Annotated in this window: 52 protein-coding genes and 2 pseudogenes; 18 read left to right on the top strand and 36 right to left on the bottom strand. The window is 68.1% G+C overall.

The window, feature by feature from the left end; all coding sequences use genetic code 11:
• Nucleotides 1-29 precede the first annotated feature (29 nt).
• Nucleotides 30-455, top strand: coding sequence for a cupredoxin family copper-binding protein (locus ABZW96_RS19135; RefSeq protein ID WP_355076281.1), 426 nt, complete (start codon nt 30-32; stop codon nt 453-455).
• A gap of 171 nt (nt 456-626) precedes the next feature.
• Here ABZW96_RS19135 and ABZW96_RS19130 read toward each other — a convergent pair whose 3' ends face one another.
• Nucleotides 627-1,109, bottom strand: a complete 483-nt coding sequence (locus ABZW96_RS19130) for a MarR family transcriptional regulator (protein ID WP_355076279.1) — start codon at nt 1,107-1,109, stop codon at nt 627-629.
• Nucleotides 1,110-1,249: 140 nt separating this feature from the next.
• On the opposite strand from ABZW96_RS19130, the gene ABZW96_RS19125 reads away from it, so the two are divergent.
• The gene (locus ABZW96_RS19125; RefSeq protein WP_355076278.1) at nt 1,250-2,437 is read left to right on the top strand and encodes an MFS transporter; all 1,188 of its coding nucleotides are present in this window, start codon (nt 1,250-1,252) and stop codon (nt 2,435-2,437) included.
• A gap of 57 nt (nt 2,438-2,494) precedes the next feature.
• On the opposite strand, the gene glmS is transcribed toward ABZW96_RS19125, so the two are convergent.
• The gene (gene glmS / locus ABZW96_RS19120) at nt 2,495-4,378 is read right to left on the bottom strand and encodes a glutamine--fructose-6-phosphate transaminase (isomerizing) (RefSeq protein ID WP_355076276.1); all 1,884 of its coding nucleotides are present in this window, start codon (nt 4,376-4,378) and stop codon (nt 2,495-2,497) included.
• A 36-nt stretch (nt 4,379-4,414) separates the two neighbouring features.
• Between glmS and ABZW96_RS19115 the strand changes: the two genes are divergently transcribed.
• Nucleotides 4,415-5,272, top strand: a complete 858-nt coding sequence (locus ABZW96_RS19115) for a hypothetical protein (RefSeq protein ID WP_355076274.1) — start codon at nt 4,415-4,417, stop codon at nt 5,270-5,272.
• A gap of 27 nt (nt 5,273-5,299) precedes the next feature.
• On the opposite strand, the gene ABZW96_RS19110 is transcribed toward ABZW96_RS19115, so the two are convergent.
• The 5 genes from ABZW96_RS19110 to ABZW96_RS19090 form a co-directional block, all read right to left on the bottom strand.
• Nucleotides 5,300-5,650 (bottom strand): hypothetical protein, encoded by a 351-nt coding sequence (locus ABZW96_RS19110; RefSeq protein ID WP_355076272.1) that lies wholly within the window; start codon nt 5,648-5,650, stop codon nt 5,300-5,302.
• A gap of 47 nt (nt 5,651-5,697) precedes the next feature.
• The gene (locus tag ABZW96_RS19105) at nt 5,698-7,461 is read right to left on the bottom strand and encodes a hypothetical protein (protein ID WP_355076271.1); all 1,764 of its coding nucleotides are present in this window, start codon (nt 7,459-7,461) and stop codon (nt 5,698-5,700) included.
• A gap of 58 nt (nt 7,462-7,519) precedes the next feature.
• Nucleotides 7,520-7,831 (bottom strand): hypothetical protein, encoded by a 312-nt coding sequence (locus ABZW96_RS19100; protein ID WP_355076269.1) that lies wholly within the window; start codon nt 7,829-7,831, stop codon nt 7,520-7,522.
• Nucleotides 7,832-7,958: 127 nt separating this feature from the next.
• A complete protein-coding gene (locus tag ABZW96_RS19095) occupies nt 7,959-8,267 on the bottom strand; it encodes a DUF6802 family protein (protein WP_355076267.1) in 309 nt (102 codons plus the stop codon).
• Nucleotides 8,268-8,365: 98 nt separating this feature from the next.
• On the bottom strand, nt 8,366-8,557 hold the full coding sequence (locus ABZW96_RS19090; protein WP_355076265.1) for a PspC domain-containing protein: 192 nt from the start codon (nt 8,555-8,557) through the stop codon (nt 8,366-8,368).
• 147 nt (nt 8,558-8,704) lie between these two features.
• On the opposite strand from ABZW96_RS19090, the gene ABZW96_RS19085 reads away from it, so the two are divergent.
• On the top strand, nt 8,705-10,360 hold the full coding sequence (locus ABZW96_RS19085; protein ID WP_355076263.1) for an ABC-F family ATP-binding cassette domain-containing protein: 1,656 nt from the start codon (nt 8,705-8,707) through the stop codon (nt 10,358-10,360).
• 28 nt (nt 10,361-10,388) lie between these two features.
• Here ABZW96_RS19085 and glmM read toward each other — a convergent pair whose 3' ends face one another.
• From glmM to ABZW96_RS19060, 5 genes are all read right to left on the bottom strand, one after another.
• On the bottom strand, nt 10,389-11,765 hold the full coding sequence (gene glmM / locus ABZW96_RS19080) for a phosphoglucosamine mutase (protein WP_355076261.1): 1,377 nt from the start codon (nt 11,763-11,765) through the stop codon (nt 10,389-10,391).
• Nucleotides 11,766-11,981: 216 nt separating this feature from the next.
• Complete coding sequence (gene rpsI, locus ABZW96_RS19075) at nt 11,982-12,491, bottom strand: 30S ribosomal protein S9 (RefSeq protein WP_195080437.1); 510 nt, start codon at nt 12,489-12,491, stop codon at nt 11,982-11,984.
• Nucleotides 12,488-12,931, bottom strand: a complete 444-nt coding sequence (gene rplM, locus ABZW96_RS19070) for a 50S ribosomal protein L13 (protein WP_067803768.1) — start codon at nt 12,929-12,931, stop codon at nt 12,488-12,490. Before rplM ends, rpsI begins: the two co-directional genes overlap by 4 nt.
• Before the next feature lie 174 nt (nt 12,932-13,105).
• Nucleotides 13,106-14,737: a hypothetical protein gene (locus ABZW96_RS19065; RefSeq protein ID WP_355076259.1), complete on the bottom strand. Its 1,632-nt coding sequence runs from the start codon at nt 14,735-14,737 to the stop codon at nt 13,106-13,108.
• 100 nt (nt 14,738-14,837) lie between these two features.
• Nucleotides 14,838-17,330: an FHA domain-containing protein gene (locus ABZW96_RS19060; RefSeq protein WP_355076257.1), complete on the bottom strand. Its 2,493-nt coding sequence runs from the start codon at nt 17,328-17,330 to the stop codon at nt 14,838-14,840.
• A 107-nt stretch (nt 17,331-17,437) separates the two neighbouring features.
• Between ABZW96_RS19060 and ABZW96_RS19055 the strand changes: the two genes are divergently transcribed.
• Entirely contained in the window at nt 17,438-18,883 is a 1,446-nt protein-coding gene (locus ABZW96_RS19055) for a metallopeptidase (protein WP_355076255.1), read from the top strand.
• 7 nt (nt 18,884-18,890) lie between these two features.
• On the opposite strand, the gene ABZW96_RS19050 is transcribed toward ABZW96_RS19055, so the two are convergent.
• Nucleotides 18,891-20,210 carry an FHA domain-containing protein gene (locus tag ABZW96_RS19050; RefSeq protein WP_355076324.1) on the bottom strand — a complete coding sequence of 440 codons (1,320 nt, stop codon included), beginning with the start codon at nt 20,208-20,210 and terminating at the stop codon, nt 18,891-18,893.
• 145 nt (nt 20,211-20,355) lie between these two features.
• Here ABZW96_RS19050 and ABZW96_RS19045 point away from each other — a divergent pair, with 145 nt between their 5' ends.
• From ABZW96_RS19045 to ABZW96_RS19020, 6 genes are all read left to right on the top strand, one after another.
• Nucleotides 20,356-21,561, top strand: coding sequence for a hypothetical protein (locus ABZW96_RS19045; protein ID WP_355076253.1), 1,206 nt, complete (start codon nt 20,356-20,358; stop codon nt 21,559-21,561).
• Nucleotides 21,562-21,673: 112 nt separating this feature from the next.
• Nucleotides 21,674-22,873, top strand: coding sequence for a hypothetical protein (locus tag ABZW96_RS19040; protein ID WP_355076251.1), 1,200 nt, complete (start codon nt 21,674-21,676; stop codon nt 22,871-22,873).
• Nucleotides 22,870-24,099 carry a hypothetical protein gene (locus ABZW96_RS19035; protein ID WP_355076249.1) on the top strand — a complete coding sequence of 410 codons (1,230 nt, stop codon included), beginning with the start codon at nt 22,870-22,872 and terminating at the stop codon, nt 24,097-24,099. The genes ABZW96_RS19040 and ABZW96_RS19035 overlap by 4 nt, the downstream gene beginning before the upstream one ends.
• A gap of 82 nt (nt 24,100-24,181) precedes the next feature.
• A complete protein-coding gene (locus tag ABZW96_RS19030) occupies nt 24,182-25,714 on the top strand; it encodes a serine/threonine-protein kinase (RefSeq protein ID WP_355076247.1) in 1,533 nt (510 codons plus the stop codon).
• Between the two features lie 410 nt (nt 25,715-26,124).
• Nucleotides 26,125-26,442, top strand: a complete 318-nt coding sequence (locus ABZW96_RS19025) for a WXG100 family type VII secretion target (RefSeq protein WP_039795679.1) — start codon at nt 26,125-26,127, stop codon at nt 26,440-26,442.
• A 36-nt stretch (nt 26,443-26,478) separates the two neighbouring features.
• Nucleotides 26,479-26,781, top strand: a complete 303-nt coding sequence (locus tag ABZW96_RS19020; protein ID WP_355076245.1) for a WXG100 family type VII secretion target — start codon at nt 26,479-26,481, stop codon at nt 26,779-26,781.
• A gap of 101 nt (nt 26,782-26,882) precedes the next feature.
• On the opposite strand, the gene ABZW96_RS19015 is transcribed toward ABZW96_RS19020, so the two are convergent.
• Together ABZW96_RS19015 and eccCa are read right to left on the bottom strand one after the other, a co-directional pair.
• Entirely contained in the window at nt 26,883-28,310 is a 1,428-nt protein-coding gene (locus ABZW96_RS19015; RefSeq protein ID WP_355076243.1) for a type VII secretion-associated protein, read from the bottom strand.
• Nucleotides 28,310-32,341 carry a type VII secretion protein EccCa gene (eccCa, locus tag ABZW96_RS19010; RefSeq protein WP_355076241.1) on the bottom strand — a complete coding sequence of 1,344 codons (4,032 nt, stop codon included), beginning with the start codon at nt 32,339-32,341 and terminating at the stop codon, nt 28,310-28,312. Before eccCa ends, ABZW96_RS19015 begins: the two co-directional genes overlap by 1 nt.
• Before the next feature lie 170 nt (nt 32,342-32,511).
• On the opposite strand from eccCa, the gene eccD reads away from it, so the two are divergent.
• Nucleotides 32,512-33,978 carry a type VII secretion integral membrane protein EccD gene (gene eccD, locus ABZW96_RS19005; protein ID WP_355076239.1) on the top strand — a complete coding sequence of 489 codons (1,467 nt, stop codon included), beginning with the start codon at nt 32,512-32,514 and terminating at the stop codon, nt 33,976-33,978.
• A gap of 185 nt (nt 33,979-34,163) precedes the next feature.
• On the opposite strand, the gene ABZW96_RS19000 is transcribed toward eccD, so the two are convergent.
• Nucleotides 34,164-34,295: a hypothetical protein gene (locus ABZW96_RS19000; RefSeq protein WP_355076325.1), complete on the bottom strand. Its 132-nt coding sequence runs from the start codon at nt 34,293-34,295 to the stop codon at nt 34,164-34,166.
• Here ABZW96_RS19000 and mycP point away from each other — a divergent pair.
• The gene (gene mycP, locus ABZW96_RS18995) at nt 34,269-35,384 is read left to right on the top strand and encodes a type VII secretion-associated serine protease mycosin (RefSeq protein WP_355076322.1); all 1,116 of its coding nucleotides are present in this window, start codon (nt 34,269-34,271) and stop codon (nt 35,382-35,384) included. The genes ABZW96_RS19000 and mycP overlap by 27 nt on opposite strands.
• Nucleotides 35,385-35,537: 153 nt before the next feature.
• On the opposite strand, the gene ABZW96_RS18990 is transcribed toward mycP, so the two are convergent.
• From ABZW96_RS18990 to eccB, 4 genes are all read right to left on the bottom strand, one after another.
• Nucleotides 35,538-35,822: a hypothetical protein gene (locus tag ABZW96_RS18990; RefSeq protein WP_355076237.1), complete on the bottom strand. Its 285-nt coding sequence runs from the start codon at nt 35,820-35,822 to the stop codon at nt 35,538-35,540.
• 85 nt (nt 35,823-35,907) lie between these two features.
• Nucleotides 35,908-36,114, bottom strand: a complete 207-nt coding sequence (locus tag ABZW96_RS18985; RefSeq protein WP_355076235.1) for a hypothetical protein — start codon at nt 36,112-36,114, stop codon at nt 35,908-35,910.
• A 23-nt stretch (nt 36,115-36,137) separates the two neighbouring features.
• Nucleotides 36,138-36,341: a hypothetical protein gene (locus ABZW96_RS18980; protein WP_355076233.1), complete on the bottom strand. Its 204-nt coding sequence runs from the start codon at nt 36,339-36,341 to the stop codon at nt 36,138-36,140.
• A gap of 524 nt (nt 36,342-36,865) precedes the next feature.
• Nucleotides 36,866-38,350, bottom strand: coding sequence for a type VII secretion protein EccB (gene eccB, locus ABZW96_RS18975; protein WP_355076231.1), 1,485 nt, complete (start codon nt 38,348-38,350; stop codon nt 36,866-36,868).
• A gap of 112 nt (nt 38,351-38,462) precedes the next feature.
• Between eccB and eccE the strand changes: the two genes are divergently transcribed.
• Nucleotides 38,463-40,106 carry a type VII secretion protein EccE gene (eccE, locus tag ABZW96_RS18970; RefSeq protein ID WP_355076229.1) on the top strand — a complete coding sequence of 548 codons (1,644 nt, stop codon included), beginning with the start codon at nt 38,463-38,465 and terminating at the stop codon, nt 40,104-40,106.
• Nucleotides 40,107-40,121: 15 nt separating this feature from the next.
• Here the strand turns inward: eccE and ABZW96_RS18965 are convergent, their stop codons facing one another.
• Nucleotides 40,122-40,682 carry an NAD(P)H-dependent oxidoreductase gene (locus ABZW96_RS18965; protein ID WP_355076227.1) on the bottom strand — a complete coding sequence of 187 codons (561 nt, stop codon included), beginning with the start codon at nt 40,680-40,682 and terminating at the stop codon, nt 40,122-40,124.
• A 201-nt stretch (nt 40,683-40,883) separates the two neighbouring features.
• Here ABZW96_RS18965 and ABZW96_RS18960 point away from each other — a divergent pair, with 201 nt between their 5' ends.
• On the top strand, nt 40,884-41,069 hold the full coding sequence (locus ABZW96_RS18960; RefSeq protein ID WP_355076225.1) for a hypothetical protein: 186 nt from the start codon (nt 40,884-40,886) through the stop codon (nt 41,067-41,069).
• 1 nt (nt 41,070) lies between these two features.
• On the opposite strand, the gene ABZW96_RS18955 is transcribed toward ABZW96_RS18960, so the two are convergent.
• Nucleotides 41,071-42,060, bottom strand: a complete 990-nt coding sequence (locus tag ABZW96_RS18955) for an NAD-dependent epimerase/dehydratase family protein (protein WP_355076223.1) — start codon at nt 42,058-42,060, stop codon at nt 41,071-41,073.
• A 5-nt stretch (nt 42,061-42,065) separates the two neighbouring features.
• Nucleotides 42,066-42,875 carry an S-methyl-5'-thioadenosine phosphorylase gene (locus tag ABZW96_RS18950; protein ID WP_355076221.1) on the bottom strand — a complete coding sequence of 270 codons (810 nt, stop codon included), beginning with the start codon at nt 42,873-42,875 and terminating at the stop codon, nt 42,066-42,068.
• 196 nt (nt 42,876-43,071) lie between these two features.
• Here ABZW96_RS18950 and ABZW96_RS18945 point away from each other — a divergent pair, with 196 nt between their 5' ends.
• Nucleotides 43,072-43,395, top strand: coding sequence for a metal-sensitive transcriptional regulator (locus tag ABZW96_RS18945; protein WP_355076219.1), 324 nt, complete (start codon nt 43,072-43,074; stop codon nt 43,393-43,395).
• A 5-nt stretch (nt 43,396-43,400) separates the two neighbouring features.
• Here ABZW96_RS18945 and ABZW96_RS18940 read toward each other — a convergent pair whose 3' ends face one another.
• The 5 genes from ABZW96_RS18940 to ABZW96_RS18920 form a co-directional block, all read right to left on the bottom strand.
• Nucleotides 43,401-44,351: a TAXI family TRAP transporter solute-binding subunit gene (locus ABZW96_RS18940; RefSeq protein WP_355076217.1), complete on the bottom strand. Its 951-nt coding sequence runs from the start codon at nt 44,349-44,351 to the stop codon at nt 43,401-43,403.
• Nucleotides 44,348-45,769 (bottom strand): HAMP domain-containing sensor histidine kinase, encoded by a 1,422-nt coding sequence (locus ABZW96_RS18935; RefSeq protein ID WP_355076215.1) that lies wholly within the window; start codon nt 45,767-45,769, stop codon nt 44,348-44,350. The genes ABZW96_RS18940 and ABZW96_RS18935 overlap by 4 nt, the downstream gene beginning before the upstream one ends.
• Before the next feature lie 28 nt (nt 45,770-45,797).
• A complete protein-coding gene (locus ABZW96_RS18930; protein ID WP_355076213.1) occupies nt 45,798-46,457 on the bottom strand; it encodes a response regulator transcription factor in 660 nt (219 codons plus the stop codon).
• 46 nt (nt 46,458-46,503) lie between these two features.
• Nucleotides 46,504-47,907 (bottom strand): MFS transporter, encoded by a 1,404-nt coding sequence (locus ABZW96_RS18925; RefSeq protein ID WP_355076211.1) that lies wholly within the window; start codon nt 47,905-47,907, stop codon nt 46,504-46,506.
• 284 nt (nt 47,908-48,191) lie between these two features.
• Nucleotides 48,192-49,025 (bottom strand): LLM class F420-dependent oxidoreductase, encoded by an 834-nt coding sequence (locus ABZW96_RS18920; RefSeq protein ID WP_355076209.1) that lies wholly within the window; start codon nt 49,023-49,025, stop codon nt 48,192-48,194.
• A gap of 173 nt (nt 49,026-49,198) precedes the next feature.
• Between ABZW96_RS18920 and ABZW96_RS18915 the strand changes: the two are divergent.
• A pseudogene (locus ABZW96_RS18915) lies at nt 49,199-49,630 on the top strand (Hsp20/alpha crystallin family protein); the annotation flags it as partial.
• A gap of 148 nt (nt 49,631-49,778) precedes the next feature.
• Here ABZW96_RS18915 and truA read toward each other — a convergent pair.
• The 8 genes from truA to infA form a co-directional block, all read right to left on the bottom strand.
• Nucleotides 49,779-50,654 (bottom strand): tRNA pseudouridine(38-40) synthase TruA, encoded by an 876-nt coding sequence (gene truA, locus ABZW96_RS18910; RefSeq protein ID WP_355076320.1) that lies wholly within the window; start codon nt 50,652-50,654, stop codon nt 49,779-49,781.
• A gap of 106 nt (nt 50,655-50,760) precedes the next feature.
• Complete coding sequence (gene rplQ, locus ABZW96_RS18905; protein WP_355076207.1) at nt 50,761-51,282, bottom strand: 50S ribosomal protein L17; 522 nt, start codon at nt 51,280-51,282, stop codon at nt 50,761-50,763.
• A 50-nt stretch (nt 51,283-51,332) separates the two neighbouring features.
• The gene (locus ABZW96_RS18900) at nt 51,333-52,391 is read right to left on the bottom strand and encodes a DNA-directed RNA polymerase subunit alpha (protein WP_039796155.1); all 1,059 of its coding nucleotides are present in this window, start codon (nt 52,389-52,391) and stop codon (nt 51,333-51,335) included.
• A 108-nt stretch (nt 52,392-52,499) separates the two neighbouring features.
• Entirely contained in the window at nt 52,500-53,105 is a 606-nt protein-coding gene (gene rpsD / locus ABZW96_RS18895) for a 30S ribosomal protein S4 (protein ID WP_355076205.1), read from the bottom strand.
• Nucleotides 53,106-53,125: 20 nt separating this feature from the next.
• A complete protein-coding gene (gene rpsK / locus ABZW96_RS18890; RefSeq protein ID WP_039795647.1) occupies nt 53,126-53,539 on the bottom strand; it encodes a 30S ribosomal protein S11 in 414 nt (137 codons plus the stop codon).
• A gap of 9 nt (nt 53,540-53,548) precedes the next feature.
• Nucleotides 53,549-53,920, bottom strand: coding sequence for a 30S ribosomal protein S13 (gene rpsM / locus ABZW96_RS18885; protein WP_039795645.1), 372 nt, complete (start codon nt 53,918-53,920; stop codon nt 53,549-53,551).
• A 248-nt stretch (nt 53,921-54,168) separates the two neighbouring features.
• Nucleotides 54,169-54,282, bottom strand: a complete 114-nt coding sequence (rpmJ, locus tag ABZW96_RS18880) for a 50S ribosomal protein L36 (protein WP_011207363.1) — start codon at nt 54,280-54,282, stop codon at nt 54,169-54,171.
• A 150-nt stretch (nt 54,283-54,432) separates the two neighbouring features.
• Nucleotides 54,433-54,654: a translation initiation factor IF-1 gene (gene infA / locus ABZW96_RS18875; RefSeq protein WP_003418601.1), complete on the bottom strand. Its 222-nt coding sequence runs from the start codon at nt 54,652-54,654 to the stop codon at nt 54,433-54,435.
• Nucleotides 54,655-55,166: 512 nt separating this feature from the next.
• Here infA and ABZW96_RS18870 point away from each other — a divergent pair.
• Nucleotides 55,167-56,596 (top strand): annotated as a pseudogene (locus tag ABZW96_RS18870) (hypothetical protein); the annotation flags it as partial.

Here is a 56,596-nt window from a genome sequence, read left to right as displayed (position 1 = left end):
GTCGGTGTGGCCTACTACGCTTGGCCATCATGCCAAGCGTCCGCCGCATCGGGATCGTCCGCGTCGTCACGGGAGTCGCCTTGGCCTGCGCGCTCCTACTGTCCGGTTGCGGCGGCGACGAATCCGGTTCGGCCGCCACCACGACGAGGAAACCGGCTCGGCCGACCACCACCGCACAGCAGACCGGTGACCGCAAGCCCGCCGCAGCCACCGTCGTGGCGCATGACATGAAATTCTCCCCCGCCGAGGTCACCGTCGCGGTCGGCGACACGGTCACCTGGAAATTCGACGACAAGGTCCCGCACACCGTGCAGGGCATCGGCGACAAGGCCATGGGCATCAACAGCCCGATCTTCGACAAAGGCGAGTGGAGCTACACCTTCACCGCGCCGGGCACCTACCGCTATCTCTGCTCGCTGCACCCGGAGATGCGCGGCTCGGTCACCGTGCAGTAAACCGCAGGGTACGGACCCTTCGGGCTTACCGGGGGCATTCCACCGGCGAAGCGCTCCGGACGTGGCCTCGGCGAGGTCCAGCCGAGAAACCGCGAAAACCTCCGACGAAGCATCCCGGAGAAAAGCCCGGACCTCGACTCCGCACTCATTGATCGCCGAGCCGTCCCGTACTCACACCGGACGGTAGTCGCGGTGCCGTGCGCCGTGGGTGTTCAGTGCTTCGACCGCGGCCACGAGCGGAGCGAGTTCGGGATTGGCGGCCGCCTGCCCGAGTGCTCCGGCCAGGGCGGCGTCGTGCGTGGGCCGCGCCTGTTCCAGCAGGTCCAAGCCCGCCGGGGTGACATCGGTGTAGATGCCGCGACGGTCGTCGGGGCAGAGGTAACGCTGGAGCAGGCCGCGATCTTCCAGCCGGGAAACCAGTCGGGTGGTCGCGCTCTGGCTCAGCACCACGGCCTCGGCCACCTGGTTCATCCGCAGGTGCCCGCCCGGCCCGTCGTGCTGGCGGCTCAGCACGACCAGCAGGGAGTACTCGCGAACGCTCAGGTCGTGCCCGGATTGCAGGGCCCGCTCGATGTGCGCCTCGATCCGGTCGTGCAGTAGCGAGAGTGCGTACCAACCATCGGCGAGGCCGGTCAAGGCGGCATCCGCGGTCATCGGCGTTCCTTCGGCGTCGGGGTTCGTGTCTCCAGGATAGCCAGGGATCACAATAGCCCGCGCTTGCAATTAAAGAGCGTATGCAATTATTGTTTACGCCTGTAATAGTTTGAAGCAAACGTCACGTGGAGGCTTCGTTCATGCCCCTCGCACTCCTCGCCCTGACCCTCGGGGCATTCGGAATCGGGACGACGGAATTCGTCGTCGTCGGACTGCTACCAGACATCGCGAGCAGCTACTCGGTGTCCATCCCCACCGCGGGCCTGCTGGTCACCGGCTACGCGCTCGGCGTCGTGGCGGGTGCGCCGCTGATGACCGGGCTGGGTACCCGGCTGTCGCGCAAACGGATGCTGCTCGGCATGCTGACGCTGCTCGTCGTCGGCAACCTCCTGTCCGCCGCGGCGCCGACCTTCGCGCTGATGCTGACCGGACGGATCGTCGCGTCGCTGGCCCATGGCGCGTTCTTCGGGATCGGAGCGGTCGTCGCCGGAACCCTGGTCAGCGCCGATCGGCGCGCCGGTGCGATCGCGATCATGTTCACCGGGCTCACCGTCGCCACGGTGGTCGGCGTACCGCTGGGGACGCTGCTCGGCCAGCACTTCGGCTGGCGGCTGACCTTCGTGTTCGTCGCACTGGTCGGGTTGATCGGCCTGCTCGGCGTCGCGGCGCTGGTTCCGGAACAGCCCGCCGCGGCGAACGCCGCGCTGCGCACCGAACTGGCGGTGTTCCGCAATCCCCAGGTGCTGCTGGCGATGGCGATGACGGTGCTCGGCTTCGGCGGGGTCTTCGCCGCGATCACCTATCTCGCGCCGATGATGACCGAGGTCACCGGCTATGCGGAGAGTTCGGTCACCTGGCTGCTGGTCCTCTTCGGCCTCGGCTTCTTCGCGGGCAATCTGATCGGCGGCAAGTTCGCCGACCGCCATCTGATGCCGATGCTGTATCTCACACTCGGCGGGCTCGCGCTCGTTCTCGCGCTGTTCACCGTCACAGCGCACGACAAGATAGCCGCCGCCGTCACGGTGGTGTTGATCGGCGCTCTGGGCTTCGCAACCGTGCCGCCGTTGCAGAAGCGCGTCCTCGACCAGGCCGCGGGCGCACCGACCCTCGCGTCGGCGGTGAACATCGGCGCGTTCAACCTCGGCAACGCGGTGTCGGCCTGGCTCGGTGGCGTGGTGATCGCCGCAGGCTACGGCTACACCGCACCCAACTGGGTCGGCGTCGGTCTGGTGCTGGTGGCGCTACTGCTCGCGATCCTGTCCGGGCAGCTCGAGCGTCGCGGGACACCCACCGTCCCGGCGGAGCCCCTGGCTACCGTGCCGGCATAGCCGCCGGTCGTCCCGGCGGAACAGCGGCCGCGCACTGCGAAGTGCGCGGCCGCCGAACTATTCCACGGTGACGGATTTGGCCAGGTTGCGCGGCTTGTCGACGTCGTAGCCGCGCGCCTGCGCCACCTCGGCGGCGAAGATCTGCAACGGGACCGTCGACAACAGCGGCTGGAACAGCGTCGGTGCGCTCGGGATCTCGATGAGGTCGTCGGCGAACGGACGCACCGTGTCGTCGCCCTCCTCCGCGATCACGATGGTGCGCGCGCCGCGAGCCTGGATCTCCCGGATGTTGCTCAGCAGCTTCGAGTGCAACACCGCGCGCCCCTTCGGCGAGGGCATCACCACGATCACCGGCAGGCCGTCCTCGATCAGGGCGATCGGACCATGCTTGAGCTCACCTGCCGCGAACCCCTCGGCGTGCATGTAGGCCAGTTCCTTGAGCTTGAGCGCGCCCTCCAAGGCCACCGGGTAACCGACGTGCCTGCCCAGGAACAACACGGTCGGCACCTGCGCCAGCTCCCGCGCGATGGCCCGCACCTGCGGCGCGGTCTCGAGCACGCGCTCCACCAGCTTCGGCATCGCCTCGAGTTCGGTGAATTCGCGGGCCACCTCGTCCGGGTACTTGGTGCCGCGCGCCTGCGCCAAGGCGAGCCCGACCAGGTAATTCGCCGTCACCTGGGCCAGGAACGCCTTGGTGGAGGCGACGCCGATCTCCGGCCCGGCCCTGGTGTAGAGCACCGCGTCGGACTCGCGAGGGATCTGCGCGCCGTTGGTGTTGCAGATCGCGAGGACGCGCGCCTTCTGTTCCTTCGCGTGCCGCACCGCCTCCAGCGTGTCGGCGGTCTCGCCGGACTGGGAGATCGCCACCACCAGCGTGGAGCGGTCCAGCACCGGATCGCGGTAGCGGAACTCGCTGGCCAGCTCCACCTCGACGGGCAGCCGCGTCCAGTGCTCGATGGCGTACTTCGCCAGCAGGCCGGAGTGATAGGCGCTGCCGCACGCCACGACGAAAACCTTGTCGAAATCGCGCAGTTCCTGGTCGGCGAGGCGCTGCTCGTCCAGCACGATCCGGCCCGCGCCGTCGTGGTCGGTGCTGAAATGCCCCATCAAGGTGTCCGCGACCGCGGCGGGCTGTTCCTCGATCTCCTTGAGCATGAAGTAGTCGTGGCCGCCCTTCTCGGCGGCGGCCAGGTCCCAGTCGATCGTGAACGGGCGGGTGCGCGAGCTCGCGTCCTCGCCGGCGAAGTCGGTGACCCGGTAGCTGTCCAGGGTGATCACCACGGCTTGGTCCTGACCGAGCTCGACCGCCTCGCGGGTGTGCTCGATGAACGCCGTGACATCCGAGGCGATGAACATCTCGCCCTTGCCCACGCCCACCACCAGCGGGGTGGAGCGGCGCGCCGCCACGATCGTGTCCGGATGGTCGGCATGCGTGAAGACCAGCGTGAACGCGCCCTCCAGACGGCGCAGGACGGACAGCGCGCTGGCCGCGAAGTCGCCTGCGGTCGGGCCATGGGCGTACGCGCGGGCCACCAGGTGCACCGCGACCTCGGTGTCGGTGTCGCTGTTCAGCTCGACCCCGGCGTCCTCCAGTTCGCGACGCAGCGGGGCGAAGTTCTCGATGATGCCGTTGTGTACGACGGCGACCTTGCCGGTGTGGTCCCGATGCGGGTGTGCGTTGCGGTCGGTCGGCGCGCCGTGCGTGGCCCAGCGGGTGTGCCCGATGCCCGTGGTGCCCACGAAGCGATCGATCCCGGTTTCGGCGAGCTCGGCCTCCAGGTTGGCCAGGCGGCCCGCCTTGCGTTCCACCGCCAGCGTGCCCGCGCCATCCAGGATCGCCACACCCGCGGAGTCGTATCCGCGATATTCCATGCGGCGCAACGCGTCAACGACGACGCCGAGCGCGTCTCGGTACCCGACGTACCCCACGATTCCGCACATGGCTCACCACACTACTTATCGGATAACGTTCACGTCGTGTCGGCGTCTGTGAAATCGCTATTGAGCACCCTGACCAGCCGGGGACCACACCGCGTGTTGCGTGGCAATCTGGCCATCGCCGGCCAGCCGGGGGTGGTGTTCACGCCCGAGACCGGGCGGAACCTACCTGCCGTCGCCTTCGGACATGGCTGGTTGACCGGGGCGAACCACTACCGCACGCTGCTCGAACACCTCGCTTCCTGGGGAATAGTGGCCGCCGCGCCCGACACCGAGCGCGGACCGATTCCGTCACATCTGGGGTTGGCCGCCGATTTGCTCACCACGCTCGACATCTGCACCGGCGTGCGGCTCGGGGACGGCGAGATCAGCGTGCATCCGGAGCGCCTGGCTCTGGCCGGGCACGGCATGGGAGCGGGCGCCGCGGTCATCGCCGCAGGCCGCCGCGACGTCGCCACGGTCGCGGCGTTGTTCCCCGCGCCGACGGCGCCAGCCGCCGAAGCCGTCGCCCCGGAGCTGGACGTTCCGGCGTTGATCCTGGCCGGCGCGACCGACATCACCTCGGTCAGCTCGAACGCCATCCCACTGGCCACCGCCTGGGGCGGCCCGGCGACCTTGCGCGCCATCGACAAGGCCTCGCACAACGGCATCATCGAGGGGCGGCGCGTCCTCGCCGCCGTGGGTGCGGGCAAGCACGAATCGAAGACCTCCCGCACCACGCGCGCCCTGCTGGCCGGTTACCTGCTCGCCACGCTGGCGGGCGACAAGACCTATCGCGCCTTCACTGATCCCGACGAGGTCATCCCGCACACCACCGTCGTCGACCCCGCGGCGCCGCAGGAGAAGGAGCCGCCGAAGCTGAAGGTCGGCCAGCTCGCCGCGCTGCTGCGGCGGTAGCCGACCGACCGGCCCGCGGAGCGTCGGTCAGATCAGCCAGCTCTTGCGTTGGTAGAACTTGGCCTCCTCGTCCTCTTCATCGACCGGCGTCACCGTGTGATTGGCCCGGCGGGCGGCCATCGACCGTGCGATGGCCGCGCGCTGCTCTTGTGCTTCCTCTTGCAGTCGCTGCCGCTCCTCCGCCTCGGCGGCGGCCTTGTCCAGGTCGGCGGCGTGCGTCACCCAGAACTCGTCCATCTCGGCGGTCAGCCGGTCGGCGATTTCCCGGCCGGTCGCCGCGGTCTGCTCGTTGATCGCCTGGATCTCGTCGAGCAACAGCGACATGCGGCGCTGGTTCTCGGCGGCGAGTTGCCTCGCTTCCTCGGCGTAGTCGACCATGCTGCGCCTCCTCGCTCATGCGGTGTGCGACCTCGTCCCGGACGGGCTCACAGTGGACCCGCCTCGGCGAACCCCGCGTCCAGCGGCCCGGCTTCGGCGAGTTCCGCGCCACTGTCCACTGGAACGTCCGGTTCCCGCTCGCCCTGCTCCGGCATCGGCTTCGGGTAGTGCTCGCCATCCTCTTCGCGCCGGGTGCGCGGCAAGGTTCCGCTCGGCAGCCCTGGCCGATCGTCCTCGGTGTCCGGTTCCGAACCTGGAGCGGGCGTTTTCTCTTCTTCCTGAGGTTCCGGTGCCGGAGACTCCTCGTTCCGAGACTCCGGCGTAAGAGCCTCAGGCGCCGGGGGCTGCGCGTTGTCGGCGTCCGGCTCGATCGTCGAGATGACCGGTATGCCGTGCTCGTTCAGCTCGACGGTGAACTCCTGCTCCGCACCGGTGGTATCGGAGAGGACGAGTTTCAACCGGCCGTCCGGCCCCATCTCGAACTGCACATGCTTACCTCCGATATCGAATTCCGCCTCAGCGCGCGGCTTTCGGTCCCGACCTTCGTCGTCCCGGTCGTCGGCTTCGGCCTTCTGCGGATCGATGCTGTGCATGAGCTTTTCGATCGCGTCGTCGACTCCGCTTTTGATGATTCCGCTCAACGCGGACACGCCCTGCTCCACCGCTTGACCGAGGCCGGTTGCCAGCGGCGCGAATTCCCGCGCCACTTGGCTGAGCGCGGCAAGTCCGTCCAGTGCGGGCATCCTGGGCGCGGGGGCGGTCGGGATACTCGGTGTGGACGGGGTACTCGGCGTGGACGGGTTGTCCGGCGTGGTCGGTGTGGTCGACGCGGGGACTGTGCTCGGTGTCGTGCTCGCCGGGACCGTGGCGGCGGGCAGGCCTGGCGGGCCGGGAGCACTGGTCACCTCGGGGTTGTCCTGGTCGACCAGTGTCCCCGGTTGTGGTTCCGACGGACCTTCCGGGCGCGGGTAGCCATGCTCGGCCACCTGCGTCAGCGCATCGGCCAGGTTCTTGTACTGGTCTTTGAACAGTCGATCGACCTCGGTACAGACGTCGATATAGGACGACAGTTTGCGGTCGAAGTCCGGCTTGAACGTCTTGGTCAGCCACTCATCGGTGACGCTGCGCACTCGGTCGCCGTACGCGCCGGTGAGCATGTTCTCGCTGTCGGAGTTGATGAAGCCGAGCACGCTTGTGTTGATCTTGTCCTCCGGCACGGCGAGTGCGGGAAAGATGCGGCCCAGCTCGCGGACTTGGTCGGCGTCGATCCATTCCCGCGCGTTGTGCACGTCGACGATGACCTTCACCTCCGCCGGGGTCTTACCGTCGATCTCGACGACCTTCCTGCCGCCCACCGGTCCCGCGAGCAACTCTCGGGTGGCGAACGCCTTCGCGGCCACCGCCGACCGCAGCGAACCCGCCATATCGGCGATCACGGTGACGGCGGTCTTGACGTGCTGCCGGTCCTCGTCGGCCAGGACCGACTGTTTGCCGAGCATGTCGAGCGCGGCGGCGGCCGCCGTACCCTGCCACAGGCCGGGCAGCCGACGGGTGTAGCCCTGCTGCGCGTCCCATTGCCGATCCACTTCCGACAGTGCGGCTTTCAGCGCCTCGCCCGTCTGCTCCAGTCTGTCCAACCGGGTGCCGCGCTGCTCGTCGTACATCGCCAGCAGCTTGCCGACGCCGACGCGTCTCTCGTTGTCGCCGAACGCCGCCTCGTACAGCGGCGTGAACTCGATCCAGTACTGCAACCCCGCGCTGCCCTCGTCCAAGAGGGTGTCGATCGCCTTGCCCTGCCAGGAAACCGTCATGATTCCGACTCCTCGAATGTCTGGCGTCGCCGGTGCGAGCACGGGTCATTCGGCGGTCTCATGTCTTGTTCGTCTCGGAAGCGCGCTGCTGGTCGGTTTCGGCGTAGGCCACCACGGCGGCCCCGAGCGCGTCGGCGGTCGCGGTGGTGGCCTCACTCCAGTTCCGCAGCCACGCACCGACCCGTTCGAGGCCCTGATGCACCGCGATCCCCTGCGGCGCGTAATTCCGGCCCGCCTCGTCACCGCTGCCGAACAGGTGATCGGCGACTCCCTTCGCCTGGTCGCGGACGACGTCCGCCGATCTGCGATAGTCGCTGCCGAGCGCACCGAGCTCCCCCGTCCGCACACCGACCATTTCCGACCCGCCCACGACTCCCCTCCGTCCTCGTAGTGTCGTTGCGCCGACGCGAATCGCGTTCGCGCCGAATGCCGCCCTACTTCCTTCGACGCAACACGCCGACACTCGGTTCCTCGAATTTTCGCCCCCGCGGATTCGGTCAGCTTCCGATTCTGCCTCGGTCGGTGCGGACCCATTCGGAGGTGCCGTCGGGGTGGCGCTGGAATTCCCATGCGGCGTAGTCGCCGTCCTTCTCCACCACGGTGACGTGGTCGGCGAAGCCGTCGTGGTCGTAGTCGGTCCAGACCTGCATCGCGTCGTCACCCGTGGTAGTGACGGTGTCGAGCGAGCCGTCGCCGTCGATGCCCTGCGTCGGGTGGTGCAATTCGATCGCGCCCAGGCCGTCGAGCGACGAAGACGCGTCGATACCGGGTATATCCAGGCCTGGGAATTCGCTCGAGGTGATCATGACCCCTCCTCAGCAGGACTCGTACCGGTGGTGCGATGCCGCTCGAGCGGCATCGTTCCATCCTGTCACCCGCGCGGGCTCGACGCAGCCCCGCGAGTTCACTTCTTCGGCATCAACAGCCACAGCACCAAGTAGATGACGAACTGCGGGCCGGGCAGCAGGCACGACACCACGAACAGCAGACGGACGACGTTGGCGTTCCAGCCGAGATACTCGGCGATGCCACCGCAGACGCCTGCGATCCACTTGTCGTGGGTGGAGCGGGTGAAACGGCGGGTGGGGACGGTCATTGGTCTTCCCTCTCGTGCGGTGATCGCTACGTCCTCCACTGTGCCCGTCGTCGCGGGCCCCGCCATCGGCCCGGCGGCCGATACCGACCCTGATTTCTCCCGGGGTCGACCTCAGGGTCCGACCCCGAGCACGGCAGACTCGTGCTGGTGAGCACCACTCTGCATGCCCGCGGCCTGTCGGCCGGTCACGGCGAGCGCACGCTGTTCGCCGACTTGGATCTGACCCTCGCGCCGGGCGACGTGATCGGACTGGTCGGCGTGAACGGCGCGGGCAAGTCGACGCTGCTGCGCATGCTCGCCGACCGGCACGCACCGACGGGCAGCATCACGCTCAGTCCCCCGGACGCGACGGTCGGTTATCTGGCCCAGGAGGCACAACGGGTCGAAGGCGAGACCGTCTTCGAATTCCTCGGCCGCCGAACGGGAGTCACCGAGGCGCAGCGAGTGATGGACGCCGCGGCCGAGCGCCTCGCCGACGGCGGGCCGGACGAGTACTCCCCCGCGCTGGAACGCTGGCTCGCCCTCGGTGGGGCCGATCTGGACCAGCGCGCCCACGAGGTCGCCGCGGATCTCGGCCTCGCGGACAGTCTGCCCAGCGGCCTGGATACACCCATGACCGGTTTGTCCGGCGGTCAGGCCGCGCGGGCCGGGCTGGCCTCGGTCCTGCTGTCCCGCTTCGACATCCTGCTGCTGGACGAGCCGACCAACGACCTGGACCTGGACGGCCTGAGCCGGCTGGAACAGTTCGTCGCCGGTGTGCGGGTCCCATTGATGGTGATCAGCCACGACCGGGAGTTCCTGGCGCGCACGGTGAACCGCGTCGTCGAGCTGGATCTCGCGCAGCAACAGGTCGGGTCGTACGACGGCGGCTACGAGTCGTACCTGATGGAGCGCGAGATCGCCCGGCAGCACGCGCGCGAGGCGTACGAGGACTACGCCGACACCAAGGCGGGCTTGGAGGCCCGCGCGCAGATGCAGCGCAACTGGCTCGAACACGGTGTCCGCACCGCCCGCCGCAAGGCGCGTGATCCCAGGAAGGTGGACTCGGACAAGGCGGGCCGCAAGATGCGGGCCGAATCCACCGAGAAGCAGGCCGCCAAGGCCAGGCAGACCCAGCGCCGCATCGAACGGCTCGAGGTGGTGGAAGAACCCCGCAAAGAATGGGAACTGCGCATGAGCATCGCCGCGGCCCCGCGCAGCGGCTCGGTGGTGGCTACCCTGTCCCAGGCGGCCGTCACCCGTGGCGACTTCACGCTCGGCCCGATCACCACCCAGGTCGACTGGGCCGACCGCATCGTGCTGACCGGGGCGAACGGCTCCGGGAAGTCGACGCTGCTCGCCCTGTTGCTGGGACAGCTCCAGCCCGACACCGGGACGGCGAGCCTGGGCTCCGGCGTCGAGGTCGGCGAGGTCGACCAAGCGCGCGGGCTGTTCCGCGGGACCGCGGCCCTGGCCGCCACTTTCGGCGGCGAACTGCCGGACTGGCCGGAGGCCGAAGCGCGCACGCTACTGGCGAAATTCGGCCTGCGTGGCCCACACGTGCTGCGGCCGTGCGACACGCTGTCCCCCGGCGAACGCACCCGCGCCGCCCTCGCCCTGCTCCAAGCCCGGGGCGTGAACCTGCTCGTGCTCGACGAGCCGACCAATCACTTGGACCTCCCCGCCATCGAACAACTGGAGCAGGCCGTAGAGTCCTTCACCGGCACACTCCTGCTCGTCACTCACGACCGCCGCATGCTCGACACCGTCCGCGCGACCCGCCGCTGGCACATGAACGCGGGCGTACTCACCGAAACCCACTGACCCACGGCCGCGGCACGACCTCAACCCTCTATACCCCTGCGACCCGCTTCGCCAGATCGTCCGCCAGCTGACGCGCCTGCGCCGGGTCGGTGGCCTCCACCATCACCCGCACCAATTCCTCCGTGCCGCTGGGTCGAAGCAGCACGCGCCCGGAGTCGCCGAGTATCCGCTCCGCCTCCAGCACGGCTTCGCGGATCTCGGGTGCGCGCGCGACCACGGATTTGTCATTGACCGGCACGTTCACCAGAATCTGCGGCACGGTGCTCAGCACGCTCGCCAAGTCGGCCAGGCTGCGCCGGGACTGCGCCATCCGCGCCATCAAGCGCAGGCCGGTGAGAATGCCGTCGCCGGTGGTGCCGTGTCGCGGGAACACCACATGCCCCGACTGCTCGCCGCCCAGCGTGAAGCCGCCGCGCCGCAACTCCTCGAGCACATAACGGTCGCCGACGGCGGTGGTGCGCACGGTGATTCCGGCCGTCCGCATCGCGATGTGCAGGCCGAGGTTGCTCATCACGGTGGCGACCAAAGTGTCTTCGGCCAGCTCGCCCGCCTCGTGCATGGCGAGGGCCAGGATCGCGAGGATCGCGTCCCCGTCCACCACATTGCCGTAGGCGTCCACGGCCAGGCAGCGGTCGGCGTCGCCGTCGTGCGCGAGACCGAGATCGGCGCCGTGCTCCACCACCGCGGCCCGTACCTGCTCGAGATGGGTCGAGCCGCAGCCGTCGTTGATGTTCAGCCCGTCCGGCTCGGCGTTGATGGCGATCACCGTCGCACCGGCCTCACGGTAGGCGGCGGGTCCGACTTCCGCGGCGGCGCCGTGCGCGCAGTCGACCACGACGGACAGTCCGGATAGGTCCTGGCCCGTCGCCTCCACCAGATGTTCCACATAGCGTTCGTGGGTGCCCGCGAGGCTGTATTGATCCGGGACGGCCAGCCCGTGATCGCGCGCGCCCGCCGCGCTGCGGACCCGGCCGATGCCCGCGCCGGTCGGCCGGAACTGCGTCTCCGCGGCCATGAGCGCCTCGATCCGGTCCTCGATCGCGTCGTCGAGTTTGTGCCCGCCCGCGGCGAAGATCTTGATCCCGTTGTCGGGCATCGGGTTGTGCGAGGCGGAGATCATCACGCCCAGACAGGCGTCGTACAAACCGGTGAGGTAGGCCACGGCCGGTGTCGGCAGCACCCCCACCGACAGCACGTCCACTCCCGCCGCGGTCAGCCCCGCGGTCACCGCGGCCTCGAGCATCTCCCCGCTGGCCCGCGGGTCGCGCCCGACCACCGCGAGCGCGCGCTTCTTGCCCCGGCTCAGGATCTGCGCGGCCGCGCCGGAAACGCGCAACGCCAGCTCCGGACTCAGTGACTCGTTGGCAAGCCCGCGGACTCCGTCGGTGCCGAACAACCGTCCCATACCTCGCCCCTCATTGGTGATCTGTGGCGTGGGCGCGCCGGCCCGGGAGGCACCGGCCCGTGCACCACGAAGGCCCCGCTAACGCCGCATCTTCATACAGCGCGAGAGCAGGCGACCAGCTGTTCGCTGGAGCCTGCTCTCGTACAGCTGCCGCGTCGACCGTACCGCGTCCGGCACCGAGAGGGTGCCGGATGCGGTGGGCCGACGTTGCCGAAATCAGCGCTTCGAGTACTGCGGCGCCTTGCGCGCCTTCTTCAGACCGTACTTCTTGCGCTCGGTGGCGCGCGGGTCACGGGTCAGGAAGCCGGCCCGCTTGAGGGCGGGACGATCCTCCGGGGTGACCTCGATCAGCGCACGGGCGATGGCCAGCCGCAGAGCGCCTGCCTGGCCGGACGGGCCGCCGCCGACCAGGCGGGCGTGCACGTCGAAGGACTCGGTGCGCTCGACGGTCACCAGCGGCGACTTGACCAGCTGCTGGTGCACCTTGTTCGGGAAGTAGTCCTCGATGGTGCGGCCGTTGAGCACGAAGTTGCCGGAGCCGGGCAGCAGGCGCACGCGCACGACGGCCTCCTTGCGGCGGCCGACGGTCTGCACCGGGCGGTCGATCACGATCGGAGCGTAGGACGCCGAGGCCTCGGAGTCCTCGTAGCCCGCACCGTCCTCGACAGCCTCGGCGGCGTCGAATTCCTCGACGTATTCCTCGTTGAATTCCTCGGGAGCGGTCACTGGGCCACCTGCTTGATCTCGAACGGAATGGGCTGCTGGGCGGCGTGCGGGTGCGTCGGGCCCGCGTACACCTTCAGCTTGCCCGCGATCGCGTTGCCGAGCTTGTTCTTCGGGATCATGCCCTTGACGGCCTTCTCCACGAGCCGATCGGGGCGGCTCTCCAACACCTGACCGACGGTCCGCGACTTGAGGCCGCCCGGGTGCCCGGAGTGGTGGTGGATCAGCTTGTCCTGCCGCTTGTTGCCGCTGATGGCGACCTTGTCGGCGTTGATGATGATGACGAAATCGCCACCATCGACGTTCGGGGCGTAGGTCGGCTTCGTCTTGCCACGCAGCAGATTCGCTGCCTGGACGGCGAGACGGCCGAGCACTACGTCAGTGGCGTCGATGACGTACCACTTACGGGTCACGTCACCCGCCTTGGGGCTGTACGTAGGCACAGTGCTTCCCTGTCTGTCGTCGGTGTTGCCAGCCGAGCGTGCGGTCGAGGTGTTCCCGGCGGCCGGTGGAGACCCGGGACTCGGTGGACATCCGGACGATCACCAGGAGTCGGCCGGACGTTCCACACGCCAGCGAGCAACGATACCAGTGGGGTATCGCGGGAAGAAATCGCGTCAGATCTCGATCGGCGGGCCCAGGTCGATGGCGCCCGGCGGGCCGGGGACCAGATAGCGCAGAGTATCGACATCGGGCCGTCCGCACTCGGCGGCCCGTTCCCGCGCTTCCCGCTGGTTGCCCCGTGCGGCGGTGACCCCTGGTTTGGGCTGGATGATCGCATCGGGCGCGGTCGGACAGCCGACCGGCTCGCCATCGACCCCTTCCTCCGCGACGACCGATGCCGTGTCGAGGACGACCGGCCGCGCGGTCAGCTCCACGCCATGATTCCCGGAGGGAAGCGCGACCACGGCCAGCGCCACCGCCCCGACGACGGTGTTGGCCCCGAACAAGTTGCCCTTCATCTTGTTCCACAGCTTGCCCTTGGGGTGCCGGTCCTCGTCGTCGGAGTCGGCGCCCGAGTCCTGCCATGGCCCCTGGCGCTGCTGACCGGGGTACGACTCCGGCCCGCCCGGATAGGGCGGACGCGGGTCGAGGGGCGGCACCGGCCCACCGGGCGGACGACCGCCGTCTTGCTGCTCGTCCGGCGCGCTCGGCGGCCGGGTGAAGCGGCTACCCAGCTCGGCGAGATTCGGCGGCAGGCCCCGCGGCACTTCGTCGCGACCGATCCTGGTCGTCGCCTCTTCGGGTTGGGTCGGGTATCCCGGGCCGTACTGCACACCGGGCACCGGCCGCGCCGACCGCTGACCCGCGTCCGCCTGCTGCGGCGGGTACTGCGCGTCCACCGGGCGCTGCGGAGCGGGCGCGGGTTCGGTGTGCCTGCCCGCGGGCTCCGGCTCGTCCGCCTCCGGATCGCTCACCAGCAGGTGCGCCGCGCCGAGGACGAGGGCGTGCATCGGATGATCGGCCACGTGCAGGCGGTGTCCGAGATGGTTCTGGAAGGCCAGGCGCAACGCGTCGTTGAAGCGCACGTTGCCCGACAGCAGGACCGTCGAGGTGTCCGCGCCGATCGAACGGGCCGCCGCCATGACCTCGATCACGACGTCGTCCGCCGACCTGGCGTCACGCATGGCCTCCGCGTCCACCGGAACGTCGACCGACTCGGTGGGCTGCTCGTCGTCGCCGTGCACCGCGACCACCAGCATGCCGCGGCCGTCGGAGTACACACCCGTCGCGCCGACGCCGTTCGGCCTGGACCGGTCCGGCGGGTGCACCAGTCCGAGGGCGCGGACGTAGCCGGACAGCGCGACGCTCTCCGGCAGCGGTTCCACGACGACATCGAGCTGTTCCACCATCGAGGCGTAGACATCGATCTTCTCGTCCGGCCAGCTGTCCGGGTAGGGCAAGGCCACCAGATCCGGTTTGCCGCGCAAGTGCTTGCCGATCTCGGCGAGCGGGTTGTACAGGCGCGCGCGGAACACCAACTCCGCGGGCCATGTCGCGCCAGCGACCACGATCTGCGGATGCCCGAGGATGTCGCGCACGTCGGCGATCGCCATCCCGAGATCGGGTCTGTTGCGTTCCACGCCTGCCGTGTGCAACCGGCCCGACGAATCCGCCAGCAGATAGGCCGGCGGCGTCCACATGCCCTCCACCTGCACGGGGCGGATGGGAACGCCACCGCCACCGGCCGCCACGGACACCACATCCCAGCCGAGATGCACTGCCCCTACTCGCACCGTCACAGGCATAAGTGTGCCCGGTTCGCGGCCGAGATGCTCGTCGTTGCCGTCCCACGCCGCTGGGCGCCGCCTCCGCGCACCGGGGCGTAGCCGGACCGTCCGGACCGCGTCACGCGGCCGACTTCTTCAGTCGCAACCGGCGCCAGGTCATGACCGCGAGCACCACGGTGATCAGCAACAGCACGCCGACGTCCAACGCCCAGATCTCCGCCTTGTGCTGCCAGAGCGTGTCGGCCTGCGCGTTCAGGAACAGGTCGCGGATGTTCACCGTCGACGCGCCCGTCGCGTATCCCCAGCGAGCGGGGAACAGCCAGGACACCTGCTCGAGCACCACCCGGCCGGTGACCGGGATCAGGCCGCCCGCCATCACCAGCTGGCACATGATGGCCACCACCAGCAGCGGCATCACCTGCTCGTTCGACTTGGCCAGCGACGAGAGCAGCAATCCGACGACCACACAGCAGATCGCGGTCAGTGCGATATCGATGTACAGCTCCGCGCTGCCGGACGCCAGCACCGCGCCCTGACCAGGACGCTTCTTGCCCGCGAGGACGATGCCGACCAGCACCGCCGATTGCAGCAGCGCGGTGAAGCTGAACACCGCGATCTTCGCCATCAGATACGCAGAGGGCAGCAACCCCACGGCGCGCTCGCGATGGAAGATCGTCCGTTCGCCGACCAGGTCGCGCACCGTGAGCGTTGAGCCCATGAAGCAGGCGCCCAGGATCAGCACCACGAGCAACTGCTGTGTCTCACTTCCGCCTTCGGGCACGAATGTGCCGTCCGGCAGCGCTCTCAGCGCACCGCGCTGGAAACCGTTCTTCCCCGGCACCACCAGCGACAGGCCGCCGAGGATGAACGGCAGCAACACCAGGAACGTCAGATATCCGCGGTCGGCGAGGATCAGGCGGACCTGCCTGCGCGCCAGGGTCGAGAACTGTTTGCCGCGGCTGGATTGCGGCGGACTGCCCGCGGGCCCGTACGGTTGCGCAGGCGGCGGGGGTGGCGCCGCGAACGCCTGCCGGGAGCGATACGCGGCGAACGCCTGATCCGGGTTGGCCGCGACGTCGGCGAAGATCTCCGCCCAGTCGCTGGTGCCCAGCGTCGCGCCGACACCGGCCGGATTGCCGCAGTAGGCGGTCTTCCCACCGGGGGCGAGCAGCAGCACCTGATCGCACATGTCCAAGTGCGCCACCGAGTGGGTCACCACGATCACGACGCGGCCCGCGTCGGCCAGTTCGCGCAGCATCACCATGACCTGGCGGTCCAATGCCGGGTCCAGGCCCGAGGTCGGTTCGTCCAGGATGAGCAGCGACGGGCCGGTCAGCAGTTCCAGCGCCACCGAGGCGCGCTTGCGCTGACCGCCGGAAAGGCGGTCGACCCTGGTGTCGGCGTGCTCGGTGAGCGAGAGCTCTTGCAGCACACCGTCGATGACCTGCTGCCGGTCCTGCTTGCTGTTGTCCCTCGGCAGCCGCAGCTCGGCCGCGAAACCGAGCGCCTGGCGCACTGTGAGCTGGCGGTGCAGCACGTCGTCCTGCGGCACCATGCCGATCCGGGAACGCAGCGCCTCGTACTCGGCGTGCAGGTTGCGGCCTTCGAAGGTGACCACGCCGCCCGAAGGCCGGGTGGTGCCCGCGATCAGGCGCGACAGCGTGGATTTGCCCGCTCCGGACGGGCCGATCAGCGCGGTCAGGGTGCCGCGGCTGGCCGACATGTTCACGTCGACGAGCAGTTGCTTGTTGCCCTCGACGGTGAAGCCGACCCCGTGCACCGCGAGGCCCTGCTCGGCGACCGGCTTCTGCCGGTGCACCAGTGTGCCCTGCTGGACGACGAAGTCGACGTTGCCGATGGTGATGATGTCCCGCTCGCGCAGCACCGCCCGTTGCTGGCGGTGCCCGTTGACGAACGTGCCGTTCGCCGAGCCGAGGTCCTCGATGGCCAGCCCCTCGGCGGAGGCAACCAGGCGGGCGTGCTTGCGCGAGGCCAGCGGATCGTTGACGACGATCTGGTTGTCGGTGGTGCGGCCGATGCTCAGGCCGGTCTGCGGGATCCGGTCGGCGCGGGCGATGGGCGCGGTGCTCGCCCTGGCCCGGACCGGCGGCATGTTCGAGGTGTCCGCCCTGGTCGTCATGTTGATGTTCACCGCGGGCGCCGGTGCGTCCTGGGGCGGCGGATAGTGCGGATGCTGGAACTGCTGCACGGGCCGCCGGACCCCGTGCGGCGGCGGTCCCGGCTGCGGCATCGGAGCCGGTTGCGGCGGGCGCACGGAAGGACGTTGCGGGGGTTGCGGGTTCGCGGGCAGCAGGTGCAACAGCGGGCCGCTGATCGCGTCACCCAGCCGGACCTGCGTGGGGCGGTCGATCGACACCGGCTGGGTCAGCCTGCGCGCGTCCACGAAAACCCCGTTGGTGCTCTTGTTGTCGGTCAACACCCATGCACTGCCCTGCCAGGCCAGCGTCGCGTGCACTCGCGAGACGAGCGGGCTGTCGACGAAAAGCGTCACCTCCGGCGCGCGGCCCATCGTGACCTGCTGGCTCGAATCGAATACTCGTTCGTTTCCATCATGGCGCACGGTGATGGTCTGCGCCCCCGGTGAAGACATGCAGCGGATACTATTCCATCACCCGGACATCGGCGGTGCCCCCGATGCGCCAAATGCCCCGATCCGGCGACCGATGTGAACGATCTAGCGGCCGACTAGGGGGAGCCTTGCCGAGAGTCCGAGCGACCGCGCTGGTTGCGACGCTGCTCAGCATTCTGGTGCTGGTCGGCGGCTGTATTCGAGTGGTCGACGGCCGGGCCGTCTCCGTCTACGACGATCCGTTCAAGGTTGCCGGGCTGCCCACCACGAGCGGCCCCAGCGGCCCCCGCACCGGCGTCCCGGACAGCACGCTGACCGCGACCAACGGCGACGGCGGCGCCGTGGACACCCTGGCGCTCAACGCCGTCGACGACATCCAGACCTACTGGCGCGGCGAATTCGGCAAGGAGTTCCAAGGCGAGTTCAAGCCGGTCGAGAAGCTGCTGTCCTGGAGCGCGAAGGCCGGGCGTCCCGAGTCGGTCGAGTTCTGTAAGGAGAGCACCTATCGCTTGGTGAACGCCGCCTTCTGCCGCCTGGACAATTCCATCGGCTGGGATCGGTCGGTGCTGCTTCCCACCATGGAGGAGACCTTCGGGAAGATGTCGGTGGTGATGGTGCTCGCGCACGAGTACGGGCACGCGGTGCAGACCATGGCCAAGATCGTCGGCGCGAAGGACCCGGTGATCGTCAAGGAGCAGCAGGCGGATTGCTTCGCGGGCGCGTTCATGCGGCACGTGGCAGAGGGCAAGGCAAAGCACTTCACGATCAACACCTCCGACGGCCTCAACACCGTGCTCGCCGCCACTGTCGCCATCCGCGACTCCGACCCGGACGATCCGGAGAGCGTGCACGGCTCCGCCTTCGAACGGGTCACCGCCGTGCAGATCGGTTTCACCGACGGTCCCAAGGCATGCAAGGGCATCGACCAGGACGAGATCGACCAGCGCCGCGCCAATCTGCCGCAGAGCTTCAGCGACGACAACGGGCGCGGCGAGTACCCCATCACGAAACAGACCCTGGTCGAACTCACCAAAGCACTCGAAGCCATTCTGCCGATCGACCACGAGCCGACATACGACTACTCACGGGCGAAGATCAATTGCCCCGACGGCGTCGTGACCGAACCGGTGTCGTACTGCCCCGCCGCGAACACGATCGCCACCGATATTCCCGGACTCGCCGAGCGCGGTACCTCGACGTCCGGCGCGGACGACCCGCTGCCGCTCAAGGTAACCGGCGACTACAACGGCTACATCGTGTTCATCTCCCGATACACCTTGGCCGTCCAGCAGAGCCGTGGTCAGAGTCTGGTCGGGGCCAAGACCGGCCTGCGCGCGGCCTGTCTGTCCGGAGTGGTCACCGGCAAACTCGCCGAGTCCGGGCGGCCGGTGGATCAGGGCGATATCAAGCTCGCCGCAGGCGATCTGGACGAGGCGGTCTCGGGGCTGCTCACCGATGGCCTGGCCGCGAGCGACGCCCAGGGCAAGACCGTCCCGAGTGGTTTCTCACGAGTCGAGGCCTTTCGCGCCGGTGTCCTGAACGGCGAAAGCGTATGCGCCGCGCGCTATTCGTAGCGCGGGCTCAGCGGCCGAACGGCGGCGGCGCGGCCAGTTCGAAGCGCAACACGCGGTTGCCGAGCATGATCTCGGTGCCCGGCATGAGCGCCATGGACTGGCGCGGCGCCAGGCGCACCCAGTCGCGGTAGCCCGGCAGGCGAGTGCGGGTTCCGTTGGTCGAGCCGCAGTCCACTACCGTCACATCCCAGTTCACCAACCGGATTTCGGCGTGCGCCCTGGACATGCCACCGGAGGCGTCGTCGACCCGCAGCGGGACGAGCCCGCTCTCCGCGGCGGGCGAGCGCTCCGGATCGCGACCGATCACCGCGTCCGCGGCGAGCATGTAGGTCATGCCGTCGTCGAGGATGAGCATGCCCAGCGGCGGGCGGACCACTTCGATCAGCGCTTGGGTCTGGTCGACCGGCATACCGCAGACGGTGCAGAACGCCGCCCGAGGATCGCTGGGATGCGCTCGCGCGCATTTGAATCCCATCACCTTGACCGTCAGCGCGGTGGCCTTCGCGGTCGCCTCGAGCCGGCGCTGCAGCTCCGGGTCGGGCCGCGGCGCGGGATTGGTGCCGCCCAGTTGCGTCGGCGCGTGGTGCGGGTCGATCGGCGTCTGCTCGGTCTGGGCATCGAGCATCGCGGTCGACGGCGCCGTCGGGTATCGCGGCGGTCGCGGCTCCTGCCGTTGCGATTCGGCGGACGGCTCGTATTCGACGCGCGCCGTCGGCACCGGATGCGTCTCCGGGCGGTGGTGCGCGCCGGCGGAGCCGGACTCTCCGCCGTTCGTCGGCAGGCCCGTGCGGGAGCCATCCGTCCAGACGATCGCGCCACCTGCCTGCGCGATGCCCTCGACCAGCCTGCCGATGCCGCGCTCGGGTGGCAGATCCGGGATGCGGCCCTTCGCGTCGTCGACGAACAGCGCCGCCGCCCGCGCCGGAACCGCCGCGACCCGATCCACCGTGAAGGCGGCGTCGCTGCCGCGGTATCGCTCGAGCACGCCGTCACCGGCCAGCACGGCGGTGATCGCCCCGTGCAAGAAGATCGCCACGCCCCCGTGCTCGGCGGTGGACAGAATACCGAAGTCGATCGGCTCGCCCGGGCTGATCTGCTCGGCCTGTTTCATCAGCCAGCGCGTCGCGTGCCGGGCCACCAGAGCGCCGGGGCCACCCGGCTCCCGATCGGTCGCGTCGCGCACCAGTTCGGCCAGTGATTCCAAAGCGACGACGGCGGTCGAGTCCGGGGTGGGCCTGCCCGGCCTGCGGTGCGCGACGACGACGACCGCGCCCGCGACCCTGGCCACGGCGTGGCTGCCGACGACGACCTCGACCTGCCGATCCATCACCGGTATCGGCCTCCACCGGGATTGCAGTGCAAGGTCGTCGCCACACCGACAAGGGTATTGCAATACGACGACCATCGGTCCCCCTACCCGGCGTCCGTCGGGTAACTTCAGTGTCAGCAACGGGAGGAACGAGGGGCCTGAGATGGTTCGGACGCAACGGATCGCGCTCACCGCGTCTTGCCTGGCACTGGCGGGGATGCTGGCCGGTTGCGCGGGTGTGCACGGCACGCCGACCGCGGGTGAGATCGATGTGCGCAAGCTGGAAGTCGGCACCTATCCCGTCGACAAGCACGAGTACAACCAGGATTCGGCGGGCAAAGGCGCGCTGCTGGAAGGCATGCGGATGTCCGACGCCGTGGCTCCGACCGTGCGCATCGACTCCGCGCTGAAATTCGGCCGCGGCAGCACCGTCGTCAAGGACGCCGATCAGGCACTCGACTTCGTGGCCAAGGTGTCCAGGCCGGTCTTCGACAATCGCAAGCTGGTCGTGGGATACGCCGCCAGCGGCGCCGACCGTCCCGATCCGGCCGGCCAGTCCAATCCGGCGCCGCAGGCCACCGCGGTCACGAACGCGTTGTTCCGCTTCCCCGACGAGGCCACCGCGAAGCTCGCCGCCCGTGAACTCGAGGACGTCGACATCGCCGTTTCGCCGGACAATCGCAAACTGTCGTCCACGAAGTATCCCGACTCCTACATCCACTGGCGGCCCGGCGTTCCCAACGTCGGCACCTTCATGGCGTACAAGGAATTCGTCATCTCCTTGTTCATCCAGCGTCCGACGGCGGATGGCGACGACCTGGTGAAGTGGGTCGACAAGACCTTGGCCGCCCAGGTCGCGCAGCTGGACAAATTCACCCCGACCCCGGTGAACAAGCTCGACACCCTGAAGGCCGATCCCGACGGCCTGCTCGCCCGCGTCGCGGTCGCCGACCGCAAGAACCGCGTGCCGGATCCGGCGACCTTCGCCGTCTACGGCGGCTTTCACACGGTGCACCGCGCCGATGACGAGTCGGTACACCTGCGCCTGGTCGAGGAAGCCGGTGTCGACCACATCGGCCTGCTCGACGACAGTTACGTCGCTCGCACCCGAGACGCGGCCGCGGCCCAGAAACTGGTCACCGGCCTGTTGGACAGCGAAGGCGCGCACTACGACCCGCTGGGCGCTCCCAAGGACGTTCCCGGCGCCAAGTGCCTGCAACTCAACAGCAAGGGCGACCCGGACCGGGAGTACAAATACCGGTGTTACGTCGCGTACAAACGGTACGTCGGAGTCGTCACCAGTGATAAGGAACCGGACGTGCGACAGAAGGTCGCCGCGGAGTACGCGCTGCTGGCGAACAGTTTCTGAGATCGACGGCGGTAGGCGTCCAGCGCTTTCGCGATCCTCGGCCGCGGGTGGGCCGAAGTAGGATCCGGCGCAACTACCGCAGTCAGGGGAGGGAAGAGTGCAGCACGGCGCGATGTCGAGACCGATCCGAACCGCCGGTGCCCTGGCGCTGGCCTGCGCCGTAGCCCTCGGGGGCGGCGCGTGCGGCGGCCCGGCGGCCGGAACGGACAAGTCCGCGCAGCCCGTCGATCTGGCGCAGCTCGACGTGGGCAATTACGCGACGACGCCGCGCGCGTACGGAACAGCGAAGAATCCCGAGCAGGCGCGCATGATCGAGGCGGAGCGGCTCGCGAACTTCCTCCCGCCGCCCTCGGACATCGACCCCGGGTTCGTCTTCCAGAATCCGTCCTTGTCCAAGGTGTTCATCGAGCCGAAGAACGCGCTCGGGCGGATCATGGACGTCTCCCGGTTCGCCGAGGCGGCGCCGGATTTCGTCGCGGGATTCTTCAGCAACGCGGGCAATGCGCCGGACAACCGGGGCACCGACCTGGTCAACGCTGTCATGATCTTCCCGGACGAGCAGAAGGCGGCGGCCGCGGCGGCGGCCTTGGAACGCGTCGACTTCGAGGCCAACAACCGCAACGCGCCCGTCCAGATCGCCAAGTACCCTGCCGCGCACGCGCATTGGCAGCCCACGGATCAGTCGATCGGATCATGGTTCGCCACGGGTAAATTCGTCGTCTACACCTGGGTCTACGACTATGCGAAGGTCTACCTGGAGAAAGTCGACCTCGCCGAACTGCTCGCCCTCGTCGAGAAGAGCCTGGACACCGTGGTCCCGGCTATCGGCCGGTTCACGCCCACGCCCGTCGACCAGCTGATGACATTGCCGATCGATATCGACGGCATGCTGAACCGGGCGCTGCCGCGTCCCAGGGAAGACTCCTGGATCGACCCGCCCGGCGCGTACACCGAGCGCGGCGCGCTGCACTTCACCATCGATTCGGCCGACGACCGCCGGATCATCGAAGCGGCGGGAGTGGATCGGTACGCCGCCGACGGGACCCATCTGTTCCGCGCGCGCGACGACGACTCGGCCGCACGACTACGCGAGGAACTCGGCGGACTCACGAAGAAATTCCGCGGAGCCGAGTCACCGAAGGGCCTTCCCGCTGCCCAGTGCAAGGAGTACATCGGCAACAAGACGGTCGTCGTCCGGTTCTATTGTTCGGTGTCCTACGACCGCTACGCCGCGTTCGCCTGGTCGCATCAGCTGCTCGACGCACAGCAACGCATCTCCGCCCAGTACGCATTGTTGGTGAATGCCGCATGACAGGATTCCGCACCGCCGCTGTCGCTCTCGCGTGCACGCTGGCCGCCACGATCGTCACCGGCTGTGGTTCGACGCTCGCGGGAACCGCGCGGCCGGGTGAGATCGATATTCGCGGTCTCGACACCGGCAACTACCCCACCGAGCCGCCGAACGCGCACGACGACGACTATCAACCACTGTTCATCGACATGGGAAAGGTCGCCGCCATGCGGCTGGCCGATCACGTCGCCTCGGCCTACGACATCGATCCCAGGATGAAGTACAGCTGGACGCCGTCGAGTATCAGCAAGGGAACGCTGCCCGGGGAACTCGGTCGCCAGGAGGACATGCGACCGATCGCGGAACGCAACCGCATGATGTACGGGTTCCACACCAACGGATCGGATCAGAATGTCAGCCTGATCGCCTCCGGGTGGCCGACCAAGCCCCGGCCCAATTCCACCACGATCGGCACGATCGTCATGCAGTTTCCCGACCCGGACCGCGCCCGTCAGGCCGCGAACGAGTTCTACGACGCCGATCTCGGCGCCTACCGCGACCAGAACGAGCCGGTCACGCTGCCGCGCCAGCCGCAGGCGCGAGCGCACTGGCGTCCCGGCTCGCCCTTCCTGCGCGCGATGCTCGCGCACGGCTCCTACGTGGTGGCGTTCCTCGTCTCGGCCAACGCTCCCGACCGCAACGCCCTCGTCACTCTCGCGGAAAAGGCGTACGACGTTCAGCTTCCGCTGCTCGATCAGCTGGCTCCGCTGACCGAGGAGGAGATGCTGCGGTTGCCTTGGGATCCCGATCATCTGCTGAGCCGCACCCTGAATCCGGCTGGCGTCCAATCGCCCAGCTACGACGATTCGCACGCCTTGTTCGGCCTGCGCGGCATCATGCAATACGCCGAAGACCTCGATTACGCGAAACAACGTTTCACGGCGATGGGGGCCGAGAAATTCGCCGTCTCCGGAGACACATTGGTGATCCGCACGCCGAACCAGGAAACGGCCCGGCGGATCGCCGCGGAACGCATCACCCCCACAGTGGTTGCGGGTCCGGCCGATCCCCCGCAGCACCTGCCCGATTCGGCGTGCGTGGAGAACCGGAGCGGACTTTTCGACGACAGGCGATTCACCTGCGTCGTCGCGTATAAGGAATACGTCGGATTCGTCGCGGCGAATCAACTGCTGGACGCGCAACAGCGCGCTGCCGCACAGTATTCCGTTTTCGCGAACAGCCGATAATGCGGCACTTTCGTCGCGAATTCGGTCGAGTATGCTGCGTGGCGAACGCCAGCGGCCCGCGTGGAGTCAGGAGATCGTGCACATGGCGATTAGCCCCGGGACCATTGTCGGCGGGTACCGCATCATGCGGGTGCTCGGCGCGGGCGGCATGGGCACGGTGTATCTGGCCAAACATCCCAGCCTGCCCAGGACCGACGCGCTGAAGGTGCTCGGCGGCGAACTCAGCCGCGACTACGAGTTCCGTACCCGCTTCGAGCGTGAAGCCAATCTCGCCGCCGGACTGGATCATCCGAACATCGTCTCGGTCTACAACCGCGGTGAAGAACACGGCCAGTTGTGGATCGCCATGCAATACGTGGACGGCACCGATGCCGCCGCCGAACTGGCCCGCGACCCGCATGCGATGAATCCGCTTCGCGCACTGCGTATCACGACCGAAGTCGGCAAAGGACTCGACTACGCGCACCGCAAGGGCTTGCTGCATCGCGATGTGAAACCGGCGAATTTCCTGCTGTCCGCACCTGCCGACGGCGAGGAAGAGCGCGTGCTGCTCACCGATTTCGGCGTGGCGAAAGCCAATGACGACACCACCGAACTCACGCAGACCGGTAGTTTCGTCGCGACCATCGCCTACGCCCCGCCCGAGCAGCTCACCGGCAGCCCGCTCGACCACCGCGCCGACGTCTACAGCCTCGCGTGCTCGTTCTTCAAATTGCTCACCGCGCGCAACCCTTACCCGGGAACCCAACCCGCGCTGGTGATGATGGGGCATCTTCACGAGCCCCCGCCGCTGGCCACCGCCGTCAACCCCGGCCTGCCGCCCGCCATCGACCACGTTTTCGCCCGCGCCATGGCGAAGAACCCGGCCGAAAGATTCAACAGCTGCCGCGAATTCACCGATGCGGCGGCGAGCGCCCTCATTCCCGGCTACAACCCCGTCGCCACCAACACCTCCCCGACCTATCCCATCCAGGTATTCGATCCGCGGCCTGGGACCGACCCCCGAGTGGCCATCTCCGGTCAAGGGAGCGCCGCACGACCCGCACGCAAGAACTGGCTGCTCGCGGCGGCCGCGGGCGTAGTGGCCGTCGCACTCGCCGCGGGGATCGGCATTTGGACGTCTAATCGCGAGGGGCAAGCACCCGATCCCGCTGTCGCCACGCCGAGCAGCACGGCAGCGCTGTCGCCGCTGGACCGGGCGCGAGCGGACAACCCGGTATTCCGGGGCAAGACGATCACGATGGTCGACGTGCCGCGCGGCTCGCAGGTCTCGATCTACCTCGGCGGCACCCCACAAACCGAGTTCCTGCAAAATCTCGGATTCGTCTACAACCTCAACTACCGGCGCGCGGGCGACGAGGCATCGCCTCGCGAACTGACCGGAACCAACCGGCTGGAAGTAGCGGCGGACGGCTACGTGCTGGCCGTGCGCAGCGACGAAAAGGCCGGCGGCGGTGGCCTGCTCGGCCTTCCGTACCAAGTGGCGGGCACCCGTGCCACGGTGATTCCGCTGGACGATCCCGCGGCCGTCGCCGCGGTCCGCGACTGGAGCGAGTCGTCCCAGCAGACGTTGCTCGACCGTCTGGTGCCGGTGCTGCGCAATCGCGTGAAGTGATTCGGTCGCGTCCGCTGAATCCAAGCCTTCGTGAGGTTTTCGGTTCGCGCGACCACCGGATTTCGTCATTCTGCTGGTAGCGGCGGACTTAGGCGTTCGGTAAGGTGTACCGCAGCCAGCCCACTCGCCGATCATTACAGCAGCGAGCAGGGGGAAGGAGGGGAGCCGAGCGCTGGCGTTACAAGTCATGCAGACCCGGATCGCATCGTGGTCTTCCGAGCAGGCCCGTGCGCGGCCGCCGAAATCTACGGACGAGCCGGGCTGAGGGGCGCAGGGCCCTGATCCCGTGGGGCGATGCCGAACTTTCTCGAGTCGGATGGAACCGATCAGACCCGCACCGCGTCCAATCAGATGTACAGGCCAACTGAGGCTTCCGCCGTTGGCCGAGACGGGAACCGAAAGGAGCCGAAATGGCAGGACAGCTCGAAGCGAGCGAAGAGGCGATCTCGAAGTTTGTGGACAACTGCCGGCAGCGGCACCAGGATCTGCAAACCGCGATCACCGCACTGAACAGCAAGTCGGATCAGACCACCGCCACCTGGAGCGGTGCGGCTCGTCAGGCGTTCGACACGTTCATGGACAGCTACTTCGCCCAGGCGCGGAAGCTGAACGACCAGCTGGACCAGACGTCGGACAAGCTCGCCCACGCCGGACGGAAGTTCGCCGATCAGGACCAGCAGTTCGCCCAGCAGGTGGCCGCGCAGGCCTCCAGCCTGGACCTTCCCTGATCCGATAGCCGAACCACAGACAACAAGGAGCTCCCCATGGTAGCGAACGATCCCGGTCGGATTGCTTCGAACTTCGGCGAGGTCGAGGCGGGCGCCCAGGCCATCGTGTCCGAAGCGCGCAGCGTCATGACCATGCTCGAAGATTTCCACAAGCAGGTCACCGACTTCGTGACCAACTACTGGAAGGGTGACGCGAACGACGCGTTCGCGTCGCTGCAGGCCCAGTGGAACACGCAGGTCACCCAGCTGAACACCACGCTGGAAAGCGCGGGCAAGTTGGTCAGCAGTGGCAACTCGGACCTGCAGGGTACCGACACCGCGCTGGCGGGCCTCTTCTGAGATCCCGTCTCGGCTGATTCGAGCCCCCGGTACTTCGGCGCCGGGGGCTCGAATCGCTTTGCGCCGCAGTGGAGTCGGCTAGGTATGCGTGCCCGCGCCCCTCACGGTACGACGCGGACCGTATCCCCGAAATGCGAGCACGGGGCTTCCAATTGCCCCCATTCGTCTCCTGCGTACTGGCAACCGATACTCAGCTGAATTCCGAACTCCAACAGAACATGCCAGCGAACGGTTGATCCGTCTCCGGGATGTTCCAGGTAGGCCAAGCCGGAACGGCCACCGAACATCACATCCTGCTGCAAGTCGGTCAGCACCCCTGGCGGACGCTGCGCGATCTGCGCTTCCAGCTTCGCCGCGACCTGCGCGTAACTGGAGGACGCCGTCAGCGGCGCCTGCATTACCGTAATTCGTTGCCGCGCAGCATCATCGGGTACCAAATCGACACGAGCGCGCCCCGTGTCAGGCGACTGGGCAATACGCCAGCCGGGCGGGACACGGAATCGGATTCGGCCGAAGGCCTCCGGTGCCGCCTCGGCCGGCGGGCCGACCGGCGGCGGTGCGGCGGTCGGCGACGCCGCTTCCATGCTGGGCGCCGCTACCGTCTCTTCGCCGCGGCGACCGGACAAGACAACCGCACCGACAATCGTCAACGCGACGACCACCACGGCCGCGATCGCGGCGATCGCGATACGCGCGGCGCCATATCGAGGCTGTCGTGTCGCGGCACGCTCGCGAAGCGGTCGCATCCACTGTGTCTGCGCGGCGTGGACTTCGCGTGCCTCGGTCCGCCGCCCCCGGACGAGATCGGGACCGGCGACCGCACGCAGCTCGACATCGGCACCTATGGACTGCTGGATCGCCTCACGGAGCAAGTCCTGTTTTCTGGTATCACTGAGAGCCGCCACTTGCACGAGGTCGATCGGGCCGCTGTCGAGCAACCGAGTGATCAGGTTGCACAGAGCGGCGAAGCCCGCGGATCCGCTCTCGATCTCGGCCAACGCGAGTGTCGGCTCGTGCTCACAGGATTCGATATGCACGCCGCGATGGCTTCGGATGACCGCCGACGCCGTGGTGGCCAGCGTGCCGAACTCCAGTACCAGCGTTCGCCGACTGTGGCTGGTGCCCTCGTCCGACGCGACCGAACGGACCGCGATGTCCTCGAACACGACATCCGAGGCCACACGGCGCGCCGCCTGAGCGAGCACGCCACGACGGGCCGCGCCCCATTCGGTCGGGCAGACCAACGTCATCCGGGCACACGGAGTATCGACACGAAGATGCTCGAGCGCACTCGCGAAAACGGCGCTCATCGCGTCCACCACCGAGGGTGTGCGGGGTGGCAAAGCTATGGCATCGGCGGGCACGAATTGCACCACCGAACCGACGTGGGTAGGCGGGCTCAGCGATTGCCCCACGACGAGGTCGAAGCCATTGCTGCCCAGGACCACCGACGGCGGCGCGTCCCAGTGCGTGTCGGCGCCACGCGCCCAGATACGCGCCTCGGTGACGACGAGCTCGACCTCGGACATCAGGGCAACGGCATCCACGCCGTCTGGACCAGGCCCTCGACATTACGGGTGACGTAGGTGCCTCGGCCCGGCGGCATCGGGCTCGGTCGCTTGGTGCCCATCAGGACGCCCTCGTCCTTGCTGCAGCTCAGGATCAGGCCCGCCGAGCCCAGATCACGCATTCGAGCCAACGTCGCCTCGAACATCGCCCTGCTCGCACCACCCGAGCGCCGGGCGATGATCACGTGGAAGCCGAGGTCTCGGGCGTGTGGCAGATGTTCGAGCAGCGCCTGGACCGGGTTGCCCGCGGAGGTGGCGACCAGATCGTAATCGTCGATGATGACGTACAACTCCGGTCCGCTCCACCACGAACGATCCCGCAACTGCTGCGGCGTGACGTCCGAGCCCGGCGTGCGCTTGCCGACATACGCGGCCAGGTCGTTCATGTTCTGGGTGAACTGCGGCGCCGTGGAACCATAGCCCGCGAGATAGCCCTCCGGAACCAGTCCGAGCATGCCGCGGCGGTAGTCGCCGATGATGAAGCGAGCCTGATCGGGGGTGTTCGACGCGGCGATGCCCTCGATCAGCGAGCGCAGCAGCGTCGTCTTTCCCGATTCGGTGTCGCCGATGATGATGAAGTGTGGGCTCTCCACGAAGTCGATGTAGACCGGCGCGAGCTCGGACTCATTGATGCCGAACGGGATTCGCAGGCACTTCGCATTCGGGTCGACCTGCGCGGGCCAATCGCCCGCCAGATACAGCAGCTGCTCGCGCGGGAGCTGTTCGGGCAGCATGCGGACCTGCGGCGCGTGCCGGCCCGGCGTCAGCCTGGCGATGGCGGCGACCGCGTCCGCGACGGCCTGGGTCAGGTCGGTCGGGTCGGAGCTGCCGTCGATGCGGGGCAAGCCGGTCAGCATGTGCAGGCACTCCGGGGTCATACCGCGGCCCGGTCGCCCCTGGGGAACCAGTGAGGCGAACTTGCGGCCCAGATCGGAGTCCATCGGATCACCGAGGCGCAACTCGATCCTGGTGCCGATCTGATCCTTGAGCGCGGGCCGCGCCTCCGCCCAGCGGTTCAGCGCGATGACCACGTGCACACCGTAGGACAGACCCTGCACGGCGAGGTTCATGATGGTCTGCTCGAGCATCTCGAAGTCCTGGCGGATCGAGCTGAAACCGTCGATCACCAGGAAGACGTCGCCGAACGGATCCTCGTGCGCGCCCGCGGCGCCCGGGCTGGCGGCCGGGTCCATCGCGCGCAGCCTGCGGAAATCGGTCATCGATTCGATGCCGAGCTGGCGGAAGCGCGCCTCGCGCTGCCGGACGATGGTGGTCATCTCCGCGATGGTGCGGCGGACCTGGTCCTCGTCCAACCGGCTGGCCACCGAGCCGACGTGCGGCAGCCCTTGCAGGCTAGCCAGGGTGCCGCCACCGAAGTCGAGGCAGTAGAACTGCACCTGTTCGGCGGTGTGCGTCAACGACATCGCCATGATGAGTGTGCGCAGCGCCGTCGACTTGCCGGACTGCGGGCCACCGACGATGGCGACATTGCCGCGGGCGCCGGACAGGTCGATGACCATCGGGTCGCGACGCTGGTCGTACGGGCGGTCGACGATGCCGATCGGGGCACGCAGCGTGGACACCGGGGAGTATTCGCCGGTGAGAACGGAGCGCGGGACGAGCTGGTCGAGCGTCGGCGCCTCGTCCAGCGGCGGCAGCCAGATCTCGTGCGCCGGGCGGCCGTGGCCGCGGATCCGCGCGACCAGCATGTTCAGGTTGGACAGCTGCTCGCCGTCCTCGTCCTGTTCCGGTTCCAGGCTCGGTTCGGGCGGCAGCGGAACGCGGTCCGCCGCCCGGAAGTCGACATGGGTAGCGGTGAACGCGCGCGCCCTGACATCGATTTCACCGGACTGCGTGGCAACGGTCATGTCACGCTGCGAGCCACCGCCGACATACGCGCCGGAGACATAGGAAGCCTGGAAACGCTGGATCTCTCCGGAGTCGGCCTTCAGGTAGCCGCCACCGGGATTGTTCGGCAGGTTGTAGGCGTCCGGCACACCGAGCACCTGACGAGATTCGTTGGCGGAGAACGTTTTCAGGCCGATCCGATAGGACAGGTGGGACTCCAGGCCCTTGAGCTTGCCTTCCTCCAGTCGCTGCGAGGCGAGCAGCAGATGCACGTGCAGCGAGCGGCCGAGGCGGCCGATCATGACGAACAACTCCGCGAAATCCGGGTGCTGAGTGAGCAGTTCGGAGAACTCGTCGAGCACCACGAACAGTGCGGGCAGCGGGTCAAGGTCGGCGCCCGCGGCCCTGGCCTTCTCGTACTCCAAGACGTTGGCGAAGTTGCCCGCCGCGCGCAGCACTTCCTGGCGGCGGTTCATCTCACCGGCCAGGGCGTCCTTCATGCGGTCGACGAGATCGGCCTCTTCCTCCAAGTTGGTGATGACGGCGGCGACGTGCGGAACGCCCTCCAAACCGAGGAACGTCGCGCCGCCTTTGAAGTCGACCAGCACCAGGTTCAACTGGTCGGGCGAGTGCGTGGCCAGCAAGCTGAGCACGAGGGTGCGCAGGAACTCCGACTTACCGGAGCCGGTGGCGCCGATGCACAGGCCGTGCGGGCCCATGCCGTTCTCGGCGGCCTCCTTGATGTCCAGTTCCACCGGAAGGCCATCGGCGCCCACACCGAACGGGACGCGCAGGCGTTCCCGTCCGTAGCGCGGCCGCCACGCGTGCTCCGGGTTGAAAGTGCCGATGTCACCGAGGCCCATCAGCTGCGCCCACGTCGAGATCACGTCGGCGTCATCGGTTTCCACGTCGCTGCTGCGCTGGGTGGCGGCACGGTACGGGGCCAGCCTGCGCGCCACCTGCTGCGCCTGCTCGGGGCTGATTCGGTCGATCAGCGCGAACCGCTCCTGATTGCCGGTCGCGCCGCGGCCGACGCACTCGCCGTTCTCGACGATCATCTTGATGCCGCGCGACACCGCCAGACGCGGCGCGTAGCCGCACAGGTCGATGATGGTGACGCCCTCGTAGCCGGATTCGCGCAACTGATCGTCCTCGGCCTCGAGCAGACCGCCGTCGACCACGATGACGATATGCACCATGTTCGCGTTGGCGGGCTGGTTGCGCGAGTATCGGACCCGGTTGCCGAGCAACGGATGCAACCCCGCCATCGCCTCCCGGATCGAGCCGTAGAACATGCGCTGGGTACCGATGCCGTCCTGCGCGTCGGGGTGCTGGGTGTGCGGGAGCCACTTGGTCCACTCCCACTCCGGCGCGGTGTCCGGCCCGCAGACGACCGCGACGAGCACCTGGTCGGGAGCCTGGAACATGCACAGCTGCACCAGCATCGCTCGGGTCATGTCGCGCGCCTGGCCGCGGTCGCCGTCCAGCGCGATGGTGGCGAAGCCCTTGACCGCGATGGCGGTCGGCAGATCGGGCACGGTCGAATGGGCGCGCACGAAGCGGCGCAGCGAGACCGCGGCGATCGGCTCGAGCTCCTCGACCGGACCGGTCTCAGGAGCGACCAGTCTGGTGGCAAGGCGCTGGCCGCCGAGACCGATGCGCGCGTGGCAGAAGTCCTTGTCCCCCGCGCGGCGTTCCCACATGCGGCTGGTGCCCGCGAGCATCCAGACCAGTTCCGGCTCCGGGTGGCTCCATTCGACGGAAGCGCGCTGCTGAGCGGCGGTCTCGTCGACGTCCTTGCGCACCTGGTCGAGGTAGCGCAGATAGTCCTTGCGATCCTCGTTGGCCTCGGCGGCCTTCTGCCCCTTGCCCCCACCCTGGCCCGCGAACATGCCGACCATCGAGAACACCATCATGAGCGGGAACATCATGCTCATCGGGTTGGAGGCGATGCCGCCGCCCTGGGTGAACATCAGGGCCATCATGCCGACCATGCCGATCACCATCACGGCGGGCATGAGTTTCAGGACGAGGTTTCCCGGTGTGACCCGGGGGATTTCGGGCGGGGGTTGCAGCGTGACCTCGCCGCCGGGCGTCCTTGGCATCTCGCGGCGCGCACGGCGCTGGAAGCGGACAGTGCTCATCGACGAGATTCCCCCTTCGGCCAGCTGTGATTCGGCCTCAGTGTAGAGGTCACAGCCGACATGTCGTACAGTTCGACCAGCATTCTGCTGCCCGGACCGAGGGTTCGCAAGCTCGCCCCCGGCCCGCCGAGTCGTGGAATCACGAGGTAGAAGACCGAGTTGGGGGAAGCTTGACGCACGCGCGACTTGACCACATCGACGAAGAATCCTCGCGCGGGATCGTCCGCGCCCCCGACCTCGCCCGGGTGACGATTCTGGCCAAGCACACTCAGGTCGACATGGCCATACCGGTCGACGTGCCGGTCGCGCTGGTGATTCCGAGCGTGGTCGACATGGTCGCCCAGCACAGCCGCTCCAACGACTTCGACAACGAGGGCGAGCGTTACGAGCCCGCGGAGTGGGTGCTCGCCCGGATCGGCCATCCGCCGTTCTCCAACTCGCTCAGCCTCGGCGAGCACGGCGTCCGCGACGGCGAACTGCTGATGCTGGAGAGCGCTTCGCACACCGCGCCGACACCGCTGTTCGACGACATCATGTACAACGTCGCGATCGCCGACGCCGACCATTACCGCAGCTGGACCCCTCGGGTCGCGCGGATCACCGGCTCGGTGCTCGCGGCGCTCACCATGATCGTCGGCTGTCTCGGGCTGCTGCTGTCCCCCGGCTCGCTGCCGATCGGGGTCGGCGGTTCGATCGCGCTGGTGGTCGCGATCCTGCTCGTCGTCACCGCGATGGTGCTGAGCAGGATGTACGGCGACAACGGCACCGCGCTTGTGCTCGGCGGCTGCGCGCTGCCCGCGGCGTTCAGCGCGGGAATGCTCTACGTGCCGGACGATTACGGCTGGGCGCACATCCTGCTCGGATCGGTCCTGGCCGGGGCGACGGCGATTCTGGCGTGGCGGGTCACCGGCGTCGGGCTCGCGTTGTTCATCGGCGGGACCGCGCTCGCCACCTACGCGGTGCCCGCGGCGCTGGTCGGCCTGCTCACCGACCAGCCGGAGCGGGCGATCGGCGCCGGCGCGGCGGCGCTCGGGCTCGGCGGCCTGTCTCTGGCCCCGCGAGTCTCCATGCTGCTGGCGAAATTGCCACTGCCACCGGTGCCTTCGCCGGGCACACCCATCGATCCGACCGAGGACGACCCGGACGATCACCGCGCGCTGCCGACCATGGAGGTGCTGCGGGTGAAGTCGGAACGCGCCCGCATGTACCTCGCGGGCCTGGTGGCGGCGACCACGCTGGTCACCGTCGTCGGCGCGCTCGGCGCCACCGACCCGGCGTCCGACGACCCGTACTGGCCGGGCATCGCGCTCGCCCTGGTCTGCGCCGTGGTGCTGATGTTCCGCAGCCGCACCTACGCGGGCGCGGAACAGGCCGTCGTTCTCATCTCCGGTGGCGCGGGCATCGTGCTGATCATGTTGGTCGGCGCCGGTTTCGCGATGCACCAGCCGCTGGCCGTGTTCGGCGCGGCGATGGTGGTCCTGATCGCGGCGCTGATCCTCGGCATCATCATCCCGAACCAGTCGGCCACCCCACCGATGCGCCGCGGCGTCGAACTGCTCGAGTACACATTCGTCGCCACGGTCTTGCCATTGGTCTTCTGGGTGGCGGACCTCTACGCCATCGTCCGCGGGCTGTGAACCGGGCACTGCGCACCGGTGCGGCCGCAGCGGTGCTCTCTTTGAGCATGTCGTGCGGAGTGGGTGCTAGCCAGGGCATCGCCTACGCCGACCGTCCGCCGCCGGTGGATCCCGGCCAATTGCCCGCCGGGGATCCAGCACGGCCGCCGGACAAGACCGAGCGCCCGGGCAACACGCCCTGCTATTCAACCCAGCAGGGCGGCGAGGGTCCCACCCCTCCCGCTCCACAGCGCTCGCTCGACCTGGCGCACGCATGGGAGTTCTCCCGAGGCGAAGGCCAGCTCGTCGCGGTGATCGACACCGGCGTCGCTCGTCATCCCCGCCTGCCCGATCTGGAGGCGGGCGGTGACTTCGTGGCCGACGGCGGCGACGGGGTCAGCGAGGACTGCGATGCGCATGGCACCGTCGTCGCCGGCATCATCGCCGCGAAGCCACAGGCGGGACAGGGATTCTCGGGTGTGGCACCTGAAGCGCGGATCCTGTCGATTCGCCAGACCAGCGCGCTGTACGACTACGCGAACCGGCAGGATAGAAAGCCGGAAGATCCGCCCAAGGGATACGGCAACGTCAATGCACTCGCCGCCGCGATCCGACGCGCCGCCGACCGGCACGCTTCGGTCATCAATATTTCGCTCGTATCCTGCATGCCCAGTGGCGTGAGCTTCAGCGACGGCGCGGTCGGCGCAGCTGTGCGGTACGCGACCCTTGAAATGGACGCCGTCGTGGTGGCCGCGGCGGGCAATACCGATGACAACTGCAAGGCGAGCAATCCCGGGATCGATCCGCTGAATCCAACCGGTGATCCGTGGAACAACGTAACCACCAACGTCACGCCCGCGCGCTACGACGATTACGTCCTGTCCGTTGGATCGATCGACCAGAACGGCCTACCGTCGAGTTTCACCGTTCCAGGTCCCTGGGTCGGCGTGGCCGCACCGGGTGAGGACATCGTCTCGCTGGATCCGCGCGGAACCGGCACGATAACAGGAAAATACGTCAACCAGAGTCTCTCTCCACTCAAGGGGACGAGCTTCGCCGCGCCGTATGTTTCCGGAGTTGTCGCCCTGGTCCGCGCTCGTTTCCCCGAGCTCAGAGCCCTCGACGTGATCAAACGCATCGAGGCGACGGCGCACGCGCCAGGTGAAGGCTGGAATCCCTCCGTCGGCTACGGCGCGATAGATCCGATAGCCGCCCTCACCGCCGAAATCCCTCGAACTCTTCCGCCGAAACGACCGGCCGATGCCCTGAGCGTGCGGTTGCCGGTCCCGTCACCGGCCCCACCACCGGACAATCGCGCCCGGGATGTGGCGCTGATCGGCAGCGGCAGCGTCGCGACATTGCTGATCTTGGGCCTACTCGCCTCGTTCCCGATCCGCCGCAGATTCGGGGTCCGTGAGGACAACTGAGAAAGACTCGGAACCACATGACGGAACGGTTGTTGTGGCCCCGTCGTTCGACGGGGCCACAATTGTCAGAACACCTCCTACTGCGGCTGGCAGTCGTAGGTGACGCCGGGCGCGAAGACCAAGGCTGCAGAGATTGCGGTGCCCGAAACTTTCTCAGCCGACATATATTTTGTCGACATAGTACCCGTTCCGCCCCTGCTTACAGCTGTAGAAGGGCGCCCACGATGGAGATGTCGACATCGGCTCCTCATTCTTACGCCGTCGCTCGGCCTTATTCTCGGGATCATTGCGGCTCAACTCGTCCTTGACCTGCTCGCAGTGCGACTTGGACATGCCGTCAGCCGTGACGGGGTCCGCGTTGGCAGCACCTGCCATTCCGGTCCAGCCAGCGCTCAAGACCGCCATTACGCAAACACCGACCATACGCCTGATATTCATCTTATTCCTTAATTTTCGTACAGATCAGCTTAAACACAAGTGACCCATATGGATCCATAGATACTTACGGAATGCGAATCCTGACCTACGCGCCGCTATAGTAGACGGTGATCGAGGGCCATACGCCATCGGAAGTGATCTCGTTGTGCAGGACAAGATCCTGGATGGAGACGTCTCCGAGTTCCTCGATCGAAGCTGCGACCGTACGAAGCAATTTCGCAACGTCTTCTTGGCCTTGACCGGCCGGGTTGGACTGCGAGAAATAGTTTATTTGATATTGCATGCCCGCCATGGCGTTCTCCTTTAGATCTCGGGCTATCGACGGTTGCACTTCTGCTTATTCCTGTCCCCGTTGTACTTTTCGGCCTGCTTGATCTTCTGCATTGCACGGTTGTACGCCGCCTGGTCGTAGGGACGACCCGCGTTCTTGTTATCAATCGCCTCTTGCTCTTCACGAGACAGCTGAGCCGCTGACGGCGCTTCCTTGATAGCCACAGAAACCGGAGACGCTGCCGCCATAGGCGATGCACCCGACAGCACCTGCACCGAAGGCGGCGAGCAAAATTGCGCCTGCAGCGATCGACTGGCGAGTGTATGGCATGTGACTTCCCCTCCTGATTGTGGAACGCAACGACATCGCACTCCGTGCGCGATGCCAACCCGCATTTCATGCGGTTTCGAGTCGGGGGTGCAAACCTCCGCTCTCAGGCTCTTGATGCGGAATTCGGTGCCGACGCCTGTCGGAGACCGCACGTGCGTGCGCCTGCAGATTGCGCGAGCCGAAACCGATAGCGCTCGTGTCACTCACAGCAACCCCATCCCACATCTTGCCTGTCACTGTCTATAGACGCGCCCAATCGCAGATCGGTTCCATCGATCTTCAAACTTTTTCCGCTAGCGGTCCAGTTCAGCCAACGCAGCCACGCGGGCCCCAGCCAGCCCACACGCGCGGGAGAGCATCGGGGTACCTACGGTGAGACTCCCCCTCGCCGGATCTGTGGTTACCGGAAGCGCCACCAACAGCTGATACGGGTGGGCGGAACTCAATTCTGGTTCTTCACAAGAGCTTTCGCCGGATTGGCGTCCGGCGCGACGCCGTCGTGAGCCACCATCGCGTCCTGACGGCTGAGAGTCGGCCCGGAGGCAAGCAGGCCGACGATGGGCCATGGCGCCGGTTCGGGTTGCCGCACGCCGGAATCCGAACTCATGCCGAGCGCTTTGACCGCCTCCGCATCCTTGATGCCGTAGCGGACGCCGGTATCGGCGACGTAGAACATGCTGTCCTTGCGCTGACTGTCCGGCTCGATGCCGGTGCCCTGAACGAAGGCGCCGGAACCTGGCTTGAAGTAGACCGAGTCCACGTTGGGGCCGTCACCGTCGGCTTGGGCCAGCGGCACCAGGCGAGCGTCCTCCCGCATCGGCAGACTCACGCCGGTGATCAGCGAAAGCTCGGCATGATTGCCACCACCGCCCTCCGCGGCAGCGATCGGCTTCCACGACAGACAGCTGACCGGCCGATCCCTGATCTGCACGAGCGCGGGCGCGGTGGCCGGATAGTCCTTCACCGGCAGCGTCGTCGATATGGGCGAATAGGTCTTCTCGTACGGGACGATCGTCGGATTGCGGCCCGCCGCCGGGTCGGAGTTGAGAATGATGTTGGCGGTCAGCTGCGAGATTTCCTGCCTGCCGTCGTGCAGCACCACGAAATACTGCTTCGTCGCGGCATCTTGCACCACCTCGCCGATCCGATGATCACCGATGGTGTATGTCGGCTGCGCGCCTCGATCGTCGATGTGCGGCACTTCGATTCGCTGCACCTCGGGTATCGCATTGAGCAAGCCTTCGCTGATCGGCCGCGGTGCCACATTGCGAATGCCCAGCGCCTCGGTCACCGCGTTGTTGTTCATGTCGACGCGGGCGCGCTTGTTGTCGTAAACGAGGTAGGTGGCGTCCTTGCCCTTGACGAGCAGAGCGTTACCCGACTCCATTGCGGAAGCCTTGGCGCCGAGTTCCAGGTCCCCGATGAGCACCGAAGTGGTTGCCTTGTTGGTGCCGTCGAGCTGCAGGGTGTCGCACACCGACCACGCGCGCCCCTTCCCCTCCTTGTCGAAGGGCAGCGAGCTGGGAGCACCTGGGATGCCGATCAATTGGCCGCGCGGCTTCTTCCCGAGTTCGGACTCCTTCACGGTCGCGGGCTTGGCGGCCTCACCCACGGCCAGGCGGGCCGAGGCGAGGTTGAGAGACGGGTGCACCACGTTATCGATCACCGCGTAGACGGCACCGGAATCCTTGCCGATCAGGATCTTGTTGTCATCGCCGACTTTGCCCTGCGGGCGCAGCAACGCGAGCACGCCGCATCCGGCCAGTGCGACACACGCCAGGATCAGACCGGCCGCGTACGCGCGGGACTGGGAACGCATGGGGTCGTGCAGCATTCGCACATCCCTGCGCACCAAGGCGTGCTCCATCCGCCGGACCAGAAAGCGGTAACCGCTGACCTGCCAGCGAGTGGTGGGTTTCGAAGCCATTATTCCTCCCCCGAACAGTGCTCGCGTTCGCCGAACACAGTACAGTTCCCGGGGACTGTTGTTCAGCTCGGCCGCGGCGAACCGGCCGATATCGGGTACTTGGGGGACGACGATGGCGGAACCGGCCGGTGCGGGACCACGACCGCTTTTCGGGCGCGTCTCGATGCGGAACCTGCTGATCGCCCAGATCATCGGGCTGATCGCCGCGGTCGTCGCACTGTTCGCCGGTTTGCCGGGGCTTCCCACGCTCGGCGTGGCGGTGGTCGTCGCGCTCATTCCGCTGATTCCGGTCGCCGGACGCACTGTGCTGGACTGGATCGCGACCTGGTGGCGCTATCTCACGCACCGGGACTACGAACTCGGCGACACCGTCGATTTCCGCGGCGCCGATGGTCGCTCGCTCGGCCTGTATTGGGACGGCAGCCGCGTGGTGACGGTGGTCGAGGTACTGCCTCCCCCCGGCGGGCTGACCAGGATCGCCCGCACCACGGTGCACGCCTCGCACCTGCTTCCGCTGGCGGAGCTGGCGAAATGCTTGAACCAGCACGACATCCTGCTCAGCGGCATCGACATCATCAGCCACGGACATCGCAGCCGTTCCGGCACGCCCGCGGGCAAGATCTACGAATCGCTGCTGGGCCCGCTGCCCGCCACCGCGCACCGCACGGTGTGGCTGGCGATCGGTTTCGACGCGGTGGCCTGCCCGGAGGCCACCGACCGGCGCGGCGGCGGAGCCGAAGGCGCGTCGCGCGCGGTCACCATCGCCACCCAGCGCATCATGCGCACGCTCGAGGATGCCGACTGCAACGCGCGCATCCTCACCGCGCCCGAGATCCGCAAGGCGGTCCTGCAGATCACCGGCGGCTACGATCCGCGCACGCTCGAACACAGCTGGCGCTACGCGGAAATCGGCAACAGCGTGAACATCGGCAACGCCTTGGATCCCAAGCGACTCGAATCGGACCTGCTCGCCCAGCTTTGGGTGGCCCCATCACGCGGCACGACGGTGGCGGTTCGGTTGCGCCCCGGCAGTTCCGCCGACTCGGTGAGCATCGGCGCCGCCTGGCGGCTGACCGCACGGGAACTGCCCGAACGCTCCGAGCTGCCGGGCATGATCTCGATGAACGGACGCCACCGCGACGGGCTGCTGGCCCACCTGCCGCTCGCGGTTCCCGGCGTGGACGACACCATTCCGATGATCGAGCACCTGATCGACATCGTCGACGATCTGCACCTGCCCTCCTCCGGCTGCGGCCAGCTGATCGGTTCCGATGACGAAGGCAACGGCGTGGCGGCTCGCATCGTCGGCGCGGGCATCTCCACGGTGTATGTCGCCGGCGAGCTGTACCTGGCGCAGCAGCTGGTTTTCCGGGCGCTCGCGGTCGGCGAACGGATCCTCATCCGCACCGACCGAGCACGGGCCTGGGAGAACCTGGTCACCACCATCGGCAATCCGGAGCGCCTGACCATCGCGATCGAAACCCACCAGTCCGACGCGGGATTCACCGCCACGGTGGTGGACGGGGTGCTCGCGCCTGCCCCGCACGCGGGCGTCACCACCATCTACGTCACGGGCGATCCGATGGGCTGGCCCGCCGCCCGCCCCGACCTGGCCATCCACCAGCCCGGCGCGATCGGCAACCACGTGGTGCTGCGCACCGGCACGGCACAGGTCGACCTGACGCTGGTGTCCATCCCGAGCGAGGCGACCTACATCGGTCAGCCGCGCGGCCGACGCGCGATGCAACCGCAGTAAGCGAGCGCGATAGCGCTAACCGGGGTACGGATCGGCCGTCCGAGCTGCTCGCAAAGTACGTGCCCACCAGGCCAATTGACGCAACATTCGTTCCGCGGCGTCGATGGCCGCCCCGTCGCGGGTGTCGCCTGTCTCGTCGAACCGCTTCTTGGCCTGGTGGAAACTGACCGTCTCGCGAACCGACACCATATGGATCTCGGCGACCACTTGCCGCAACTGCTCCACCGCACGCAAGCCACCGGAAAGGCCGCCGTAGGAGACGAAAGCGATGGGCTTCGCGCGCCACTCGTGCTTCGCGGTGTCGAACGCCGTCTTCAGCGACGCCGGATAACCGTGGTTGTACTCCGAAGTGACGACGACGAACGCGTCCGCGTCCCGCAATCGCGTGCGATAGGCCGCGGTCTCCTCGTTGTCGGTGAGTTCGACCGGCAACGGCGTATGCGCGAGATCGATCACGCCGACATCGAATTCGGGACGAGCGCGCACGGTACGTAGAAACCAGTCCGCGACCACCGGCGCGAACCGCTCCGGACGCACACTGGCCACGATGACCTCGAGCCGCAACGGGGTATCCACCGCGCGAGCCTAACTCGGGCCCCGCCGGCCACCGCGTACCGGCGCGCTCCAGAGCACCTCCCGCCGTTCACGAGTGCCCGATACCAGGAACACCGGATACCCCGCGACCGGCGGAGCAGGTCGCGGCACTCGCCACGGTGCTGAACCGACCACTGGTGGCGCGCGAACTCGACGACGAGACCGAGGCAGCTGGCCGCCACCATGCCGCGGGAGTACGTCGACGCGTTTCTCGGTTTCTTCGTGGCGGGCAGGCTGGATGAGGCGACGCTCTGTCCGACCGTCGAGCAGGTGACCGGTCGGCCTCCGCGCAACTTCGAGCAATGGTCGACCGCCCACGCGGAGGCATTCGCGCCGCACCGAGCCGCATCCGGCGATCCGGGTGCCTGATTCAGTCGGTGGCCGCGAACTCGGCCAGACCCTGCGCCGGCGCCACCGAGGCGGTGAAATCCAATACCCGTCTCGCCTTTTCCGGGTCCGCGACGAAATGCCGGACGTCGCCGATGCGGTATCGGCCGGTTACCACCGGCGCGGGGCCACTGCGGGCGCGCGACATGATCGAGGCCACTTCCCACACCGTGATCGGCTGCCCCGAGGCGATGTTCAGCGCGACGAAACCGGGCAGCGCACGCTCGACCGCCGCGACGGTGGCCGCGACCGCGTCGCGCACGTGCACGAAATCCCGGATCTGTCCGCCGTCTTCGAACACCTGCGGCGCGCGGCCCTGTGCCAGCTCGGCGTGCAACCACCCCACCAGCCCGGCCCGCGCTCCCGCGCCGTACACGTTGTGCATTCGCAGGGCGGTCACCGCACCACCGGTCGCCAATCCCCAGGCGAGCGCGTAATTCTCTTGCGCGACTTTGCTCGCCGCATAGGGACCGCGCGGACGCAGCGGCGCGTCCTCGCCGACCGGCTCCCACGTCAAGATCTCGCCGGTGTGCGGAGCGCGATGATCGAACATGCCTCGGTCGAGGTCGGCCCTGCGACGCAGGTTGGGGAAGAACGGGCCGCTCTGCACGCCGCGATAGCGGCCTTCGCCGTAGACCGCGACGGACGAGGCGAGCACCAAGCGGCCGACTCGCGCCCGCTCCATGGCACCGAGCAGCACGGCGGTCCCGACATCGTTGTGCGAGGCGAAGTCGGCGGCCAGCGCGCCCGCGGTGACACCCGCGAAGTGGCAGACCACGTCCACTCCGTCCAAGAGGGGTGCGAGCTCTTCGGCGTCGCGCACGTCCACCCGCTCGACCCCTTCCGGTGGTCGTGCGTCCGGCCCGTGGTCGCGTAGCAGGTCCACCCCGGTCACCTGGTGTCCCGCGGCGAGCAGCGCACGGCGCAGGTGCCCGCCGAGGAACCCGGCCGCTCCGGTGACCAGCACCCGCATCGGACTCAGGGCAATTCGAACGGCAGCGACACGTCCGCGTGGACACGGCACCGGTCGCAGGTGTCGGTGCCGTCCACCGCGGCCACCGCGCGGCGGACGAGCTCCTTGAAGGGCACGAGGTTTCGCTTGAACTCGGCGAAGACGTCGACGGCGCGCACTCCTTCGCCCTCCTCCAGACCGGCGTCCAGATCGGTGACGAGGGCGACGGCGGCGTAGCACATCTCGAGTTCGCGGGCGAGCACCGCCTCCGGGTGCCCGGTCATGTTCACCAGCTCCCAGCCCTGGGCGGCGAACCACCGGCTCTCGGCGCGGGTGGAGAAGCGCGGTCCCTCGACCACGACCATCGTGGCCGCGTGCATCATATGCAGTTCCTCGGACTCGGCCTTGATGGCTGCGGCCCGCAGTTCCTCGCAGTACGGGTCGGCGAAGGACACGTGGATGCCGCCGCCGTCGAAGTAGGTCTGCGGACGACCGGAGGTCCGGTCGACCAGCTGATCGGGCACCGCGACCGTGCCGGGGCCCCAGTCCGCCCGCAAGCTGCCGACGGCACAAGGCGCGAAGATACGGCGCACGCCCAGCGAACGCAGGGCCCACAGATTGGCCCGGTAGGGCAAGGTGTGCGGCGCGAATTCGTGGTTCTTGCCGTGGCGCGGCAGGAACGCCACCGGCCGCCCCTCCACCTCTCCGACGGCGATGCCCGCGCTCGGTGCACCATAGGGGGTGTCGACCTCGACGATGGTCGCCTCGTTGTCGAAGAAATCGTAGAAGCCGCTGCCGCCGATGACGGCGAGCGCGGGCCGGGGGTGCGAACTCATACCTCAATTGTCTCGTCCCTGGGTGGCCGTCGCGCGCCGGGATCCGCGTTACCCTGCTTTCCGGCGGAACACGGACCGTTCCGACCGGGCGGGGTCTGCCGCACCATGCGGCCCGACCTGACAAGACGCCCCCGGAACTGTACCCTAGGGGGGTATTGATCCGGTTCCGGCGACCACAGGCAGCGAGGAGACATCGGTGGCAGCTTCCCCCCACGACCACACGGCGGCCGACCACGCCGCGCACGGCTACATCACCGCCAAGGACGACTACCTCAAGCGGCTGCGGCGCATCGAGGGTCAAGCGCGCGGTCTGCAGCGGATGGTCGAGGAGGAGAAGTACTGCATCGACATCCTCACTCAGGTGTCCGCCATGACCAAAGCCCTGCAAGCGGTCGCGATGGGCCTGCTGGAGGATCACATCAGCCACTGCGTCGTGGACGCGGCCGTCGCGGGTGGCCCGGAGGCCGAGGCCAAGATCAAGGAAGCGACCGACGCCATCGCCCGCTTGGTCAGGTCCTGACGGAACTATCCGTGCCAGCGGCGATAGACCGCGGCAGCTCCCGGGTGCAGCGGAATCGGGCCGGTGCTGATCAGCGACCGGCCGTCGAGGAATTGGGTGCCCGCCGCCTCGGTGGGCACCAGCGCGTCGGCGTGCCACACCAGTAGTTCGACGATGGCCGCGGCCACCTCCTCGGACATACTGCCCGCGGCCAGCAAGAGATTCGCCACCCCGATGGTGTGCACCGAGACCCCGCCCGGATAGGCATCCGCGGGGATCGCCACCCGGTCGTATACCGGCCCGAACCGGTCCCGCATCGGCGCGGCCAGCTCGCCCATGTCCACGAGCCGCATCCGGCTCGGCACCGCGAGCCGTGCCGTCGGCACGCCGCCCGCCCACAACAGGGCGTCCACGTCGCCAGCGGTCAGGGCGGCCACCGCTTGCGCCAAGGGGCGATGGGCGATCACGACGTCGGCACTCGGGTCGAGCCCCGCGACGCGCAATATCCGTGCGCCGGTCAAGGCCGCGCCCGATCCCTCCGCGCCCAGACTCACCCGCGTTCCCCGCAGATCCGCGACCGAACCGATCGGGCTGTCCGCCCGCACGACCAACTGCAGGTAGTTCTCGTACACCCGGCCCAGCGCGAACACCTGATCGGCGCTGTCGCGCACCGAATCCGCGAGCGCGAGCGCGGCATCGACCTCACCGCGCGCCAGCAACGCCAGATTGTCCTGCGAACCCGAGGTGGTAACCCGCTCGATCCGCACACCCCCGGCGTTTTCGGCGGCGAGGCCGAGCAACCCCGCGAAGGCGTGATAGAAGCCGCCGACCTCGCCGGACGCCAGCCGCGCGGTGGCGCCCCGGCCGCCCGGCCCACAACCCGCGAGCCCCGCCGCGACGGCCAACGCGAGGAAGCCGCGCCGACCGACGCCGCGCCGACCGACGCCGCGCCGGACGATCGGCTCCCGGCCGGTCATCGGGCCTCCGCCTCGGGTAGGCGCACCGAGACCGCCAGACCATGCGGACGCACCGCGGCCACGGTGAGCACGCCGCCGCGCGCCTGCGCCAATGCGGCGGCGATCGGCAGGCCCAGCCCGGAGCCACCGGCCCCCGCGGCCGAACCGCGGAAGAAACGGGTGGTCAGCTTGTCGAGCTCAGCGGGAGGAACACCGCTGCCGTCGTCGCGGACGGTCACCGTGACCCAGCCCGGCTCGGTCGCGACGACCAGATCGATGTGCGCGCCCGCGCCCGCATAGCGTGTCGCGTTGCTCAGCGGTACGTCGAGCATCTGCGCGAGCACGTCGGCCGGGACCGCGACGTCGGCGGGCCCGGCCACGGCCGCCACGCGCAATCGCTGTCCGGCCGCCTCGAATGCCGAGCACCAGGCGTCGAATCGGTCGGCGATCACTTGCACGGCGTCGCACTGGTCGTCGCCCTCGGCCGTGCGGGCGACGTCGAATGCCGCCGGGGTCTCGGCGACGGCCAAGCTGAGCAGGCCGTCGAGCAACGCGGTGAGCCGCTCCACCTCGGCGCCCGCGTTGTGGAAGATGCTCGCCGCGCTCGCCGGGATCGCTGGTTCCAGGGAATCGAGGCGAATGGTCAGGGCGGCCAGTGGATTGCGCATCGCGTGTGCGGTGTCGGCGACCAGCTGGCGCTGCGCGTCCGCCGAATCGGCCACGGCCAGCGCCATCGCGTCGAACGACTCGGCCAGCGCCCGCATCTCCGGCGGCCCGCCGTAGCGGCCCGCGATCGATACCGGCGCGACGGTGTCGGCGCGCGGCTTGGGCAGCGTCGCGGTCAACTCCGCCACACCGTGCGACAGCGCCGCGAGCGGCCGCAGCACCCAGCGGCCGATCGTCACCGCCAGCAGCACGAACAGCGCCATCGCGACCACGCCGCCGAGCACGATCACCGCCCAGTCCCGCGCGATGTCACCGCGAGCACGGGCCGTCGACGCCTCGATCACCACGGCCCCGTTCACCTGCACGCCGGTGCCGACCGGCCGCGCGACCAGCATGCTCGGCGCGCCCCACGGCGTCAGCTTGTCCACCGCGTGCGGACGCTGATTGCGGCGCGCGGCCGCCACCGCCGCGACGATGCCGGGATCGTCCATGTCCGCGCCCGCGTTCACCGTCGGCGCACCCCTGGCGTCGACCACGAGCACGTTCTCGCCGTACAGCTCGTGATAGCGCAGCACCTCGTCGGCCAGCGCACGGCTGTCCCCCGCGGTGACCGCGTTGTCGGCGAGGGTGGCGAAGCGGTCGGCGTCCCCCGAGCGCGCTAGCACCAGCTGTTGGGTGCGGCTGGTGGCGATGGTCAGCGACAGCGGCACCGCGAACGCCAGCACCGCGATGGCCGCGAACAGTGTCAGCGCGACCAGCAAGCGACGCCGCATGGCACACCTCCGGCCCGCCGGACCGCGCTCACTGCCCCCACCGATACCCGTACCCGCGGATGGTGGTGATCAGGCCGGGCCGGTTGAGTTTCGCCCGCAAGCCCGTCATGTGCACGTCCAGCGAACGCGAGACCGCGACGAAGGCGTCACCCCAGATGCGGTCCATCAACTGCTGACGGCTCACCGCGGCCCCCGGCCGTTCCACCAGCGCCTCGACCAGCTCGAATTCCTTCTGAGTCAGCGACACCGGCTCCCCGGCCACCTCGACAACGCGGGCGCCGAGATCGACCCGCACGTCACCGGTGACGATCACCGACTGCGCCTGTCGCGCCGCCGCGGCCGCCCGCCTGGTGACCGTCTCCAGCCGCGCGACGAGTTCCGCGATGCGCGGAGGCTTCACCAGATAGTCGTCGGCGCCACCGCGCAAACCTCGCACGATCGAGCGTTCGTCACTGCGCGCGGTCAGGATCAGCACCGGAACCGAACTCACCTCGCGCAGTCGCCGCAACACCTGCAGACCGTCGCCGTCGGGCAGTCCGAGATCCAGAATCACGGCGTCGTAGTCGCGGTGCGCGATCAGCAGATCCGCGCCGCGGCGCTTGCGTTCGGCGCGGTAGCCACGGACGTTGAGCGCCTCGACCAGCGCGTCTCCCACGCCGTCGTCGTCCTCGACCACCGCAAGCCGCACGCGCCGATCCTCCCACAGTGGGCGGACCGGCGCGTGTGCCGGTCGGTCAGTCACGCACGGTGACCATCGGCCGACCCGGCTCGGCCCCCGCGGCGCCGGACCCGGTGTCGGCGCTCGCGGTGGGCTCGGCCGCGTCGATCGCCGACGAGGCCGAGGTCTCCCGCATGAAGTAGTAGGTGATCAGCGAGACGGCGATGCAGCCTGCGACATACCAGAAGTACAGCGACTCGTGGCCGCCCTTCTTCAGCGCGAGCGCGATCGTCTCGGCGGTGCCGCCGAAGATCGCGACGGTCAAGGCATAGGGCAGCCCTACGCCGAGCGCGCGGATCTTCGTCGGGAACAGCTCGGCCTTCACGATCGCGTTGATCGAGGTGTATCCCGTGATGATCACCAGCGCCGCCATCATCAGACCCCACGCGGCGACCGGATTGGTGGTGCGCGCGAGCACCGTCATGATCGGCACGGTCAGCAAGGTGCCCGCCACGCCGAAGAAGATGAGCAGCTTGCGTCGGCCGATCCGGTCCGACAGCGCCCCCGCCAGCGGTTGCAGCACCACGAAGACCAGCAGCGCGATGAAGTTGATCCACGCCACGGTCGACTTGGAGATGCCGGAGGTGTTGATCATGAACTTCTGCATGTAGGTCGTGTACGTGTAGAACGCGACCGTTCCGCCCAGCGTCAACCCGACGACCAGCAGGCATTCGCGGGGGTACTGCAACAGGATCCGCAGGGAGCCACGCGATTCCCGCACCTCGGCGGCCGTCGCCGCGGTCTTCTTCGGCCGCTGTCCGGATTCGGCGCGGAACTGCTCGGACTCGTCCATGCCGCGCCGCAACCACATCACGATCAGCGCACCGGCGGCGCCGATCACGAACGGGATCCGCCAGCCCCAGGCGTTCATCTGGCCGGCGTCGAGGAACTGTTGCAGCACGATCTGCACCCCGAGCGCGACGAGCTGTCCTGCCACCAAGGTCACGTATTGGAAGCTCGAGTAGAACCCGCGCCTGCCCGCCGAGGCCACCTCGGACAGATACGTCGCACTGGTGGCGTATTCACCGCCGACCGACAACCCCTGCAGCAGCCGGGCGACCAGCAACAGAGCCGGAGCGGCCAGGCCGATGGTCTGGTAACCCGGCGTCGCCGCGATCATCAGCGAACCGGCGGCCATCACGGTCACCGACAGGGTCAGGGCCGAGCGCCTGCCGAACCGGTCGGCGTACCGACCCAGTGCCCACCCGCCGATCGGGCGCATCAGGAAGCCGACCGCGAACACGGCGGCGGTGGACAACAGTTGGGCGGTCGGATCGTCCTTCGGGAAGAACGTCTTCGCGAAGTACACGCTGAACGCGGCGTAGACATACCAGTCGTACCACTCGACGAGATTGCCGATGGATCCGCGCAGAACATTCGCGACCACCCGGCGCTCGCCGACGGGCTGTGTCGTAGTCACAACATCTCCTTCTCCGACGCCTCATCACGTCGTCGCAGATCAGTGTGTCGACAGTCACACGCGCGCGAAATGGCTCTCGAAGCTTCCTAACAGTCCCTTAGGACGATCGCCGGAAACAAAACCGGCCCCCGGCGCAGCGCCGGGGGCCGGAGACGGACGGTCAGGATCCCGCGGTCAACAGCGCAGCAAAGGTACACAGCGCCGGGGGCCGGAGACGGGCGGTCAGGATCCCGCGGTCAACAGCGCAGCAAAGGTACACAGCGCCGGGGGCCGGAGACGGGCGGTCAGGATCGCCCGGTGAGCAGCGGAGCGAGGGTGCGCAGAGCCGGGAGGTAGTTGTCGCCGAGGATCTGCACCGCGACGTGGTCGGCGCCCGCGTCGGCGTGTTCGGACAGCTGGGCGGCGATCCGCTCCGGCGTGCCGTGCGCGATGACGGCGTCGAACAGCGCCTCGCTCGGCGGCACGGTGAGGTCGGCGTCGGTGAAACCGAATCGGCGCAGGTTCGACGCGTAGTTGGTCAGGCCGACATAGAACTTGACGGTCTCATCGGCGACCGCGTGCGCCGTGCCGGCGTCGTCGGTCAGCACCACCTTGTGCTCGGTCGCCAGCAGCGCGTCCGGGCCGACGATCTCGCGGGCCTTCGCGGTGTGCGCCGCGGGCACGAAATAGGGCAGCGCGCCCAGCGACCGCTCGGCGGCCAGCTTCAGCACGCGCGGGCCGAGTGCGGCCACCGCGCGACGTTCGGCGGGTACTCCCGCGGCGTCGAGGTCGTCGAGATACTCGACAAGCGCGTCGTACGGCTTGCGGTACTCACCGGTGTGCTCCGGGTGTCCCGCACCGATGCCGAGCAGGAACCGGCCCGGGAAGCGGGCCTCGATCCGGTGGAACGAGTCGGCCACCTCCTTCGCGGGCGCCGCCCAGATGTTCACGATGCTGGTGGCGACGGTGATCGTTTCGGTCGCCTCCAGCAGCGGTTCGACCGTCGCCAGATCCGCCGGAGGCGAAGCCCCCAGCCAGAGCGCGCCGTATCCGAGCCGCTCCAATTCTCGCGCGTCTTCCGGGCTGAATCCGTTGTACGCCCGCCACACTCCGAACCGTCCGAGACTGTCGAATGCCATGTCCCGACCCAACACACGCCAGGAGGGCGCTATTCCGGCCGGGCCCGTGCACTGCCAGGACGGCCCCGTCGGGTCGATGCCGTCCCGATTACCGAGGGCTACTGTGGCTATTGCACAGCTATCGGCGCCCGGCGCCTGGCCGGCGCCACCACTAGGAGATGGAGGTGATTGCTGTGCTTCGATTCGATCCATTCCATGACATCGACACCGTTGCCCGCCAACTGCTCGGTGAGACTGCCGGAACCGGTCGCGCACCGCGATTCATGCCGATGGATCTGTTCAAAGCGGGAGATCACTACGTTCTGAACGCGGATCTGCCCGGCGTCGACCCCGGCTCGATCGACGTCAGCGTCGACAACGGCACGCTCACCTTGCGGGCGCAACGCACCGTGCCGAGCGAAGAAGGCGTCCAGTGGATCGCCTCGGAACGTTTCGCGGGCACCTTCATGCGCCAGATGTCCCTCGGCGAGAACGTCGACGTCGAGAACATCAGCGCGACCTACAACAACGGCGTGCTGTCGGTGACGATCCCCATCGCGGAGCGTGCGAAGCCGCGCCGCATCCAGATTTCCGGGGCGTCGCACGAACCGAGGACCATCGAAGCGCAATCCGGCCGGTCCACACCGATGTCGCCGACCCAGCAGGAGCAGACTCAGCAGTCGGCACAGTCGCAGCAGCAATACCCGCGGTCATCGAAGTGACCGCGTCCGCTACCCGCACCCGAGCACGGGTGCGGGTAGTGCGCGGACATTCTCACTCGCCGCAGCAGCCTCCGCCAGGTACCGGAACCGACCGCATCTCCCGCGTCTGCGCGTTGCGGGCCGCGAGTTCCTCGTCGGCCGGGTAGTCCACGCCTATCAAGCTCAAACCATGTGCGGGAGCGACGGTCACCGAACTGGAGCGCTCGGTCTCCCGCAACAGATCGGCCACCCATTCCGGCGTCCGCCGCCCTTCGCCGACGGCGAGGACCGCGCCGACCAGACTGCGGACCATCGACCAGCAGAACGCGTCCGCGCTGACGTAGGCGATCAGCAGGTCACCATCGCGCACCCAGTCGAACCGCTGCAGCTCCCGTACCGTCGTCGCACCCTCCCTGCGGCGGCAGAAGGCGGCGAAGTTGTGCAGCCCGAGCAACTTTCGCGAAGCCGCCCGCATCGCGTCGACATCGACGTCGGATCGGCAGGCGACCACGCTGCGGGCCTGGAGCGGCTCCGCACCGTACGGCGCGGTGGTCAGCCGGTAGGCGTAATGGCGGCGGATGGCGGAGAACCGGGCGTCGAACTCCGGCGCGGCCGGGCGCGCGTGCCTGATCCGCACGTCCTTCGGCAGGAAGCGCGCCATCCGGTGCACCAGTTTCGCCGCGTCCAGTTCACCGGCGGTGTCGAAATGCGTGACCTGTCCCTCGGCGTGCACGCCCGCGTCCGTACGGCCCGCCACGGTCAGCTGGATCGGCTCGCGGAACACCTTGCTCAGCGCGTCCTCCAGCACCCCCTGCACGGTGCGCAGACCAGGCTGACGCGCCCAGCCGACGAAATCCGTGCCGTCATAGGCGATGTCCAACCGCACCCGGGTGCGTGGCACGTCGATACCGGGCACGCCCGGTGCGTCCTCGCCCGGTCGACCCGACATCGATCCCACCGATTCCTCCACGGTCACATGATCCTCTGGTCGAAACGAACGAGCCCGCCGACCCAGTGCGGGTGGCGGGCTCGTGCGCGAACTCCGACGCGAAGCGTCAGGCGTCCTTCTTGTCCTCGGCGGCCTCGTCGGCAGCCGGAGCCTCGGCGGTCTCGGCGACGGCCTCGTCGGCCTCCTCCTCGACGACCTCGGCGGCCGGAGCCTCCTCCGCCTTCTTCGAGGCGGCCACGCGACGGGCGCGATCGGCCTCGTTGGTCACGGTCTTCTCGCGAACCAGCTCGATGATCGCCATCGGCGCGTTGTCACCCTTGCGCGGCAGCGTCTTGGTGATGCGGGTGTAGCCACCCTCGCGCCCCTCGAACGACGGGCCGATCTCCGCGAAGAGCTCGTGCACGACATCCTTGTTGCGGATCACCTTCAGCACCTCGCGACGGTCGGCCAGGGTGCCGCCCTTCGCCTTGGTGATCAGCTTCTCCGCGTAGGGACGCACGGCCTTGGCCTTGGCCTCGGTGGTGGTGATCCGGCCGTGCTCGAAGAGCGCCGTGGCCAGATTGGCGAAGATCGCCTTCTGGTGCGACGCCGACCCGCCGAAGCGGGCACCCTTCTTGGGCTTGGGCATTGTGGTGTTCTCCTTGTATGAGGCCGGGCCGGGGCGCCTACCCCGGCGGCCTAGAGCTGTTCGGTCTCGGCGTAGTCCTGCTCGCCGCCGTCGGTGTCGCTGAACGTGCCGCTGTCGCTCCACGTGCCGGTGCTCGCGTCGTAGCCGACCACGCTGGACGGATCGAACGACGCGGGGCTGTCCTTCAGCGAGAGGCCGAGCGCGTGCAGCTTGACCTTGACCTCGTCGATGGACTTCTGACCGAAGTTGCGAATGTCCAGCAGATCCGACTCGGTGCGGGCGACCAGCTCGCCGACGGTGTGCACACCCTCGCGCTTGAGGCAGTTGTAGGACCGGACGGTGAGGTCCAGATCCTCGATCGGCAGGCCGAACGAGGCGATGTGATCCGCCTCGGCCGGCGAGGGGCCGATCTCGATGCCCTCTGCTTCGACGTTCAGCTCACGGGCCAGGCCGAAGAGCTCGACCAGGGTCTTGCCCGCCGAGGCGAGCGCGTCCCGCGCGCTGATGGAGTTCTTGGTCTCCACGTCCAGGATGAGCCGGTCGAAGTCGGTGCGCTGCTCGACGCGGGTCGCCTCGACCTTGTAGGTCACCTTCAGCACCGGCGAGTAGATCGAATCCACCGGAATCCGGCCGATTTCCGCGCCGGACGCCTTGTTCTGCACGGCCGGGACGTAGCCGCGACCGCGCTCGACGACGAGCTCGATCTCCAGCTTGCCCTTGTCGTTCAGGGTCGCGATGTGCATGTCCGGGTTGTGCACCACCACGCCGCTGGGCGGGACGATGTCACCGGCGGTGACGGTGCCCGGACCCTGCTTGCGCACGTACATCGTGACCGGCTCGTCCTCCTCGGAGGACACGACCAGGCCCTTGAGGTTCAGGATGATGTCGGTGACATCCTCCTTCACGCCCGGAACGGTGGTGAACTCGTGCAGGACGCCGTCGATGCGGATGCTCGTGACCGCCGCCCCCGGAATCGAGGACAGCAGGGTACGCCGCAGCGAGTTGCCGAGGGTGTAACCGAAGCCCGGCTCGAGCGGTTCGATGGTGAACTTCGAGCGGTTCTCGGCGACGACCTCTTCGGTCAGCGTCGGACGCTGTGAAATCAGCATGTGGATCATCCTCCTTTTTGGGCGCCCGCTATTTGACGCCTCGTCTCAGGGGTTGTGCCTGGCCGCCCATCGGGGCGGCCACGCACCAGCGGCACGTTGTGCCAAGTCTTACTTCGAGTAGTACTCGACGATCAGCTGTTCCTGCAGCGGCACATCGATCTGGGCGCGCTCGGGCAACTGGTGGACCAGGATCCGCAGCCGGCCGGGGAGCACCTGCAGCCAGCCCGGAACCGGACGGTCGCCGACGGTCTCACGCGCCACCTGGAACGGCAGGGTGCCCAGCGACTTCTCCTTGACATCGATGATGTCGTACTGGGTGACCTGGAAGCTGGGAACGTCGACCTTCTTGTTGTTCACCAGGAAGTGGCCGTGCGAGACCAGCTGACGAGCCTGACGGCGGGTACGGGCCAGACCGGCGCGGTACACGACGTTGTCCAGGCGGGTCTCGAGCAGACGCAGCAGGTTGTCACCGGTCTTGCCCTTGAGGCGGTTGGCCTCTTCGTAGTACCGGCGGAACTGCTTCTCCATGACGCCGTAGGAGAAGCGGGCCTTCTGCTTCTCCTGCAGCTGGAGCAGGTACTCGCTCTCCTTGATCCGCGCGCGGCCGTGCTGGCCGGGCGGGTAGGGGCGACGCTCGAACGCCTGGTCGCCGCCGACGAGGTCGACGCGCAGACGACGCGACTTGCGGGTGATAGGGCCTGTGTAACGAGCCATTGTTCGTTATTCCTTTCCCGCTAGACGCGACGCCGCTTGGGCGGACGGCAGCCGTTGTGCGGCTGCGGGGTGACATCGGAGATCGTGCCCACCTCGAGGCCTGCGGCCTGCAGCGAGCGGATCGCGGTCTCGCGGCCCGAACCGGGGCCCTTCACGAACACGTCGACCTTCTTGACACCGTGTTCCTGCGCCTTGCGGGCGGCGTTCTCGGCGGCGAGCTGCGCGGCGAACGGGGTCGACTTGCGCGAGCCCTTGAAGCCGACATGACCCGACGACGCCCAGGAGATGACGTTGCCGTTCGGGTCGGTGATCGACACGATCGTGTTGTTGAACGTGCTCTTGATGTGCGCGTTGCCGTGCGGGACGTTCTTCTTGTCCCTGCGACGCGACTTCTGGGTCTTCTTCGGGCCCGCGGCCCGACTCTTCGGAGGCATCGGTTATCCCTACTTCTTCTTGCCGGCGACGGTGCGCTTCGGGCCCTTGCGGGTGCGCGCGTTGGTCTTGGTGCGCTGGCCACGCACGGGCAGGCCACGACGGTGGCGCAGGCCCTGGTAGCAGCCGATCTCGATCTTGCGGCGAATATCGGCCTGCACCTCGCGGCGCAGGTCACCCTCGACCTTGAACTCCGAAGCCTCGATGTAGTCACGCAGCTTCGTCAGATCGTCGTCGCTGAGATCCTTCGAGCGCAGGTCCGGGCTGACGCCGGTGGCCTCGAGGATCTCCTTGGAGCGGGTACGGCCAATGCCGAAAATGTAGGTCAGTGCGATCTCCATGCGCTTCTCGCGCGGGAGGTCGACGCCCATGAGACGTGCCATCTGGCAGTTTCCTTAATCGTTGCGGAGGTCTGCTCCCTGTCCGTCCCCTCGTCTTGGCGGGGCACCGGCCTCCGAACCGGTGGTAGGCGCGCACGCCCAGGGCGAACCCTGATTTCCGCAGCGTGCGGCTGGTGCTGGGAGTTCTTCTTGCCAATCCGAACTGCGGTTCGGTGCTTGGCTGGTGTCGCGTCGAGCGTTCGCCGTCGGCAAGCCTCGGGCGGGTGGTGCGAGGTCTCCCTCGCCTCCGCTCAGCCCTGGCGCTGCTTGTGGCGCAGGTTGTCGCAGATCACCATGACCCGGCCGTGACGGCGGATCACCTTGCACTTCTCGCAGATCTTCTTGACGCTCGGCTGAACCTTCACGTCCGTCCAATCTGTTGTGGTTCACAGGGGTGTGAACACAGTTTTTCCCCAGTCGGCGACTGGGGAAGCTCTGGTGTGAGTCCTTCGACTCGGCCCCGGCTCACGCCGGGACTGCCGGCTCGCAACCGACGCCGATCGCGCCGGGCACGATCACTTGTAGCGGTATACGATCCGGCCACGCGACAGGTCGTAGGGCGAGAGCTCGACGACCACACGGTCCTCGGGGAGGATGCGAATGTAGTGCTGCCGCATCTTCCCGCTGATGTGCGCGAGAACCTTGTGTCCGTTCTCGAGCTCGATCCGGAACATCGCATTGGGCAGCGGTTCGACAACTCGACCCTCGACCTCGATGGCCCCGTCTTTCTTCGCCATGTCCTCCGCGATCCCGGTTACGCTCAACCTGGTTTGTTTGCTGGTTCTGCTCGAATGGGACCGATCGCCGGAGCGAACCGCTCGCACACAAACAGGCGGCGCCTAGGTGCACCGCCGCTCCAGCTTACCGATCCGTTCCGGATCGGGCAAAAATGCCTCCCTGTATACCCGTGTCGCCAGCGGTTTCGCAGCCGTCTTCCCACTCGTGGCGGGCCTCGGACGCTGCGCCGCGACGGCACCGGGTTGTCGCGTAAACTGGCCGCTGTCCAGGTATTTGGGTCGAACGGATCGAGGGGGACGCGTGAGCCGGCGCAGCGTGCGAGCCACCGGCGTGGGCGCTCTCGGTCACGGCCGAAGCGAGCGGCAGGGAGGCGAGGCCGTGAGTAATCGTAGCGAGCGAGTCAACGGCAGAGCGTCCCTGGCCACGACCGAGCCGAGCGGGCAGCGAGGGCAGTCGTGACCGAGCGCAGCGAGCGAGAGATCGGCACGCCGAACATCGGCGAGGCGCAGTCGTGAGCCGTAGCAATGACGGCCTGCCCATGCTGCCGCCGTGGCTGTCGGAGAGCGACGTCAGCCAGAGCGGCTACGAAGCGCCGGTACAGAACCTTCCGCACGACGACCTCATCGAGGACTCCCCCAGCCGCAGGCGCGGCCGTTTGCGCGGCCGCGCGCCCGAGGCGGAACGCCCGGATGCCGCACGGCCGGAGAAGCGCCGTAAGGGCTGGCGCCGCGACAAGCACGAGGGGAATGCCGAGGAGGATCAGCGGCAGGGCGACGCGAGTCGCGCGCCCGCGCCGGTTCCGGAGGAGCCCGCACCGGCTCGTGCCCCGCACGAGTCGTGGCAGCAGCCGCAAGAGTCCTGGCAACAGCCACAGGAGTCCTGGCAACAGCCGCAAGATTCTCTGCAACGGCCGCAAGATTCTCTGCAACAGCCGCAAGATTCTCTGCAACAGCCACAGGAGTCCCGGCAGCAGCTTCCGCAAGAGTCCCTCCGGCAGCAGCCGCAAGAGGCCTGGCAGCAGCCGCAAGAGGCCTGGCAGCAGCCGCAAGAGGCCTGGCAGCAGCCGCAAGAGTCTCGGCAACAGCCATACCAGGCCTGGCAGCAGCCGCAAGAGTCTTGGCCCCACCCACAGGCGGCCCAGCAGCCGCAGGGGTCCTGGCAGCAGCCCGGCTACGACCGCACTCCACCGGCGCAGGACAATTTGTGGCAAGCGCCGCCGGAGCGCACCGGCGCTCCGCAGCACAGCCTGCCCACGCGCAATCCGTCGCAGCCCTCACCCGGTTTCCAGCCACTGGGCAGCAGGTCCGCGAACCCGCCCGCGTCGAACGAACAGCAGGCGGACCGGCCGGAGCTCCCGCCGCCGCCCCGGCAACCAGCCGACGAGCGGCCCGCTCCGCCCCGGAACGACGAGCATGCCCCGCCATCGCACGGCCAGAGCACGCCGGGCCAGGCCGTCGGCGGCCGACCTCCGCTCGGGCCGAAGCACGGTGGATGGCCGTCCACCGGCAACCCTCGCCTCGATGCCGCCCTGTCGGCCGTGGCTCCGAGCCTGTGGCCGAACTCGGCTCCGCCCAATCGGACCACCCCGCCGATCGGCCCGAGCCCGACCGGAAACGAGGCGACTCAGCGCGGCGAGTCTCGCGAGACCCCACCCGCCGGTCCGAACCAGACCTGGCCTACCTCGACATCGACCGGCCGCGAACCGGCCGCGCAACCGCCTCGAGCCGGATATCCCGCCGCGCCTCCGTCCGCTCCGGAGCAGGCGGCGCGGCAGGGCGGACACTCCTCGACACCGACCAGCGCACAGCCCGCACCGCAGCCACCCATCGACCCGGCGACGTCGAGTCCCGACCGAAGCACGGCCGACCACACCGCGCGGCAGAACGCTCAGGCACCGACCGGCGTGCCATCCGCTCCGGACCAGACGGCGCCGCAGGGCGG

This window comes from Nocardia sp. NPDC004168 (assembly GCF_040610355.1).
GTDB lineage: Bacteria > Actinomycetota > Actinomycetes > Mycobacteriales > Mycobacteriaceae > Nocardia > Nocardia sichangensis.
Note: the sequence above shows the minus strand (reverse complement) of the source record. Positions and strands in the feature narration are given on the sequence as shown.

Bases quoted from the DNA above. Each gene is read 5' to 3' on its own strand.
- ABZW96_RS19135 (WP_355076281.1), top strand. From the start codon at position 30: ATGCCAAGCGTCCGCCGCATCGGGATCGTCCGCGTCGTCACGGGAGTC.
- ABZW96_RS19130 (WP_355076279.1), bottom strand. From the start codon at position 1,109: ATGACCGCGGATGCCGCCTTGACCGGCCTCGCCGATGGTTGGTACGCA.
- ABZW96_RS19125 (WP_355076278.1), top strand. From the start codon at position 1,250: ATGCCCCTCGCACTCCTCGCCCTGACCCTCGGGGCATTCGGAATCGGG.
- glmS (WP_355076276.1), bottom strand. From the start codon at position 4,378: ATGTGCGGAATCGTGGGGTACGTCGGGTACCGAGACGCGCTCGGCGTC.
- ABZW96_RS19110 (WP_355076272.1), bottom strand. From the start codon at position 5,650: ATGGTCGACTACGCCGAGGAAGCGAGGCAACTCGCCGCCGAGAACCAG.
- ABZW96_RS19105 (WP_355076271.1), bottom strand. From the start codon at position 7,461: ATGACGGTTTCCTGGCAGGGCAAGGCGATCGACACCCTCTTGGACGAG.
- ABZW96_RS19095 (WP_355076267.1), bottom strand. From the start codon at position 8,267: ATGATCACCTCGAGCGAATTCCCAGGCCTGGATATACCCGGTATCGAC.
- ABZW96_RS19090 (WP_355076265.1), bottom strand. From the start codon at position 8,557: ATGACCGTCCCCACCCGCCGTTTCACCCGCTCCACCCACGACAAGTGG.
- glmM (WP_355076261.1), bottom strand. From the start codon at position 11,765: ATGGGACGGTTGTTCGGCACCGACGGAGTCCGCGGGCTTGCCAACGAG.
- ABZW96_RS19065 (WP_355076259.1), bottom strand. From the start codon at position 14,737: ATGCCTGTGACGGTGCGAGTAGGGGCAGTGCATCTCGGCTGGGATGTG.
- ABZW96_RS19060 (WP_355076257.1), bottom strand. From the start codon at position 17,330: ATGTCTTCACCGGGGGCGCAGACCATCACCGTGCGCCATGATGGAAAC.
- ABZW96_RS19050 (WP_355076324.1), bottom strand. From the start codon at position 20,210: ATGGATCGGCAGGTCGAGGTCGTCGTCGGCAGCCACGCCGTGGCCAGG.
- ABZW96_RS19045 (WP_355076253.1), top strand. From the start codon at position 20,356: ATGGTTCGGACGCAACGGATCGCGCTCACCGCGTCTTGCCTGGCACTG.
- ABZW96_RS19040 (WP_355076251.1), top strand. From the start codon at position 21,674: ATGTCGAGACCGATCCGAACCGCCGGTGCCCTGGCGCTGGCCTGCGCC.
- ABZW96_RS19035 (WP_355076249.1), top strand. From the start codon at position 22,870: ATGACAGGATTCCGCACCGCCGCTGTCGCTCTCGCGTGCACGCTGGCC.
- ABZW96_RS19030 (WP_355076247.1), top strand. From the start codon at position 24,182: ATGGCGATTAGCCCCGGGACCATTGTCGGCGGGTACCGCATCATGCGG.
- ABZW96_RS19025 (WP_039795679.1), top strand. From the start codon at position 26,125: ATGGCAGGACAGCTCGAAGCGAGCGAAGAGGCGATCTCGAAGTTTGTG.
- ABZW96_RS19020 (WP_355076245.1), top strand. From the start codon at position 26,479: ATGGTAGCGAACGATCCCGGTCGGATTGCTTCGAACTTCGGCGAGGTC.
- ABZW96_RS19015 (WP_355076243.1), bottom strand. From the start codon at position 28,310: ATGTCCGAGGTCGAGCTCGTCGTCACCGAGGCGCGTATCTGGGCGCGT.
- eccCa (WP_355076241.1), bottom strand. From the start codon at position 32,341: ATGAGCACTGTCCGCTTCCAGCGCCGTGCGCGCCGCGAGATGCCAAGG.
- ABZW96_RS19000 (WP_355076325.1), bottom strand. From the start codon at position 34,295: ATGACGAGCGACGCCGGTGTCGATCACCGCGACGAGCTGGCCTTCGCC.
- ABZW96_RS18990 (WP_355076237.1), bottom strand. From the start codon at position 35,822: ATGAATATCAGGCGTATGGTCGGTGTTTGCGTAATGGCGGTCTTGAGC.
- ABZW96_RS18985 (WP_355076235.1), bottom strand. From the start codon at position 36,114: ATGGCGGGCATGCAATATCAAATAAACTATTTCTCGCAGTCCAACCCG.
- ABZW96_RS18980 (WP_355076233.1), bottom strand. From the start codon at position 36,341: ATGGCGGCAGCGTCTCCGGTTTCTGTGGCTATCAAGGAAGCGCCGTCA.
- eccB (WP_355076231.1), bottom strand. From the start codon at position 38,350: ATGGCTTCGAAACCCACCACTCGCTGGCAGGTCAGCGGTTACCGCTTT.
- eccE (WP_355076229.1), top strand. From the start codon at position 38,463: ATGGCGGAACCGGCCGGTGCGGGACCACGACCGCTTTTCGGGCGCGTC.
- ABZW96_RS18960 (WP_355076225.1), top strand. From the start codon at position 40,884: ATGCCGCGGGAGTACGTCGACGCGTTTCTCGGTTTCTTCGTGGCGGGC.
- ABZW96_RS18955 (WP_355076223.1), bottom strand. From the start codon at position 42,060: ATGCGGGTGCTGGTCACCGGAGCGGCCGGGTTCCTCGGCGGGCACCTG.
- ABZW96_RS18950 (WP_355076221.1), bottom strand. From the start codon at position 42,875: ATGAGTTCGCACCCCCGGCCCGCGCTCGCCGTCATCGGCGGCAGCGGC.
- ABZW96_RS18940 (WP_355076217.1), bottom strand. From the start codon at position 44,351: ATGACCGGCCGGGAGCCGATCGTCCGGCGCGGCGTCGGTCGGCGCGGC.
- ABZW96_RS18935 (WP_355076215.1), bottom strand. From the start codon at position 45,769: ATGCGGCGTCGCTTGCTGGTCGCGCTGACACTGTTCGCGGCCATCGCG.
- ABZW96_RS18920 (WP_355076209.1), bottom strand. From the start codon at position 49,025: ATGGCATTCGACAGTCTCGGACGGTTCGGAGTGTGGCGGGCGTACAAC.
- truA (WP_355076320.1), bottom strand. From the start codon at position 50,654: ATGTCGGGTCGACCGGGCGAGGACGCACCGGGCGTGCCCGGTATCGAC.
- rplQ (WP_355076207.1), bottom strand. From the start codon at position 51,282: ATGCCCAAGCCCAAGAAGGGTGCCCGCTTCGGCGGGTCGGCGTCGCAC.
- ABZW96_RS18900 (WP_039796155.1), bottom strand. From the start codon at position 52,391: ATGCTGATTTCACAGCGTCCGACGCTGACCGAAGAGGTCGTCGCCGAG.
- rpsD (WP_355076205.1), bottom strand. From the start codon at position 53,105: ATGGCTCGTTACACAGGCCCTATCACCCGCAAGTCGCGTCGTCTGCGC.
- rpsK (WP_039795647.1), bottom strand. From the start codon at position 53,539: ATGCCTCCGAAGAGTCGGGCCGCGGGCCCGAAGAAGACCCAGAAGTCG.
- rpsM (WP_039795645.1), bottom strand. From the start codon at position 53,920: ATGGCACGTCTCATGGGCGTCGACCTCCCGCGCGAGAAGCGCATGGAG.
- infA (WP_003418601.1), bottom strand. From the start codon at position 54,654: ATGGCGAAGAAAGACGGGGCCATCGAGGTCGAGGGTCGAGTTGTCGAA.